The following is a 45837-nucleotide window of genomic DNA, read 5'->3' as shown; positions in this document are numbered from 1 at the left end:
TGATCAGCGATACGACACAGGTTACTTTAACGGTGACCGATGAATACGGCAATACAGATAACTGTAGTTTCTGGGTAAATACCGATGATACAACACCACCAGACATCACCGTTTGTGCAGCAGATACGACCGTTGTATTGGATGCCAGCTGTAATTTCAGTTTACCGGACTTCACCAATGATGCAGACCTTTCAATTACCGAGTGCAGCAGTTATGTTGTCAGCCAGTCACCAGTTGCAGGAACCGTGATCAGCGATACGACACAGGTTACTTTAACAGTGACCGATGAGTACGGCAATAGTGCAAGCTGCACCTTTGATGTGAATACCAATGATATAATCGCTCCGATAATAACGGCGTGTGCAACGGATCTGTCTGCTGATGCTGACGCAAATTGTGAAGCATTGGTTCCCGACTTTACGGGCGACGTAATTGCAACTGATAATTGTAACGATGCTTCGTCATTGACAATTACTCAGTCCCCAGCTGCTGGTGCAACGGTAGCAACTGGAGTAAATGTAGTTACAATCACCGTAGAAGATAAGGCAGGAAACTCAACAACTTGTGATGTAAACTTTACTGTAAACGATGTTACTCCTCCAACATTCACTTGTAATGATATTACCATTGAGTTGGATGAAAGTGATCAATACTCAATTACAGATGAAGATATTGCGTTAATTGTTACTGATCTGGAAGATAATTGCTCTAGCGTTGACGGGGAAATCTCAATATCTCTCGGCACGGAGGTATTTACATGTGCAACTCTTGGAGCGCAAACAGTTACAGTAAAAGTTTCGGATGCAGAAGGAAATACAGCAACATGTGATGTGACAATCACCGTTGTTGATACCATTCCTCCAACAATCACTTGTGCTGGAGACGTTACAGCTACTATTCAATCCAATGGAGCTTGTACGGGCTTAGTTAGTGTTCCTTCACCAACAGTTTCCGATAATTGTGGTGTTGCATCTGTAACGAACGACTTTAATAGTTCTTCAAATGCAAGTGGAAATTATCCTGCGGGGGAAACAGTCCTAACCTGGACGGTAACTGACAATAGTGGAAATACTGAAACTTGTACGCAAACAATCAACGTGATCAGCGAACCTCAAGCGATCAATGATAGTCGATCTACTCCAGAAGATACACCAATTACAATTCCAGTTTTGGCAAACGATTTGGATTGTGATGCTAATATAGTGAACAGCACATTGCAAATAACTTCAGATCCAACGAATGGAAATGTGGTTGTCAATTCCAATGGAACTGTAACCTATACACCAAATAAGAACTACAATGGATCCGATCAGTTTACATATCAGATTTGTGATGCAGACGGACAATGCGATGAAGCTACAGTGAGTATTGTCGTCACTCCAGTAAATGACCCGCCAGTAGCGGTAGATGACATCAATAACACATTTGTTAATGTAGTAACTCTGGGTAAAGTATTGACCAATGATTACGATGTTGATGGAAACTCATTAACGGCGACATTACAAACTGATCCTTCAAACGGAACCTTGGTGTTCAATACAGATGGAAGTTATTCTTATACACCAAACGCGGATTATCTTGGAGAAGATGTTTTTACTTACCAGATAAGCGATGGACAAGGAGGAACCGACATTGCTAGTGTATATATCACTGTAATTAGCGATCATTCAACTGCAAATCAACCACCGGTTGCCAATGAAGATGCCTATGTTACTAAAGAAAATGTGATTGTGACGGGTAATATGCTGGAGAATGATTATGATCCGGATGGTAATCCACTCGTGTTTAATACCGAATTGGTAGTTCAACCTCCGGTTGGAACGGTTCAGGTATTTGTTGATGGTTCATTCGAATATGTTCCAGAAGATGGATTTACCGGACAAGTTAGCTTTACTTATGAGGTGTGTGATGATCTCAGCCCTGCGATGTGCAATACAGCAGATGTGATTATCATTATTGATCCAAATGCGAATGATAACATCACTGTTGCTGTTGATGACGGTTTCTTTACAAAAGTCAATAACAAATTAATAAGAGATGTTTCAGCAAATGACTATGATCCTGAAGGTGATAATACAACCTATAGCTTGAAGGATGCAGCACTGCATGGAACAGTATCGTTAAATGCAGATGGATTTTTTACTTATACACCAAACGCCGATTACATTGGTCCGGACCTGTTTTCTTATCAAGTTTGCGATGATGGTAACCCGTCGGCATGCGGTCAGGCAACGGTATATATCAATATTTCTGAGGTTAATCATCCTCCAATAGCTATTGACGATTGGTTTAACCGGGAAGATGAAACAGCTAACGTATTGGCAAATGATCGTGATCCGGATGGTGATCAGTTGGTAATAAATACTACTCCGGTTGCAGATGTCAAGCATGGTAGCCTGGTAATAAACTCCGATGGTACATATTCTTATACTCCGGACGAGTTCTACTTCGGTCTTGATTCTTTCACGTACCAGGTTTGCGATAACGCATTGGTTCCTCTTTGCGATCAAGCAACTGTCGTAATATATCTTGATACCGATAAAGATGGAGCGGCTGATGTTGTTGACATCGATGATGATAATGATGGTATCCTCGATATTGATGAAGGAGACCAGACAGTGGATACAGATAATGATGGAATACCTGACAGTTTGGATATTGATTCGGACAATGATGGAATCACCGACAATCAGGAAAGTCAGGACGAAAATAATTACGTTGCTCCACTAGGAATAGACAGCGATGGCGATGGATGGGACGATGCCTATGATCCGGATAACGGTGGCTCGCCGATCGTAATTGTGGATACAGATGGAGATGGTAAAAGCGACTATGTTGATACCGATTCAGACAATGATGGTATTGATGATGCAATAGAAGGACATGATGCCAATCATGACGGTGTTGCTGATGTTGTTCCAACAGGAACCGACAGTGATGGTGATGGATTGGATGATGCCTATGATACAGTTGCAATTGGTGACGACCCGGTTGCGAATGTCACCGGATCAAATGCTCCAACGGATAACACTGATGGTGATAAAGTCTCAGACTATAGAGATACGGATTCAGATAATGATGGACTGACGGATGCTGAAGAAGCTGCGCAAAGCAATGATCCGGATAATGATGGTTTAGCCAACTACCTGGATATCGATTCGGATGGTGATGGCATAACTGATAACCAGGAAAGTCAAGCTGATGGAGCTTATGTTGCTCCTACCGGACAGGATACCGATGGCGACGGTATTGACGATGCCTATGATCCGGATAACGGAGGAACACCGATTGTGTCAATTGATTCCGACGGCGACGGTGATCCGGATTATTTGGATGAAGACTCAGATAACGATTCTATTCCAGATGATGTTGAAGCACATGACGCTGATGGAGATGGAATAGCCGATACAACCCCAACAGGAGAAGATTCTGATGGTGATGGGTTGGATGATGCCTATGATACAACAAATGACTTCAGTGATCCGCTAAACGTTATTGGAGCGAATACTCCAAGTCCGAACTCAGACAATGATATTTTTGCTGACTGGAGAGATGCGGATGATGATAATGATGGAATCTTGACATCTGATGAAGCGAATAATTCGGCAGATAACGACAATGATGGAATCATTGATTACCTGGATATCGATTCGGATAATGACGGTATTGTGGACAATATTGAAGGGCAGGATGATTTAGTAAGCTATATAGCTCCTACTGGTAATGATTCCGATGGTGATGGATTGGATGATGCATACGATCCGGATAGCGGAGGAACACCAGTTGGATTTACGGACTCGGATAACGATGGAATACCTGATTATCTGGATGAAGACAGTGACAATGATTATGTCCCGGATTATATTGAAGCACAGGATGTTGATAAAAACGGACAACCCGACGTTGCTTATGCAGGGACTGACTCTGACGGAGATGGGTTGGATGATTCCAATGACAATGTTACTGGTTCAGGAACCACAGGTAACTCAGTTGGTACAAATGTACCTATGCAGGATTCAGATAACGATGGAATACCTGATTGGCGCGATACAGATGATGATAATGACGGTATTAAAACTTCATTAAAAGAGGATGACAATGGCGATGGTGACCCGACAAATGATGATTGTAATTACAATGGAATTCCAAACTACCTGGATGAAGAATCTTGTGATCTATTAATCCCTAATGGATTCTCTCCAAACGGTGATGGCATTAACGATTACTTCCGGGTGAGAGGAATTTACCAATATCCAAATGCAAGCATTGAAATCTACAACAGGTGGGGAACGAAAGTCTTTGAAAAAGAAAACTTCGGAAATATCCCAATATACGGCGATCCGGATGCTTGGTGGGATGGACGTGCCAATGTTGGAGGAAGTTCCAACTCTGAGATCTTACCTTCCGGAACTTATTTCGTGGTTTTGATATTGGATGGTTCAACCATACACAAAGGAATCGTTTATATTAACCGGTAAAATGCACTGACATGAAGATGATGAAAAATATATCAAAATACGTTTTAAGCTTACTGTTGTTAGTATCTTCAGTTACTGCATCGTTTGGGCAACAAGACCCAATGTATAGTCAATACATGTTTAATATTCAGGCCTACAATCCGGCGTATGCCGGAACATGGGAAAGCCTTGGGCTGATGACTCTTGGTCGTCAGCAATGGACCGGCTTTGAAGATGGACCTCACACCTACACGTTTACTGGTCAGGCTCCGTTAAGAGGCAAAAATGTAGGCCTAGGCTTATCAATCATGAGCGATGATTTAGGATATGAAAAAAGATTTGCTGTTTTTACAGACTATTCTTTCAAGTTAAAAATGAGTGATGAAGTTTCATTGAGACTGGGATTGAAGGCAGGTTTTACCAACTACGAGAATAACTTATACGATTATACGCTGTATTTTCCCGGAGGTGGAGGAGATCCTGCTTTTTACGGAGTGATTGATAAAAAGTTTATGCCTAACTTTGGTGTAGGTGCATTTTTATATGCTGATAATTTTTATGTTGGTTTTTCCATCCCAAAAATTCTTAAGAATGATTTTGAAACAGGAGTTGAAAATTATACCACAAATTACGAGCTGAGGCATATGACATTGATTGGTGGTTACGTTTTTGAAATGAGTGATATGATTAAGTTTAAACCATCGTTTGCGACATTATATGTTGTCAATGCTCCAATAGTTGCTGACGTTAATGCAAGTTTTTTATTTAACGACAAATTTTGGCTTGGGGCTATGTTCCGATCTTCAGGAGCAGTCGGTTTAAATACTCAGTTCATTGTCAACCGAAAACTACGACTAGGTTACGCCATCGATTTCAATACAACGAATATTAGTTCGTATGGTAAAGAAACGCATGAGGTTATGATATCCTATGAATTGAATTTTGTAAGAACCCGTTACACATCACCACGCTATTTCTAACAATAGAAAAATCCTAATGATATGAAAAAAAGATACATCCAAATATTTATATTCATCCTGATTGCGTTTAGCGGGAATGCACAAAAAAGTCTTTTTGACGATGTTGATATGTCGATTGATACGTTGCAAAATATCAATACCCCCTACAGCGATTTTGGGCCTGCAATTATTGAAGACGAGTTAATTTTCTCTTCTTACACAGAGGAAGCCGGTAAAAAATCAGACAAGAAAAATAAAGCCTTTTACGATCTATTTTCTTCCGATTTGAACCTGATGGGAAATATAATTACTGATCGAAGAAAACTGACAACCATGATATCGCAATATCATGAAGGACCTTTAACTTTCTGCGAGAACACCGGAGAACTGTTTTTAACCCAATCAAATTGGGAAAATCCTCAGGAGTTGAATATCGTTTTCAAAAAGAAAAATATTCGTTTGGGAATTGTCATTTACGAAAAGACTGCTTTAACCTGGCAGTTTAAAGAAAAGTTTCCCTACAATAGCAGCGAATACTCGGTGGCACATCCTACCATTAGTGAATCAGGTGACACCTTAATTTTTGTAAGTGATATGCCTGGAGGAATGGGAATGACTGATTTGTACTATTGCGTCCGTCAGGATACTGGTTGGTCAAAGCCAATTAATCTTGGGCCGAAGGTAAATACTGCAGGAAAAGAAATGTTTCCATTCTTGAATAGTGATGGTAGCCTGGTGTTTTCATCCGATGGTCATGCAGGTGAGGGAAACCTGGATCTGTTTTATATCGACTTTCCGATTACAGAATACAGTCAACGTTCAACGTTCACAAATAATATAAATTCACCGGCTGACGATTTTGGCTTGGTCGTTCATCCCAATCAACGTTCCGGTTACTTCTCTTCCAATCGTGAGGGTGGCGTTGGCGATGATGATATTTATTATCTGAAAATGGAAGATTACCGATTTAATATCATGACGCTTTCAAATTATACCAAACGTGCTTTAATTGGTGCGAATGTAAATATTATTGACGGGGATGGACAGGTTGCCGCAACCGGGCAGTCGGACAGCGATGGTAAAATGTCAGTTAAACTGGATGTCGATAAAAAATATACGTTAATTGCTTCTATTGATAATTATCTGGATCAGGTAGTCGATTTGGATTTGACCGATGAAGGAAATTTTGTTGATAAGAACTACAAGGTGTATCTGGATCCGGAATTTGTATTCCAGGGGCAAGTGGTCGATATCCTGGGAAATATTCCAATTCCTGATGCGATGTTAACAATTAATGACGGTAATGACATTGATACGATTTATGCTGATTATCAAGGTCAGTTTAAGCATAATATTGAACCCGAGAAAGACTACAAGGTGAATGTAACAGCTTATAATTTCTTTGGAACCGATATCGATTTCAATACCGTTGGAATGAAACCGGGACTTATTGATTACCTGGTACAATTGTATTCACTGGATGCAGGAACTCGAATCGAGCTTGAAAACATCTACTACGATCTGGCAAAATGGAATATTCGTCCTGATGCGGCACAAGAACTGGATAAGTTGGTTTCCGTACTGGAAGAATATCCTGACTTGCAAATTCGTTTAGAGTCGCATACCGACTCCCGTGGTGGAGATGAGTTTAACATGGAACTGTCCCGAAAACGTTCCAAATCAGCGTTTGACTACCTCGTGTCTAAAGGAATCGATCCTAGCCGGGTTGAACACGTTGGATTTGGTGAATCTCAGTTAGTGAATAAATGTGACGATGGTGTAAGCTGCACAGAAGCGGAACATGCCGAAAACCGTCGTACAGTTGTTGAAATCCTGAAAGCTAAGGTTACACGAAGAAGTAAGGGTAATATCTTCTACTTCTAATCGAGGATTTTTTCTTAGCATGTTCTAATATATTGGTTGTTGAAGAAAGCGGGCTGAATTAATTTTCAGCCCGCTTTTTTCGTTTTACGATTTACCGAAGAAAATAAGTGAACTTTTTAGAGAAAACTAATCTCAAGTCATAAAGCAAAAGAAAGTGCAAGTCAGACATTCATAAATTCAGTGTAAACAAATAGAGGGTTGATTTGCTTTTATTATTAATTAAGTTGAAAGCCAAATACAAAACACTTATTTTTGCCGTTTAATGAATTTGAATAAGGGAATATGAAGAGGAATTTGAGGCGAATAGTTTACACCGTATTTATAGTTGTATTAGTGCTTGGTGGTTACCAGCTTTTGGAATCATCAACTTATCCGGAACAAACTCCGGAGCTAGTAAAAAAGCATTTTTACAGTTCTGTAAAAGTGCCTGATTCATTGGTTTTTGCAGGAGAGGAGGTCCCTCTGGAATATTTCGATGTCTTTGAAAGTCTTGATCGGGAGTTGTTGGTCAATTCGTACTTTCACTCTCAAACACTTCGTTTCATAAAAATGGCTCCGCGTTTCTTTGCCATCATCGAACCAATTTTAAAAGAGGACAGTATTCCTTTGGATTTTAAATACCTGGCTCTGGCTGAGAGTGGTTTTGATCCGCGTGCTGTTTCACCGGCAGGGGCAGTTGGTTTTTGGCAGTTTATGAAAGGAACTGCCCGCGATTATGGGTTGGAAATAAGTGGCGAAGTCGATGAGCGCTATAATATTGAAAAATCGACTCACGCGGCATGTGCATACCTGCATGAATCATACGAAAAGTATGGAAGTTGGACGATGGTCGCAGCTACCTACAATGCCGGACGAAGCTTTATTGCATCTCAAGTTGAGCGGCAACAAGAGACCAATTATTACGACTTGCTATTGGGAGAAGAAACCAGCAGATATGTTTTCCGAATTTTGGCACTCAAATTGGTGATGGAGAATCCTCGTAAGTATGGGTTTGATATTCCGGAAGATGAATTTTACCCCTTGTGGGAAACCAAAACGATAAAAATTTCGGAACCGGTTTCCAATTTTGCTGATTTTGCCCAGGAGCATAATACCAACTACAAAATTCTGAAAATGTTGAATCCGTGGTTGCGCGAAGCTTACCTAACGAACAATGCGAGTAAAACTTACGAGATTAAACTTCCGGCAGAGGGGTTTAGGTTATTAAGAAAACAAGAAAATGCAGAAAACTGATACAGCAGTTCTTGATGAAGAGCTGATTGAAAATGAAGAAAAGGTAGTTGTGCACGGTGCACGGGTGCATAATCTTCAAAATATAAATGTGGAGATTCCACGAAACCAATTGACGGTAATTACCGGCTTAAGTGGTAGTGGAAAATCGTCATTGGCATTCGATACAATTTATGCAGAAGGCCAACGTCGCTATATCGAAACCTTTTCGGCTTATGCACGCTCTTTTCTTGGAAATATGGAGCGTCCGGATGTCGATAAAATTACGGGTTTGAGCCCAGTGATTTCCATCGAGCAAAAAACCACTAATAAAAATCCCCGATCAACCGTTGGAACGGTTACTGAGATTTATGATTTCCTGCGACTGCTTTATGCCAGGGCAGGAGAGGCATTTTCCTACGAGACGGGAGAAAAGATGGTAAAATACACCGATGATCAAATCTTAAAGCTGATTCAGGAAAAATTTGCAGACCAACGCATTTTGGTGATGGCTCCAATTGTTCGTGGTCGAAAAGGTCATTATCGGGAGTTGTTTGAGCAGTTTCGGAGAAAGGGATTTTTGTATGCCCGAATTGATGGAGAGGTGAAGGAGTTGGTTCCGAACATGAAAGTGGATCGTTATAAGAATCACTTCATTGAAATTGTGATCGATCGTCTGGAGGTGGACGCCGGAAGTCTAAAGCGATTGAAAGAATCGTTGCAAACGGCTATGAAACAAGGTCATGGGATTACCTTGGTTATGCAACACGAATCGGATAATATGAAGTATTACAGCCGGCAGTTGATGTGTCCGTCTACCGGAATATCGTATGCTGAGCCGGCACCCCATAATTTTTCATTCAACTCGCCACAAGGAGCTTGTCCAAGGTGCAATGGCTTGGGGCAGGTCGCTGAAATTGATCTCGAAAAAATTATCCCGGATCCGGGAAAGAGCATTTCCAAAGGAGGAATTGCACCTCTTGGAACTCAGAAAAACACCTTGATATTTTGGCAGATTGAAGCCTTAGGCGAAAAATACGGGTTCGATTTAAAAACACCTATAAAAGACATCCCTGAAGATGGATTGAGTGTTGTGCTAAATGGAACGAATGAACGCATTCAGTTGAAAAATTCGCCTCTCGGAAGTTCTGTCAATTACATGATGACTTACGAAGGGGTGATTAAATACATCGATAGTCAGCGAGACGATAATCCATCAAAAAAGGCGAAGAAATGGGCAAACCAGTTTGTCAAAGAACGGACTTGTCCCGAATGCAACGGACAACGGTTGAAAAAGGAGTCTCTTCACTTTAAGATTGATGATTTCAATATTTCGGAAGTCGCCAAAATGGATATTTCTGAATTGAGCAAATGGCTGATTGATTTGGAAGATCGCTTGACTGAGCGCCAACGTAAAATCGGAACGGAAGTCATTAAGGAAATTCGTGACCGGGTTAGTTTTTTAATTGATGTAGGCTTGGAATATTTGTCACTTGATCGGACGTCGAGAACCTTGTCGGGAGGAGAATCTCAACGTATTCGTCTCGCAACACAAATCGGCTCGCAATTGGTTAATGTGCTTTATATTTTGGATGAACCAAGTATTGGCTTGCATCATCGCGACAATATTCGCCTTATACACTCCCTGCAAAAATTACGCGATACCGGTAATTCAGTCATTGTGGTCGAGCACGATAAAGATATGATGCTTTCTGCCGATTATATTGTGGACATGGGGCCTTATGCCGGCCGTCACGGTGGTGAAGTTGTAGCAGCAGGAACTCCGGAGTTCATGCTGAAACAGGATACACTTACCTCGAAATATCTGACTGGTGAACACCAAATTGCGATTCCCGAAATTAGAAGACCAGGAAATGGAAAGTCAATTAAATTGAAAGGATGTAACGGAAATAACCTGAAAGGGGTCAATGCTGATTTTCCGTTGGGAAAACTGATTTGTGTGACGGGGGTTTCAGGTAGCGGTAAGTCAAGTTTGATTAACGGTACCTTACAGCCTATTTTAAGCCAGTATTTTTACAAGTCGGTTAAAGATCCGTTGGAATACAAAAAAATTGAAGGGCTGGATAATATTGATAAAGTTGTTCAAGTCGATCAGTCTCCTCTTGGGCGCACTCCACGCTCAAATCCGGTGACTTATACCGGCGTTTTTTCTGATATTCGCGCACTGTTTGCCCAATTGCCCGAAGCGAAAATCAGAGGATACAAACCGGGCCGTTTTTCATTCAATGTAAAAGGTGGTCGTTGCGAAGATTGCCAGGGGGGTGGATTGAAACTCATCGAAATGAATTTTCTGCCTGATGTTTATGTGCATTGTGATACCTGCAATGGTAAACGTTATAACCGCGAAACCCTGGAGGTCCGTTTCAAAGGAAAATCAATTGGTGATGTGCTCGACATGACCATCAATCAAGGGGTTGAGTTTTTTGAAAGCATCCCTTCTATTGTTCACAAATTGAAAATGTTGCAGGAAGTTGGCTTAGGGTATATTACATTGGGCCAATCGTCTACAACCTTGTCGGGCGGCGAATCGCAACGGGTAAAGCTAGCGTCGGAGCTTGCCAAAAAGGATACGGGCAAAACCTTGTATATTTTGGATGAGCCAACAACAGGGTTACATTTTGAAGATATTCGTGTTTTGCTGGAAGTGCTCAATAAACTTGTCGATCGTGGTAATACGGTAATTGTAATTGAGCACAACCTGGATGTGATTAAAGTTGCAGATCACGTTATTGATCTTGGACCGGAAGGTGGAAAGGGAGGCGGAAAGCTGCTTTGTGCCGGAACTCCGGAGGAAGTAGCGAAAATCAAAAAGTCTCATACTGCCAAGTATCTGAAAAAAGAGTTAGCTTTATCGTCAGAATAACTTATTTCAAATAACAGGCTAAAGAAATTATAAAATCAATTGTTTTATTGGTGAAAGATCAAACGATTGATTTTGACTTTGATAATCATGAAAACAGTTGAAATCTATTGCGAGAATAATCAGGTAACAAAAGCTTACCCATTAGGAACTACTCTCGATCAAATAAAAGAAGATCTGCAAGTTGATCTTAAAAATCCCGTTTGCGGAGCGTTAGTCAATCACAAAGTCAAGGAGTTGTCCTTTTCAGTTGTTAAAGCTAAGCGCATTCGTTTTATCGATTATTCGCATCCGGACGGACGCCGCTTGTATACACGATCTTTATTATTCCTGGTTTATGTAGCTGTTCGGGAGACTTTTCCACAGGTGAAGTTGAAAATTATGAATGGCATTTCTCAAGGGTATTATTGTGAATTTGTTGGACTGGAAAGGAAAATTACCGATTCTGATATTTTTGAGTTGAAAAATGAAATGCATCAGTGGGTGAAGCAAAATGTTCCGTTCGAGAAAAAAGGAATTCCAACGAACGAAGCGGTCGATATTCTTATTAAACAGGGATTGGAGGAGAAAGCTCGTTTGTTTGAGCAACAGGGTACGCTGTTTTCTTATTTGTACTTCATCAATGGCTATGCCAATTATTTTTACGGGCACCATGTGCCGTCAACTGGTTATTTAACTAATTTCGGATTAGTTCCTTATTTTGATGGCCTTTTGGTTCAAATTCCACAGTCCGATGATTTCGAAAATCTCTATCCGGTCGTTAAGCAGGATAAACTCTTCGATGTTTTTAAAGAACACAAAAGGCGAGTCAGTATTTTAGATGTTCCCGATTTGGGGAAATTGAATGAGTACACCGAAATGGGGAAAAGCGGAGACATTATTAAAATTTCGGAGGCTTTGCATGAAAAACAGATTGCCGAAATCGCGAACCAGGTTGACGCTTTGCGAGATGAGGTGAAAATTATTTTGATTGCGGGCCCGTCAGCCTCCGGTAAAACGACATTTAGTAAACGCTTGGCTGTCCAATTGGCTGTCAATGGGTTGGTTCCGCACATGATTTCGTTGGATGACTATTTTGTTGACCGGGAAAAAACACCCTTGGATGAGCATGGCGAATATGATTTTGAATCATTGGAAACGATTGATATCGGTTTTTTCAATCAGCAATTATTGCAGCTTTTTAATGGAGAGGAAGTGGACTTACCGAAATTCAATTTTGCAATTGGCAAACGGGTTAATTCGGGTAAAAAACTGAAATTGGGAGAAGGTCATCTGCTGATTGTTGAGGGGATTCATGGTAACAATCCCGGACTTACTCCACATATTGTTCCAAAACAAAGCTTTAAAATTTTCTTGTCAGCGCTGACCCAGGTTTCATTTGACGATCATAATCACATTTCAACAACCGATAATCGCTTAATTCGAAGAATGATCCGGGACAGTTTATATCGCGGCTATTCGGCAGCAGAAACCATAAAACGCTGGCCGAGTGTTAAACAAGGCGAAGAGAAAAATATTTTCCCGTATCAGGGAAACGCTGATGTAATGTTTAATTCGGCCTTGGTGTATGAGTTGGCTGTTTTGAAAAAGTATGCAGAGCCGCTCTTGAAAAATGTGCCGGAGAATCAAGTTGAATATTGCGAGGCCAATCGATTATTGAAATTTTTCAGCTACATCAAAAGTATCGATGATCTTGAAATTCCACCAACTTCGCTTATTCGCGAATTTTTAGGAGGCAGTAGCTTTCTCTACTAAAGAGTAAGTGGAAACTAGAAATTACGGCTGATAATTCGCGGAAACAAGAACGTTTGAATCACTCCACGACTCAGCATAAACAGCATCATGGCCAGCCAAAGAGCATGGTTCCCGATGATTGGTTGTAAGAGGAAGTAGGAGGGAAGAAACACCAACATACTTGCTCCAATCATGCTGTTTCGCATTTCTTTCGAAGCCGTGGAGCCAATATAAACTCCATCCCAAATAAAGGAGGCGAAAGAAACGATTGGAGTGATGACCACCCATAATTTGAAATTCAATGCTGTTTCAATGATATTTTGTTGATTGGTGAGCACGCTTAAGATGATTCGGTTGGCAAACAAGTAAAATATGCCAAAAGCAAGTGCTAATATACTTCCCCAATAAAAAAGTAAGCGGGTAAGCTTTAGAAACTGGCTTCGGTTTTTTTCACCAACAAAACGTCCGGAGATTGCTTCGCCGGCATAGGCAAAACCATCAATAAAAAAGGCAAAGAACAATAAAAATTGAATTAGAATAGAATTTACAGCCAGGATGTGATCATTGATTCCGGCTGATTTCGAGGTGAAAAAGGTAAATACAAAAATGACACAAAAAGTACGAATAAAAATATCTGTATTCACTTTGAAGAAACTTTTTAGATTAGCCGGATTGATGACGGATTGCCAGTTCCAGTGAATTGTGAGATGTCGGTAACTCTTGAAAAGAAATATCAGTCCAACAACAACTCCAAGATATTGAGCTAGAACAGTTCCCAGTGCTACTCCTGCCGAATTCATGTGTAACGATTTCACAAAGAAAAAGCTTAACCCGATGTTGAAAACGTTTGCTGCAATTGACGTAATCATGGGGAATTTCGCATTTTGCATTCCCAAAAACCAACCATTTAAAACGTAAAGGCCGAGTGTGGCAGGTGCAGCCCAAATCCGAATTCGAAAATACTCACGAGCCAGAGATTCTACCTCCTCACTTCCGTTAATCAATTTAAAACTGATCCATTCAATGGGGAATTGTAGCACGATGATGACAACACTAATCAAGGTAGAAATTAGCATAGCTCGGGAAAGAATGTGAAAACTCTCACCTTCGTTTTTTTCGCCATAAGCTTGAGCCGTAAATCCACTGGTTCCCATTCGCAGGAAGCTAAATCCCCAGTAAATAAAATTGAAAATAACCGTTCCGAGCGATACAGCCCCAATAAAAACCGCTGAATCCAAATGCCCCATTAATGCAATATCCACCAATCCTAATAAGGGAATGGTCACATTGCTGATAATATTGGGAATGGCTAAACGGAGTATTTCTCGATTCACGATATTTTTTTCGCAAAGAAACTAAAATAATCATAGAATGCAGAACCAGCCTGCCTTAAAGCTATTGATTGCTCCTATTAGCAATCAATAAAATCAATAAAAAATGAATTAATACGATTTGGATCGAAACAATTTTGCCCTTAGATTTGTATTAAAGATAAACGAATCTTAAAATCATATAAAACGATAACAGATTATGTCATTTGAATTACCAAAATTAAGTTACGCATACGATGCTTTAGAACCATACATTGATGCACAGACTATGGAGATTCACCATAGCAAGCATCATGCAGCATACACCAGCAAGTTAAACGGTGCTATTGAAGGTTCGGAGCTTGAAGGAAAATCGATAGAAGAATTGTTAGCCAACGTGTCTAATCATTCTACAGCCGTTAGAAATAACGGTGGTGGTTTTTACAACCACAATTTATATTGGGAAATTATGGCACCCGGTGGTGCTTCCCAACCAGAAGGAGATTTATTAAAAGCTATAAACGACTCGTTAGGGTCTGTAGATAAATTTAAAGAAGCTTTTGCCAATGCAGCTGCAACCCGATTTGGTTCAGGTTGGGCTTGGTTGGTAAAGCAGGGTGATAGTTTGGTTGTTTCATCAACACCCAATCAGGATAATCCGTTAATGGATGTTGCTGATGTAAAAGGGACTCCAATTCTTGGAATTGACGTTTGGGAACATGCTTATTATTTAAAGTATCAGAACAAACGACCCGATTACATTGATGCTTTTTGGAAAGTCATCAATTGGGGTGAAGTAGCCAAACGGTTTAAAGGTTAGTTGATTTTTGGTTTTTTTCCCCGAAGCAGAGGCTTCGGGGTTTTTATTGCCTTTTTTTATTTGTGAAACATAATGTATAAAGGCGAACTTCTGAATACTTCGGCTGTTTTTTATTATAGACTTCAAAAAAGCTTACTTCTAAACTTTTAGACTATGAATATTAAAGAGCTTACGATTTACACTTCTCAGCTACAGGCTCAAAAAGAGTTTTATTGCGAGACTCTAAATTTTCCATTGCTCAACGAAAGCAGTACTTCTTTTTCATTGGCTGTGGGTTCTTCAACTCTGATTTTTAAATATCGCGAGCAGGTTACTCCCTACCATATTGCGATCAATATTCCGTCGTATCAAGATCCTGAGGCGTTGGCTTGGTTGCGAAAACGAATTCCGGTAATTAAGTATGAAGGAAAAGGGCTGGTTGATTTTGTCCATTGGAACGCCCGCGCCATCTACTTTTACGATCTCGATCAAAATATCGTTGAACTGATTGCACGGAAGAGTTTAGCTATCCAAAGTCTCGATACTTTTGACCATCATGCTTTTTTAAATATTAGTGAAGTTGGAATGCCAACTACTGATATTGAAAAGTGTAACCGACAAATTCAGCAGCTGGGAAATTTACCGATTTATGATGGCGATTTTAACCGTTTTTGTGCTTTGGGAGACGAAAATGGCCTGTTTATCCTGATCGATAAAAACAAGAAGAAATGGTTTCCAGCCGACGATGAAGCTTTTTCTTCAGCGTTTGAAATTAAGTTTGAAAACGACGGTGAGTCGATTGCGTTTCAGTTTTTGAACGAAGAAGTTAAGCCAGTTCCAGGATCGTAATTTCGGGTAATATTCCCAAACGCCCCTGATAGCCAATGAAGCCAAATCCGCGGTTAACGTACAAATATTGATTCTCTTGCTGGTATAATCCTGCCCATTGCTTGTACATGTATTGAACCGGGCTCCATTTTAATCCGGGGATTTCGATCCCAAACTGCATGCCGTGCGTGTGTCCACTTAAGGTCAGATTAATGTCTCGGTATTTTTCCCTTACTTGAGCTTCCCAATGCGATGGATCATGACTCATGAGAATTTTCAATTGAACTTCAGATTCTTCCAGTCCCTGCATGGCACGATCTAAATCGCCATATTGCGTAAAACCCTTGGCACCCCAGTTTTCGACCCCAATTAACGCCAGTTTTTGGTCTCCTTTGGTTAAAATCAAATGCTCATCAAGTAAAAGCCGCCATCCCATTTCGGCATGCTGCTGTTTCAATTGTTTTAGGTTTGCTTGCTTCGCTTCTTCTGATGGCCATTTATGGTAATCACCGTAATCGTGGTTTCCCAAAATCGAATAGACACCCATTGGGGCTTCAAGTTTCTTAAAGATGTTGAGGTAAGGTTTTATTTCTTCCGCTTTGTCATTTACCAAATCACCTGTAAATAAAATCAGGTCAGGCTTTTCACGCATGATGGTTGCGACCCCTTCAGCTACAGCCTCCGGATCATCAAAGCTACCTGAGTGGATATCCGAAATTTGTGCAATCTTCAACCCTTTTAGCGATTCGGGCAGGCTGTCAATCGAAACGGTTTTACGCCTGATTTTGTAGCTGTAGCGATTTGTCATTCCGTAAACCAATCCACCTGCCAGTGCTCCTCCAAAAAGAAGTGCCGTTTGCGCAATAAAGGTAAAACGGCTGATGAATCGTTCTCCACTTGTTGCCTCTGGTGCTGCAGAACCGGAGGAAGTCAGGTACTTAAACAGGTTTGGAACAGCGATTAGGATATCGCCCACAAGCATGATAACAGCCATCAATACCTGCCCCAGAAATACGCCAATAAAAATGTTAACGATGTATTTCATACTTGTTGATGGCCAGCTAGTTTTAGCCCAGTGTGGAAAAGCAAATAAACTCCACAGGGCTCCCAGAGCAAGCACGAAGTAGAGTCCGAAAAACACCCATGCCCAGGGGCCGGAAATGTTCTTTATTGCAGTTTTAACGGCTGTGAAGGCGTAATATTCAACGGCAAGCACAAATAATCCAAAGAATAAAAGTTGTTTACTAATCATTGTTTTCTGTTTACATTTTCGAGTGAGCCGTTTTCCGTGGCTCTACATACAAACAAGTAGTTTCGTGGGAAGGTTTTGACGTTTATTACGCGGAGAAGTTTCTTTCCCCATAGTTTTACGAAATTCCTGGCTGTCAATGTTACTTTCTTATTATTTTTGACAATGAGTATGCAGGAGATACCTATCATATTAAACCAGCGCTTTCCCTTTTTCTCAAAGAAACTGTTGGGCGAAATTGAGCAAAATGGAATTGTTCAGGAAGTAAAAATCGGTGAACAGCTGATTCGAGAGGGTCAGTTCATAAAATCGTTCCCTTTGGTTTTAGAAGGGAGCCTGCGAGTTATTCGCCACGACGATGAAGCGCGCGAATTGTTGCTTTATTTCCTCAACCCCGGAGATGTGTGCAGTATGGCTCTTACCTGTTGCATGGGTCAACAACAAAGTAATATCAGCGCTTTGGCTGAACAAGATAGCCTGATAATTCGCATTCCGGTTGAATTATTGGATGAATGGATGATCCGTTATCCGGAGTGGAAATCATATATGATGTATGCTTATCGGAAACGTTTTGATGAATTGCTCGATACCATTGATGCCATTGCTTTTATGGATTTAGATCAGCGCCTGGAACGTTTTTTCAAAGCTCGTTTTGAAGCTACCGGCGAAAAGCTGTTTCATGGCAAACATCAGGACATTGCCTATCAATTGAATACTTCACGCGAAGTCATTTCCCGTCTGCTTAAAAAGATGGAGCAAAATGGCATGGTCAAACTTAGTCGCAATAAAGTGGACTTTTCTAATTTGAGATCTCTCAATTCATAAAATCTAACTAAAGTTGTATTTAAAATTGAAGCTGAGTGACCTGGGTCACTTGGAAAAACTATTCTGATTTGTTTTTTTGTACTATGGAAAAAGTAAAAGAGTTTATTCTGAAATATAAGTGGCGATTAGTCGGAGTTCTTGTTGGTGGTTTAGCCGGATACCTGTATTGGTACTACATCGGCTGCACGTCGGGAACTTGTCCCATTCAATCGAACTGGCACACGAGTTCACTATATGGCGGATTGATGGGCTACTTGGTTAGCGACTTGAAAAAGAAACCGAAAAAATCAGAAGACAATGGAAAAGTTTAACCAAATTATTCAAGGGCAAACGCCTGTTTTGGTCGATTTTTCGGCCGAATGGTGTGGTCCCTGCAAAATGATGGCTCCCATTTTGAAACAGGTGAAAGATCAACTGGGAGAACAGGTACGCATTCTAAAAATTGATGTGGATCGGAATCAGGAAATTGCGATGAAGTACCAAATACGCAATGTGCCAACAATGATGATTTTTCAAAATGGACAACAAAAATGGACCGGAAGCGGAGTCATGCAGGCAGATCAGTTGGCATCGGTTATTCGCTCGGTGAGCAGTCTTTTATAATAACAAGGATATTTTTTTGATGGCTTTTGGGGGAAAGCCAAAGCTGAGGACTCAGCAAGGAGGGAGAAACAGGAATCCAAATAGGGTTCCTGTTTTATTTAATCAACAGGAATAGATTGAACTGTTTTTGAAATCTTAAAATCGATTGTTTCTGTAAAATACTGCAATGGAATTTTCACCCAAAAAGCATCCGGCCATAGTTCAAAGCATCTGCCGTATTCTAAAATTCTCATTTCAACCAACAAATTGGTACTTTTTTTTCTGCTTAATTGAAGTCCAATTTTCGGTTCCCGGCATCCGCTTAATGAGCGCGGTCGAAGACAAATTACAAAATCGCGACTGAAGTCGATTGATGGTAACCTGCAATCTATCGTATTTTCACTTCTGGTATTGTTGGGAAACAGACGCTTCAATTCCGCAGCCGATCTTATAATGGTTAGTTCTTGTTGTACTTTGGGCAAGCAGCTTATGGTAAGTTCCCCGCTGGGGATGTCCGATTTTAATTCATAGTGTTGAGCACCAGCTTGACCTGATAAACTCATTAGTAGCAGGAATATGTGAAAGACTTTGTTCATAAAACTGCTGGTTTGATCCCAATATAACAGGATATATGCAAATTTTGTTGGATAATCAATCACTGTTGTCCGGGTAAAATGGGAAATTGTGTGATGCCAGAAAGGATTAAAATAGAACAACTGATATTCAATAGGATGGCGTTATGGGCTAAAGCCCTCCCTTGTTGATGCGATGACTAACCCCGGCATTAATGCCGGGGTTAATGAAATGAAAAAGAAAATGAAATGACAGGGGCTTTAGCCCATGATTTAACCGGACACCTATGATAATCAATATTGGAAGAGTAGTAAATTGAAAAAGGGTGCAGCTACAGAAAGCTGAACCCTTTTTCGTAAAAGTCACATAGGTATATTGTGGAACAATTCTTTTCCTTATTTCATTCGGTCGAAATATTTTGTCAATACGTTATTTTTAATCAGCATGTTTATCCTTACGGTGTCAAATCCTCCTTCGATATTGAACTCATTTCCTTGGTATTGATAAAACTCAAGAAAAGGATCATTATCAATTATTAAGCTGAACATGCTATCAATACTAAAAGGAAGCTCCTGTTTCATATATTCCTCTTTGGTAACAGACAGGATCGCTGAATTAACCCCCAACGTTCCGTTTAAATAATAACCATCGGCCAGTTTCTCGGGCCACCTAAGTTGAACATCAGGTGGCCCATAAAAAGACGTGATCCGCGTTTTATCTTTGGAAAGCTCTATGGTAACTTTGTCCGAATAATCCTCCTTCGTTTTGTATACCCATATTGTATCGTCTTCACTACCAGACCACCAGCAGGATTGCAAACCTAAAAATAAAAATGCGGTAAATGAGATAAGAATTTTCCTTTTCATATTATTGAATGATTCGATATGGCTTTGAAGGTTGCGTAGCCCATTATTTGTAGTAGTAAATTTCGTTGTCGTTTTGAATGACCAGATACAGCCCTTGCTGCCAAATTTTGTATTGACCATCGAAAGTTATTTGAAAATCATCTTTTTCAAGACAACCTTTCCTTGTACACATTGGAGGCCCTTCGATCAGAATTGTATCTTTCGTTACAAATTCGTATGGCGACGAACATTTATTGCAATCAATTGAATAACGAACGCGCCCTTCGCGAAATTCCAGATAATGATATTCATCGACAAAAATCATCCTCCTACTTTTAGAATCTCTGAATTTTTCCAGTTCCCATTTTTTGTTTTCAACGAGCGGGTTTTGGGAAAAACTATTAATGAAACTGAATGTGGAAAATAAGATTAATAGTGTAAATTTCATAAGGTAATAATTGTTAGTGCATTAGCATCCTATACGATTATAAAGTGAGAATGTGTTTAAGTATCTGAAATTATTTCTGAGTTGCACAATAAAAAGACACGTTCGCATGTCAAAAATAAATTTATTCTTGCAGATTATATCAAAAATTGAACCGTAGTTCTTTCAAACCTTTGGTAAAGGAACGCGAAACCAACAAGTATTAAAGTGGGTACAGTAGTTGGACACATCTTGTATCCATGTTGTTTTGCAAAAGATCAATTTGTACGAGATGTTAGTAATGGCTTTAAGTCAGCTACAGGGAAACATAAATCATTTAGACTTTCAAAGGGCACTTTGTAATGGATATATGTGCTATGTGGGCTCCATTCATAACAAGTTTTTTATTTCATAAAAAGAGCATGGGATTATTATCTTTACTGCATTAAACTATTTGCAAAAAAGACAAGTAACGATGACGAGCTTGATAAAGAACCTACTCAAAAACTTTTTTCTAATCACAAAAATTAGAAACCGGTTCTATCCTTCAACACAAATCAGCCAACGGCAATTATATCATTATTACCAAGATTGTAAGAAAAATAATAATATGCCAAAGCTGCACGAAACCGGGTTTCGTGTTTTTTCTCAATTCGAAGAAGATGGGAAGCTGTTATTTGTATTTTCAATAATCGGAATGACTAATAAAACGTTTATTGAAATTGGGTCTGACGACGGGGTGAATAGTAATAGTGCAAACCTACATTTCAATTTTGGGTGGCATGGTCTTTTTATCGATGGGAATCCTAAGGCTATAAAACGTGGAAAACGTTTTTATTCTAAATATCCCCATCCGTGGAATTATTCGCCAAAATTTGTGTGTGCTAAAGTACAACGGGAAAATATTAATCAACTTATTGAACAAGCCGGATTTAAGGATGAAATTGGTTTGTTGTCGATAGATATTGATGGGAATGATTATTGGATTTGGGATGCTTTGGAGGTTGTCAATCCTCAGGTTGTAGTCATTGAAACCCATAATGAATTTGGTTATGAGGATATTGTCGTTCCATACGACCCGAATTACTTCTTTCCAGGGAAACATCCGGTTTATCATGGAGCATCTCCTATTGCAATGAAAAATCTAGCTCATCAAAAAGGCTATCGCTTGGTAGGAGCTAACGAAATGGGATTTAATTTCATATTTGTAAGGAATGATTTGGTCAATGAGGAAATACCAGAAGTAACCGTTGAGTCGTTGTTGCAACATCCGTCGACTATCGAGGGTTTTAACAAGTTTGAAGAGATTAAAGATTGGGAATATTTAAGAGGCCGATTTGATGAGAATTCCTAGACATTATAGATTGAGCTTTTATAAGATTTAGCAATCCTTTTTAGAAAAGAAGAAGCGCTTAAAATTGATCAGATTTTTTATTGCGTATTTCTTGGAGGCGGAGATTTAAGCTGGAGTTCCCCAAAAGATGAATATATTTGTTTTGATGATTTTCGCGTTTCTACTCAAATGATCAATGACTAAATATGCTTTTCAATTCGATTGAGTTTGTTCTTTTCTTTCCTCTGGTACTGATACTTTATTGGGGGATTTTCAACCGTTATTCAGAAAAGCTCCGTAATTTTTTTCTTTTAACTGCTAGTTATTTGTTTTATGGCTGGTGGGATTATCGTTTCTTGGGTTTGATCGTTTTGAGTTCTGTGGTTGATTATTTCTGTGGCATTTCTATTTCCAAAGCCAATAGCCAGGTTCGGAAGCGATTGTTTATGGGAATAAGCCTGGGAGCTAATCTTGGCGTTTTATTCTTCTTTAAATATTACGGTTTTTTTGCTGCTGAGCTAGCAGCTTCACTGGAGCGGTTGGGGTATCTTGTTCATCCTTCAACGCTAAACATTATTCTTCCGGTTGGTATTAGTTTTTACACCTTTCAAACACTAAGTTACACCATCGATATTTACCGCAAGAGGTTACAGCCAACACACGATGCAGTCGCTTTTTTTACTTTTGTGGCCTTTTTCCCTCAATTGGTTGCCGGTCCTATTGAGCGGGCAAAACATCTGCTGCCTCAATTTGCAAAACGTCATCAGTTTAATTATGAACTGGCTAGCAATGGTTTTCGTCAGCTTTTGTGGGGTTTCTTTGCCAAAGTGGCTGTGGCCGATAGTATTGCTCCGATAGTCGATCAGATTTTTGCGAATTCAGAAACGATGAGTGCAGCTTGGTTATGCATGGGGGCTGTTCTTTTTGCAGTTCAGATTTATGGCGATTTTTCAGGCTATTCCAATATTGCTATTGGCACTGCTTCCTTGTTGGGCTTCGACTTAATGCAGAACTTTAATTCACCTTACTTTTCTCGAAATATTCGAGAGTTTTGGACGCGTTGGCATATTAGTTTGTCAACATGGTTTCGCGATTATGTGTACATTCCATTGGGTGGAAATCGTTGTTCAAAAGTCAGGCAGGGAGTAAATGTGATGACAACCTTCATTGTTAGCGGATTGTGGCACGGAGCCAATTGGACTTTTCTTGCTTGGGGAGCGATACATGGACTGCTCTATTTAATAACGAAGCCATTCTCAAAAAAACAAAAGGATACACCAGTTAGAATCAATCAGTTGCCAGCTATTTTTCTGACTTTTGCTTTGGTATGTTTCGCTTTTATTTTTTTCAGAGCCGAAAATATTAGTCAGGCTTTTCAATTTATCGGACGGATCATCCGTCTCGAAGATGGAATAAGCTTAAATCGGATTGTTGAAACAAAACATGTTTTAATTGGCGTTTTCTTTTCTTCCATCTTGTTTTGTGGAGAATGGATTCAGCGAGATAAAAGACATGGGCTCGATATCGGATTTACACGGCCTTTTGTTCGATATGTGGCTTACTACTTTATAATTTTTTCCATCTTATTTGCTTTTCAAACCGATCGAATTTTTATTTATTTCCAGTTTTAACCTATGCCAGTTGCCAAAAAAATAATCATCACTCTTTTGCTTCCTCTAGTTTTTATTGGAGGAACAAACTATTTGATTGATCCTGACTATACGCTTCGAAAGGACTATATTCCTTCGTTGGTTGAAGCACTTTCAACTGGAAAACTGGTTAGTGGCCCGATGAATATCAATTCGCGCGTATTGAAGAAGCAATGGATCGATAACTTACCATTTGAGCCGGAAGTGCTGGTTTTAGGGTCGAGCCGTACATTAGGGCTTTCAGAACAGGCTTTCCCGGGGAAAAGCTTCTTTAATGCTTCGGTGACCAACTGCACTTTTCAGGATATGTATGCTTTTTTGAACCTGTTTGAAAAAAAACAGAAACGATTACCTGAAACAGTGATTATTTGTGCCGATCAATGGCTGTTTGGTAATGCTTTTGCAGAAAAGCGCTGGTTAAATAACCGGGTAGATTTTGTTGAGATGTTACAGAAAGCCAGCGATCTTTCCGAAAGGCAGTTCCCTTCAAAATGGGAATTACAGAAGGAATGGATGAAGGAGCTTTTTTCGGTTAGGTATTTGGTTCGATCGTTAAGGCAACGGAGAAAAACAGAAAACTTCGAGATTTGCAATTCTATTGCCGTTAATAAAATGATGTTTTTGCCCAGCGGAGTACGCTTGCTTCCAAATGATGTTGTTAACGCTTCAGAATCTGAAATAGAAAGAAGGGCGACAGATTATTTTTACTCCAGCCGTGACGAATATTTCAATGAACTGTTGGTATTGCAATGCCAGTTATTTGAGGATCTTGTCAACTACTTGAAGTCTAAAAAATGTGAGGTGATTCTTTATATTCCACCTTACCAGCCCGAAACATACAGGCTGTTGCAACAATCGCCACAATGCAAGGGCGTTTTCAAGGTTGATGATTACCTGTTGAGGGAAGCGAGAAATTATGAGTTGAAAGTAGCAGGAGCTACTAACCCGAGTAAATTGAATTTATCAGCGGCTGATTTTTATGATGGTGTACATCTGAAACCAGAAGTGCTTGAGGATGTATTCAAGCAAAATCAATAATAATATTTGAAACTAAAGGAGAGTGAAAGATCAAACTATAAAATTGCTGATATTACTTGGATTCGTGGGAGTTCTGATTCTACACCATTCTTGGGGTTACCTAGGCCATTTCGGATACGATGATTTACATTACGCGAAGCTGGCCAACGATTTGACAAATGGCATTTTTAACGCTGAAGATCATTTTTCATTTCGAATTACTTTAATCGGACTAACGAGTTTGTCCTATCAGCTTTTTGGGATTAATGATTTTGCGTCAGCACTTCCCGCATTATTGGTAACAATTGTTAGTTCGCTGCTTATATTCTTCATTTTAAAGAAGGAGAAACCCGCAATTATTACGATTGGGCTGGCACTTTTTAGTTTGAGTTCGTGGACATTGTTTTATTCGGATAAATTGATGCCTGACTCATTTGTAGCGTTTTTTGCTTTACTGACAGTCTTTTTTATTTTTCAATTTAAGTATAGAAGAAGCAATCTCTCCATTGGCTGGTATGCTTTTGCAGCTGCATTTAGTTTGTTTTTGGGCTTTAATACCAAAGGAACTATTATTTTACTTTTCCCGTTGCTGGGGTATTATTTGGTTGCTGACTTGATTGCAAAAAAGAACCTCAAGTTTTGGGCTTATTTTGCCCTGTTTTTTGCGTCGCTGCTTGGCTCATATCTGGCTTTTTGGCAGGTTAATGCCGGGCAGGCTTTTGTTCGGTTTCAGTCCATTTATCAAAACAGTTACCTCAATTTGTGCAGTTACTCAGAGCAACCTTTCCTGTTCACTTTAAAGCGAATTTCGTACGAGTTTGTGCTGTTGTTGATTAAACACGCCATGATTGTTCCATTCATGTTGCTGCTTGCCTTGCCAGGAAGAACATTTCGTAGAAGGTTTTTTCTGCTGAATGATGAGACTTCTTTTTTTATTGGTTCGGCAATTGTTTTACTGTTGTCTTCCAACTTTATGAGTATTTCGGTAACAAGTTACTCACCGATGTGTCTCGATCCGCGTCACTATTTATTTATTGTTCCAATTGCCGCCATTGCTGCAGCATTGGCAATGAAAGAACTGTTTCTGAAGGAGAAAGCACCTTTACGATTAATCCTGATCACCTTGGTCGTTTTCGCCATTTCTATTTTGATGAAGTATGAAACAAGTTGGACAGTCTACCTTCTACTACTCACCGCTTTGCTGATTTGGTTCGTGTTTAATAAGTCTAAATGGAAGGTAGTTGGATTTACATGTTTGTTTCTTCTGGTCTTATTGATAGGGCCAATAAAAATGATTGCGTATGCCCGGAAGATCAATTTCAGGAAACAAGAACGAATCATAAAGGAGCAACTTTTATCCAGAACAGAACCTTGTATCGTCATTACAGATCAGGTACAGAAAAATGTGGCTAAATATCTTGATGGGTTTCAAGACGATTCAGTTTGTAAGTTTTATACTTATTCTGAATTTGAACCAACAGATACCATTCCCGGAGTTCCTGTTTTTGTGTTGAAGAATTGGTACACCAGCTATCTGAGTAATTTGACAAAACAAAATTTGCCGTTCTATGCGCAAGAAAAGCAAGCGGGGGAAGTCGTTTTTGACGATTCAGTTTTAAACATCCAGCTTTTCCGAATTGAAGAATTCAGAGAGCCTGATGTGGTCTTCCAGTCTACTAACAATTTTGAGTCAGCTAATTCTGTTTGGTCAGGTTTTCAAAAGGATGAACAGTATGTTTATTCGGGCAGTTTTTCTTCCCGGGTAGACGGATATTCTTCAACGATAACCATTGAGCTGGATAGTTTAAATTTAGAAAATTTGCATCAACTGATCATCGAATCAACTTTCTACATAAATCTGATTGATGATGCTGATCCATCTTTTGTTATTTCGGCAGAGCGTGAAGACGAACATGCTCTTTGGAAGGGAATTTCGTTCAAAAATCAAATGAAGTCATTTGGGAATTGGATGCCTGTCTACATCAACGAGCAAATTGATTTGGATAAAATAAAGCCAGGTTCGGTGCTGAAGATTTATATTTTCAATCCAGAGCAAGCTGAAATGTATCTGGATGACTTCACCGTTAAATTGATGGTTTTATCGGACTAAACTCCAGTTGTTGTTTTGCGCTACCCCAACATCGCCACCAACTTCTTCAAGGCATCAATAAACTGATCAATTTCCTCCAGTGTATTGTAAACGGCGAAGGAGATTCGAATCATGGCCGGTTGCTGGTAGTGGTCCATCACCGGATCAGCACACAGTCGTCCGGTGCGCACGGCAATGCCCATTTTGTCCAGCATGGTTCCCAAGTCGAAAGGATGGATGCCTTCAATATTGAAGGTGATTGCGCCCGACTTTTCTTTTTGCGTACCATAAATCTGCATGCCCGGAATTTCGAGCAACTTGCCTGTGGCATAGTCCAGCAGTTGATGTTCATAGGTGGCCACCTCTTCAATATTGAGGTTTTGCAAATACCGGATGGCCTCTCCAAAGGCAATTACTCCGGTAATGTGTGGAGTCCCGGCCTCAAACTTATAAGGAAGTTCATTATAGGTTGTTTTTTCAAAGGTCACCTGCGAAATCATTTCCCCACCACCTTGGTAGGGCGGCATTTGACTGAGTAATTCTTTTTTTCCATACATTATGCCAACACCGTTCGGACCATAGATTTTGTGTGCCGAGAAAACATAGAAATCAGCATCTAACTCCTGCACATCAACTTTAAGGTGAGACATGGCCTGTGCGCCATCAACCAACACTTTTACTCCCTTTGCATGAGCTTTACTAATGATCTCTTTTACCGGATTGATCGTACCCAGTGTGTTTGACACATGAGCAACTGCTATCAGCTTGGTTTTTTCAGTGATCAGCTGATCCAGCAGTTCAATCTCCAGCCGGCCGTCATCAGCAAAGGGGAGTTTTACAATCTTAGCTCCTTTTCGTTCAGCCATCATTTGCCACGGAACAATATTGGCATGATGCTCCATTTCTGTAACAATAATCTCGTCGCCTTTGGCAACAAAAGCCTCGCCATACGAAAAGGCAACCAGGTTAATGCTTTCCGTAGTTCCCTTGGTGAAAATGATTTGTTCTCTTGACTTGGCATGAATAAAATCTTTGACCAAGTCACGAACAGCTTCGTAATCGTTTGTTGCCTGGTCGGCTAAGTAATGAGCTCCCCGATGGATATTGCCATAATACTCGACATGCAGCTGTTCCTCTTTTTTAAGGACACACAACGGCTTCTGCGAGGAAGCTGCGCTGTCGAAATAAATCAAAGGTTTATTGTAAACTTTTTGGTCGAGTATAGGAAAATCTTTTCGTATGTTGGCAATATCGAGTGTCATGGTATATCAGTTAAAAAAGAAGCGGGAGTAAAAAACTCCCGCTTAAAAATATTTCGAATTAATTCTTATCACAAGAGTGGCATTTCGCCAATTCTCCTTTGAGTCGCTTTTCAACCAGTTCGTCAATACGATCGCGAAGTGGTTCGATGCGGATCTTTTGCACCACTTCGTGTGCAAAGGCGTTCATCAACATCATTCGGGCATCGTCTTCACCGATTCCCCGGGCGCGCAGGTAAAACAAAGCATCTTCATCAATTTGTCCGATAGTGGCACCGTGGCTACATTTCACATCATCAGCATCAATAATCAGCTGAGGTTTCGTGTTCATTTGAGCCGAGTCGGTTAGCAACACATTATTATTTCGCTGAAACGCATTGGTCTTTTGCGCATCGCGAACCACATGAATCCGTCCGGTGAAAGCTCCAACAGAATCTTCATCTAACACATTTTTATACACCTGATTACTCAAGCAATTTGGCTGAGCATGCTCAATGTTGGTGTAATTGTCAACATGCTGTTTTTTATCGGTAAACGAGATGCCATAAACGTTGGCTTCTGCATGTTCTCCTGCAAATTCAACTTTCAGGTTATTGCGGATCAAACCTCCATGCAGGGTTGCAACACTTGTTAACAAGTTTGAATTTGCTCCTTGTTTGAAAAACGATGAGTTGACCGAGTTTGCTTTATTGTTTTGGTTCTGAATGGTGTAAACATCAACAACTGCATCATCCCCTACAAATACTTCTGTAACATTGTTGGCCAAAAACTCACAATCGCTCATGGTGTGATCACAGAATACGACTTTGGTCTGACTATTTTTCCCGGCAACAATCAAATTTCGCTGCGTTGTGAAAACAGGATCTTCAGATCGCATAATGTTAATGACCTGAACCGGTCTTTCGAAAACAACATGATCGGGCACATACATGAAAAAGCCATCCTGTGCAAAAGCGGTGTTTAAGGCTACCATCGGGTCGTCAGACAAACCAGCCTGACGGTTTAGGTAGCTTTCTACCAATTCGGGTTTTTCGTTGGCAATTTGTTTGATGCTGCCAACCACCACGCCTTTGGGTAAGTTTTCCAGAGGTTGATTTTTAGCGTAATACCATCCGTTTACTAAAAGCACAACATGCGTGTCCAGTTGAGGAACGTCGCAACGAAATGCTTCATTCAGATCAACATCAACTTTCTCGTATTCGAAAACATGTCGATAATTTTTGCCAAATACTCGTTCGAGGTTGGTGTATTTGTAGTTTTCGTTTTTGAATCCGGGAATTCCGGCTTTTTCAAAACGCTTGAAAGCAATTTCACGCATGCGGTTAAACAAGTTCGATGAATCTTCATCCAACTTACTTTGGTTTGCATAAAACAGCTCCGTATATTTTTCGCTAAGCGCTATCTTTTTTGCGGTCAATGTCATACATTTTCTGTTTTAAGCCAATCGTATCCTTTTTCTTCCAATTCCAACGCCAGTTCTTTTCCGGCTGATTTTACAATTCTCCCTTGGTACAATACATGAACAAAGTCGGGTACAATGTAGTCGAGCAAACGCTGATAGTGGGTGATAACAATGGTTGACCGACTTGGATCTTTCAAGGCATTAACACCGTCAGAAACAACTTTCAAGGCATCAATATCCAAACCAGAATCGGTCTCGTCCAAAATCGCTAATTTGGGTTCCAGCATCGCCATTTGGAAAATTTCATTTTTCTTTTTCTCTCCACCCGAGAATCCTTCGTTTACCGAGCGGTTCGTCAGCTGAGAATCAAGATGTACCAGTTCTTTCTTTTCACGCATCAGCTTCAAAAACTCACCTGCTGTTAAGGGCTCTAATCCCTTGTACTTGCGGTGTTCGTTAACCGATGTTTTTATGAAGTTGACCATTGGTACTCCCGGAATTTCAACAGGATATTGAAAACCTAAGAACAATCCCATCCGGGCACGGTCTTCAGCCGAGCGTTCCAACAAGTCTTCGCCTTCGTATATCACTTCTCCGTCTAAAACTTCGTACTCTTCTTTTCCGGCCAGCACATTGCCGAGCGTACTTTTCCCGGAACCGTTGGGTCCCATAATGGCATGTACTTCGCCAGCTTTAATTTCAAGGTTGATTCCCTTCAGGATTTCTTTCCCTTCAACAGCAACTCTTAAATTCTTTATTGTAAGCATATTTTCTGTAGTTTCGAGTTCTGAGTTTTGCGCTCCTTGTCGGAACAAACTCAAAATTTTATATTAATATTCAAGATTATCCAACACTTCCCTCAAGGCTGATAGCTAGTAGTTTTTGTGCTTCAACAGCAAACTCCATTGGCAATTTATTCAGCACCTCTTTTGCATATCCATTCACAATCATTCCAATGGCATCTTCGGTTGAAATGCCTCGCTGGTTGCAATAGAAAATTTGATCTTCACCAATTTTTGAGGTGGTTGCTTCGTGCTCAACAATGGATGACTTATTACCCACTTCGATGTAGGGAAAAGTGTGTGCACCACAAGTTGAACCTAAAAGCAAGGAGTCGCACTGGCTAAAATTTCGCGAATTGATAGCACCGGGCAATACTTTTACCAAACCACGATAAGAGTTGTCGCTAACCCCGGCTGAAATACCTTTAGAGATGATGGTACTCTTGGTGTTTTTTCCAATGTGTACCATTTTAGTCCCGGTGTCGGCTTGCTGATGGTTGTTGGTTAACGCAACCGAGTTAAACTCGCCAACCGAATTATCGCCCATCAAAATGCAACTTGGATATTTCCAGGTGATTGCTGAACCGGTTTCGACTTGAGTCCAGCTAATTTTTGAAGACTCACCACGGCAAATGCCACGTTTGGTTACAAAGTTGTAAACTCCGCCTTTCCCTTCTTTATTTCCCGGATACCAGTTTTGTACGGTTGAGTATTTTACTTCGGCTCTGTCGAGTGCAATAATTTCAACTACTGCTGCATGAAGCTGGTTCTCATCGCGCATTGGTGCTGTACATCCTTCCAGATAGCTCACATAACTGTCGTCTTCAGCAATGATCAAAGTACGCTCAAACTGTCCGGTCCCGGCAGCATTGATACGGAAATAAGTTGAAAGCTCCATCGGACAGCGAACTCCTTTTGGTATGTAGCAGAATGACCCATCAGAGAAAACCGCTGAGTTTAATGCCGCGAAGAAATTATCTGATGTAGGAACTGACATTCCCAGATATTTCTTAACCAGGTCAGGGTGTTCCAACACTGCTTCACTGAATGAACAGAAGATGACTCCCTTTTCAGCCAATGTTTCCTTAAATGTTGTTTTTACTGAAACACTGTCGATTACAGCATCAACGGCAACTCCGGCCAACACTTTTTGCTCTTCCAAAGGAATACCCAGTTTGCTAAATGTCTCTAACAAATCAGGATCTACTTCATCCAAACTTTCATACTGTGGTTTTTTCTTTGGAGCTGAATAGTAAATGATCTCCTGAAAATCGATTGGCGGAACTTTTAAATATGCCCAGTCGGGCATTGGCATTTCCAACCATTTTCGATAAGCATCCAACCGAAAATTCAACATGAATTCCGGTTCGTTTTTCTTGGCCGAAATTAGTCGTATTACATCTTCGCTCAGTCCTTTAGGAATGGAGTCCGACTCAAAATCCGAGACGAATCCAAATTTATATTCTTGCGAGGTTACCTCGTGTAAAATCTTATCTTGTTCTTCCATATCCCTCTATTTAGTTCGTTCTAATTGTACGCTTGTATTAACAAACGATAAAATAGACTGTTTAAATTAATTGCAAAGATAAGCAAGTAAAGCTATTTTTGCAGTTGAAAGCAGTATATACACACTCAAAGGTCTGATATTTAAAACATGGATAATACAAGCACACAAACAGCATTGTCGACATTAGGAGAATTTGGTTTAATTGAACGGTTAACGAAGAATATTCAGCTTCGGCAACCAAGCACGATGAAAGGAGTTGGTGATGATGCTGCTGTTCTTCACTTTGAAAACCAACATACTGTTGTAACGACCGACCTGCTAACCGAAGGCATTCATTTTAATTTGATGTATGTGCCTTTGAGGCATTTAGGATACAAAGCGGTGGTTGTGAATTTGTCTGACGTTTTTGCGATGAATGCTACGCCCACCCAAATTACGGTTTCGGTTGCTATTTCCAATAAATTTTCGGTTGAAGCAGTGGATGAACTTTATGCCGGAATTCACTTGGCCTGTGAGCAATATAAAGTTGACTTGGTTGGTGGCGATACAACCAGCTCTTTAACCGGACTTACCATTAGTGTAACGGCGATTGGTGTTGCCAAAGAGGAGGATTTGATTTACCGGAACGGAGCTCAATTAAACGACCTGGTTTGTGTATCGGGTGACTTGGGTGGTGCCTACATGGGACTGCAATTGCTGGAACGCGAAAATGAGGTGTTTAAAGTGAATCCGAAAGAGCAACCCAAGCTCGAAGGCTACGACTATATTTTGCAACGCCAGTTGAAACCTGAAGCTCGTGGCGACGTGATTCGTGCGCTGAAGAATATCGGTGTAAAACCGACTGCTATGATTGATATTTCAGATGGTCTGTCTTCGGAGCTGATTCATATTTGCAAAGCATCAAAAGTTGGATGTAGTGTTTATGAGGAGAAAATTCCGTTGGATTATCAAACCCGGAAGTTTGCCGATGAGTTGAGTATCAATCCATTGGTTTCGGCGTTGAATGGTGGTGAAGATTACGAACTCCTTTTTACGATTCCACTAACTGATCACGATCGGATTAAAAATGATCCAGACATTACCATTATTGGGCATATTGTTGAAGAAAGCTCGGGCACGAACCTGATAACAGGAGCCGGTGCCGAGATTCCACTGCAAGCGCAAGGATGGAATCCGATTGGAGAAGAAGAGAAATAATGCTTAGTTTGGAATAATTCCCATCTTTTTCATCAGGAAGTTGGCATTCATGGTTGACGTAACTCCATCGGTTAGTTTGTAGTCAAAAATTAATTCGTCGTCATTCAGTTGGATTTCGAAGCACTTATTGCTGACGTTTTTTGAGTACGTCTCTGCTAACGAAGTTAATTTAAGGTCGTGTGTTGCAACAATGCCAACAGCATTTAAACTAATGAGTTGCTCAATTAATTTGATGGAGCCGGAAAGTTTGTCCTCGGAATTGGTTCCTTTCAGCATTTCATCAATAATAACAAAAACTTCCTGTCCCGACTTGATTTCATCCAAAATGGCTTTCAGCCGCTGTAGTTCGGCGAAAAAGTATGATTCATCGTTTTGCAGGTTATCGGTCGTTCGCATGTTGGTGAAAAGCTGAATGGGTTTTAAGCTCAGCCAGCTGGCATTAACCCGGCAGCCGTTCATTGCAAGAATCATGTTAACACCGATGGTGCGCAGGAACGTGCTTTTCCCGGCCATGTTTGCTCCGGTGATTATCGCAATTTGCCCCAAACCGTTTTGCCGAAAATCATTACCAATGCATTTTGCCGACTTGATCAGCGGATGTTTCAGATCGTTGGCTGTAACATGAAACTCGCCATCTTCAAACTTGGGAATCGTCCACTCCGGATGATTGTGATTTAAGTTGGCAAGGCTTGATAAAGCATCAAATTCTGCAATCACATCAAACCAAAGGTTGATTGAATTTTTATAGTGCGTTTGCCATTGGTAAAGCTGATAACTGCAGCGTAAATCCCAAATTAAAATAGCGTTTAATGCAAGCCCCACTATAATATCCTGGCGATAGTCGAATCGAGCCATTATGCGCTGAAGCTTGTCGATTAGAGTGCTCGCTTTTTTATTTTCGCAGGATAGCTTGTTTTGTAACTCTTTCAATCTGGCTGAACTGAACTCTTTGTCTTCGATAAGAATTAACAATTCCTGATATCTGGCCAATAACTTAGACTGACTGCCAAATAGCTTGTAAAATGACTGTATTGTTTTTCGATAATAAACCAATACGCCGCCATTAATGATTAATGATAAAATAAACAGTGCCCATGGAATGGTGGTGAATTGACAAACCAAGAACGAAACCAACGAAAGTATCGGAAGAATTATGAGCAAACGTTTGATCGTTTTCGGGTTCTGAATGGTTGCGTTTTGAGTGATTTTTTGCAGCAGGATAAAGTCTTCTTCGTCGTGGCTATGCCCTTTGGCAGCAAAAAACTGGCGCCATCTTGTGTGTTTCGCCAAGTCGACCAGAGCCGCTTGCCTTTCTTGCAGAGTTGTAATGTCTTTTTCCGGTTGACTTAAAAATGCTGCCAGTTTCTTTTTCCCCAACTGAGTAACTGTCCGGTTAATAAATTGAAACAATGATCCCGGGCCAAAAATGTCCAAATCAAAAGTAAAATGGTGATGCGGATCGATAAATTCTTTTCCATTTTCGAACTGACTATATTCTTCACCCAGAGCCAGTAATTCTTTTTGGTTGATATCCACCAGATTGGAGAAGAGCTTTTTTCCTTTTTCCTTTTTCAGAAAAGCTTTAATCCAGTAGAAAAATAGTATGGTGCCAGCTGTTGCGAGCGGGTAGGCGATCCAACCTGAAACTTTAGGTAAGTAAATTAGGGATAGAATAATTCCAACAAATGCTAAAAAGCGAAAGAGCGCCAATTGTCTGATTTGCTTTTTTAGAGTTGCCAGCTTTTGCTGGTCGTAGGTCAAAAATTTCTCGTATTCCTGAAAAAGGTCTTGGTTCATGTTTTATTTATTGAAGTCGGACCAGCTGGCTTGCCGACAATAATATCGTGGTAATGAAAATAGAAAAGACCAGCATGATGATATAGCTTTCCTCGTTGGTGAGACCGGCGTGTTCCAGTTTGGGGAGTTTAAGCAGTAAAAACCGATTTTCGACAATAACGAGCAACTTGTAGATAAAATGGCCGATTAAAACGCCAACCAACATTCCTGTGAGGATGTCGAAAGGATAATGAACTCCAAGATAGATGCGGGTATAACTCACCAGAATAGCCCAAAAGTAGATTAAAAACTGGTAACGAGTATTTTTGAACAGCCGGGCCGTAAAAACAGCAACTGCAAACGAGTTGGTGGCGTGCGATGAGAAAAAACCAAATAAGCCGCCTCTGCTGTGTACATAGTGCACCAAATCCTGGATAGCAGGTTCGTGAGTAGGGCGAAACCGCTGAACTGTTTCCTTAAAAAAAACGGAGACCTGATCGCTAATGACAATTGTGAGTGCAAGTAATATGAGGATTACAAGTGCCTTCATTTTGTACTTGCGAACAATGAAAATAATCAGCGTAAGATAAAAAATAGCCCAGGTTCCGGTTTTGGTCAGCAGTGACATGACAATATCCCAAAACGAATTGTGCATTCCATTGAAAAAGAAGAATATGGATTGATCAAGTTGTTTTATGGATTCGATAAATGCCATTACGAAGGATTCAAAATTTGCCAGATTTTATCTTTCAGCTCTATAATTCCCTGATTGGCTACCGAAGAAATAAAGTGATGCGGAATATCTTTCAATTCGGAACTGATTTCCTGTTTCAGTTCTTCATCCAGAAAATCTGATTTACTGATTACCAGATAACGTTCTTTGTCCAGTAACTCAGGGTTGTACTTTTCAAGTTCATTTAATAGAACACCATATTCGTTCCGGTGGTCTTTGCTATCGGCCGGAACCATAAATAAAAGCATGGAATTTCGCTCGATGTGCCGAAGGAATCGTAGTCCCAGGCCTTTTCCTTCATGCGCTCCTTCAATAATTCCGGGAATGTCGGCCATAACAAACGATTGCTGGTCGCGGTATGAAACGATCCCCAGATTTGGAACAAGCGTGGTAAACGGATAGTCAGCAATTTTAGGTTTGGCCGCCGAAACAACCGAGAGGAGTGTTGATTTTCCGGCACTCGGAAACCCAACTAGTCCAACGTCAGCTAAAATTTTAAGCTCCAAAATCTTCCAGCCTTCAGTGCCGTCTTCGCCCGGTTGAGCATAGCGTGGTGTTTGGTTCGTTGACGATTTAAAGTGGGTGTTTCCCAAGCCACCTCGGCCACCTTTTGCCAGGTATTGGGTTTCGCCATCTTTCGTAATCTCAAAAAGAAATTCACCGGTTTCTCCATCTTTTGCAACGGTTCCTAACGGAACATCAATCGTAATATCCTCGCCATCAGCACCAAAACTGCCGTGTCCTCCGCCAGATGCACCGTGTCCGGCAAAAATGTGTCTTTTGTACCTCATGTGAAGCAGAGTCCACATTTGAGCATTGCCTCTTACAATCACATGGCCGCCACGTCCTCCGTCACCACCGTCAGGGCCACCTTTAGGAACAAATTTCTCTCTTCGCAGGTGAGTTGATCCTGAGCCACCATTTCCAGAGCGACAGAATATTTTTACGTAATCAACAAAGTTATTTTCAGCCATGGTATCATTTTGTTACAGTGCAAAATAAACAAAAAAAGACGAACGTATTATAATACATTCGTCTTATAAGTTGTGTTGTTTCTTTTAAAGTGCTTTTACGGTCTCTTTCAGGCGCGCTGCAATTTCTTCAACAGATCCCATTCCGTCAATATCAAAATGCTTGTTTTGTGCGGCATAATAATCTTTGATGGGGGCTGTTTTTTCGTGGTAAACTGAAATTCGGTTTTCAATAATCGATTCGTCCTGGTCGTCGGAACGTCCGGATGTTTTGCCTCGGTTCAGCAGTCGGTTAATCAACTCCTGTTTCTCAACCTCCAGGCATAGCATGGCAGAAATCGGAGTTTTATTTTCGTCAAGCATTTCATCCAGTGCATTTGCTTGCGCTACCGTTCTTGGAAATCCGTCGAAAATAAAACCTTTAGCTTCCGAATTGGCTGTCAGTTTATTTTTGATCATCCCAATTACAACCTCATCGGTTACAAGCTCTCCTTTATCCATAAATTGTTTGGCTTGAAGGCCAAGCTCCGTTTGTGCGGCAATTTCATTGCGTAATATATCGCCGGTTGACAAATGAATAAGCCCGAAACTTTCAATTAAAAACTCGGCCTGGGTTCCTTTTCCTGCACCCGGGGGACCGAATAAAACTAAATTTAACATGTTGGTAATATCTATTTTGGTTTTTGTGAGTATCCTTCTTCAACTATTCTACTGCTTTGAAAATATCGATCAGATTGCGACCACGTCCGTCGTAATCCAGCCCATATCCAACAATAAAATCGTTTGGGATTTCGAGGCCGATGTAGTCCAGCTTTACTTCTTTTACAAGTGCATCGGGCTTTAGTAGCAGAGTGGCAACTTGAACCTCTGCCGGCTTGTGATCCTGAAGCTGTTTAATCGTATTGTCAATTGTTATCCCCGAATCCACAATATCTTCTAAAATAACAACCGTTCTTCCTTCCAGACTTTCATTCAAGCCAATTAATTCTTTTATTTTTCCGGTTGATTGAGTTCCGGAGTATGAAGCGAGTTTCACGAAAGAAATCTCAGCATCGAGTAAGGTAATTCGTTTAAAAATTTCGGCTGCAAACATAAACGATCCGTTTAAAATGCAGAGGAACAGTGGGTTTTTTCCTTCCAGCTCTTCATTCATTTTATCAGCCATTTTTTCAATTACCGAACGAATTTTCTCGTAAGGGATAAATAATTCGAACTCTTTATCTAATATTTTAATGTTACCCATTGCCCCGATTTTTTTGTTATTGGAAAGAAGAGTTTTTAATCTGTTTATTTTCGATTATTTTAGCTCTGATTTTAAAAAGTTACAAAGAAACAAAAATTAATTGAAAAGATGGAAGCGAAAGTAAGTATCATAATGGGAAGCACTTCTGATTTGAGTGTGATGGAAGGTGCCGCAAAAATTTTAGACGAGTTTGAAATTCCTTTTGAAATTAACGCCTTGTCGGCGCACCGCACCCCGGAAGAAGTGGAGCGTTTTGCAAAGGGTGCAAAGGAGCGGGGAATTCAAGTGATTATTGCAGGAGCAGGAATGGCTGCCCACTTGCCTGGAGTAATTGCAGCAATGACAACACTGCCGGTTATAGGTGTCCCCATAAAAGCGAGTTTGGATGGCTGGGACTCGATGTTAGCCATTTTGCAAATGCCTCCCGGAATTCCTGTTGCTACGGTGGCCATAAACGGAGCCCGCAATGCCGGAATTTTAGCTGTTCAGATGATGTCGCTGGGCGACAAAGAACTGATGGGCAAATTGGAGAATTTTAAAGAGGAGTTAAAAGACAAAATTGTAAAGGCCAATAAAGATTTATCAGAGGTAAAGTTTAAATTCAAAACAAATTAGTTTTTTGTTAAGCTAAAATGTTGTAACTTAACGTTGCTTTTGTGCTTAAGGGTGTACCTGTTACACCCTTTTGTTATGATTAAAAAAGTCGTTTTTGTTATTTTTATATTGTTGTGTGTTTACGCCGAAGGGCAGGAAGTCTTTCATACACCGGCGAGATTTAAAGCAGTAGGCAATGCCAGTGTAAGCTTGCAATCACCGCTTGCTGTGTGGTCCAATCCTGCGGGAGTTGCGTTGATAAGATTAACATCGGTCGGTTTAAACTACGAAAGCCGCTTTTTATTGGACGAGCTTCAAACAGCCTCTGCTTTTCTTGTAATTCCAATAGTAAAGACCAACTTCGGATTTTCATTTTCTCAGTTTGGCTACCACGCTTATCGGGAAAACAAGTGGTCTGCCGCGGTGTCCAAACGATTGGCTGAACGCTTACTTGGAGGGGCTCAGTTTCACTACCACCAGCTATCTCTGGCAGAAAATGATCAGCGAGCCGGAGTCTTGCTTGTCGATCTGGGTATTCAATTTCAGCTAGCAGAAGATTTTTGGCTTGGCGCTCAGCTCTTCAATCCGTCGGAAGTGAGTATTCATCACCTGTCTATGGATTATGATTTCCCTTTGATTTGGCGAGTAGGGGTGCACAAACTTTTTGAGAAGACGGTGCTTTTTGCTATCGAGATGAAGCAATGGGAAAAGCAGGCTGTCGGGTTTTGTGCCGGAATGGAGATCCAGCTGAAAGATCAAATTCAGTTACGCTTGGGGGCTGACAGCCGTCAACGCCAATTCGCGATGGGGATCGGTTATTCTCTACAGCACTTTCAAACCGACTTAACCTTTAGTTATCACCAGTTTTTGGGATATACGCCATCATTTTCAATTTATTACCAATTACCATGAAAAGACTGATTCTTTATATCGCCTTTTCAGTTGTCCAGACTTTCGCTTTGGGGCAGGTTGCCGACTATGAATTTCAAGCTGAATTGGAAAGCATGATAGAGGCGGTTGTTGCGGAGGATGAAAACGCCGATGTTGAACAGTTGACTGAAGAATTACAATTGATCAGGGAACAGCCGTTCAACATTAATCAAGCTACACGTGAAGATTTCGAGAGACTCTATTTCTTATCGGGACTGCAAATCGCCAATTTGTTGGATTATCGTAAGAAATATGGTGAGATTTACTCTTCATTCGAATTGAACAGCATTGATGGATTTGACCCGGATTTAATTCAGGTGTTGCAGGCCTTTGTGTCGTTTGGAGAGTCGAATGAAAAGCCTTTCCGATTTCGTCCACGACAGGAAGTGATGCTAAGAGCAATTCGGCTTTTGGAAAAGCAAAAGGGATATAAAGAACCGCGAAAATACGTGGGCTCTCCAGAGAAGTTATACTTTCGGTATCGGTATTCTGGAACCGGTTTACATGCTGGATTAACTGCGGAGAAGGACGCCGGCGAGTCTTTTTTTAGTGAAGCGAATCCCGTAGGGTTTGATTACTACAGCGGCTATCTGAATTTCGATTTTCAGGACGGAAAGCATCAACTTTATGTAGGCGATTATCTGGTTCGGTTTGGACAAGGATTAACAGCTTGGCAAGGTTTTTCACTTTCAAAGTCTGCCGAGGTGGGAGGCGTGGCAAAATTCAATCAGGGGATAAAAAGCTATTCATCAACCGATGAGAATAACTTTTTGCGCGGCGCGGCAACAAGTCTGTATTTAGGGAAACTCCAATGGAGTTCATTTGTTTCTTATAAGCGGTTTGATGCAAATAAAGACAGCGTTGATGGGGCCGCTGTTTTTACTTCTTTTCAAACTTCGGGTTTGCACCGGAGCAAAAACGAAATTGACGATAAAAACTCAGTCACGGGCTTTACTGCCGGAACAAACCTGAGTTTTTCTTTTGATAAACTATCCGTAGGATTGACCGGAGTTCATTTTCGTTATGAGCTTCCATTGCAACGAAAATTGGCTGACTACAACCTTTTTTTGTTTGACGGAAGACAGGTAAGTAATCTCGGATTGAGCTACAAGTATGGACTGAATCGCTATTTCTTTTTTGGAGAAACAGCCTGGTCCAGTACAAGAGGAACGGCATTTATTCAGGGGGTGCAGGCTAATCCGGCGGATCAGATCGCACTATCCGTTTTGTACCGAAATATTGGTAAAAACTACAATGCCCCGTTGGCAGGGGCTTTCACCGAAGGAAGCAAAGTGAATGACGAACAAGGTGTTTATTTTGGAGCAGTGGTTCAACCCATTGCGGGAGTCAGTCTTCGCATGTACGCTGATTTTTTTCAATATAACTGGATAAAATATACAACTGTTGCGCCCGGAAAGGGACAGGAGTATTTGCTTCAGTTAGATTATAAGGTTAATCAGGACTGGAAGGTGTACTCCCGTTATTTTCTAGAGAAAAAGCCGGTAAAAGCGAATGGCGATTTCACAAAGTTAAATGTGGAACAATCCCGGGAAAAGGTTAGGATTCAGATTGAAGGTGCTCTTTGGGGACAGTTTATCTCAAAAAGCAGGTGGGAGTGTATTTGGTATCGCCACGAGCAAAAATCATTTGGTTGGATGGTTTTTCAGGATGTCGGTTTTCATAGTAAAAGCAATTCGCAGGCATGGTGGTTGAGGCTGGCTTATTTTCATACTGACGACTATGATTCGAGGGTTTATGCTTTTGAAAATGATCTACTTTACCAGTTTTCTGTTCCCGCCTTTTATGGCGAAGGAATACGAATCTATGCAAATGGAAAAGTTAAAATATGTGAAAAGATTGACGTTTGGATGAAAGTTGCAAGAAGCTGGTTTCTTGGGGTTGACAAGCTGGGTAGTGGTTATAGCCAGATCGATGGTGGCAAAAAGACTGAAGTTAAATTTCAGTTAAGATTCAAGTTTTGAGTTGATTTTATATCTTTGCGGCAAATGCTTAAAGGATTGGGGTGAAAATGAACTATGACGATATTCGACCTTATGAAGACCATGAAGTTAATCACTACATTAACGTATTGCTGAAAGACGATATTTTTCAAGAGGTACTTCAATTTATTTTTCAGGATGAAAACCAACGTGCTCAGGCAAAAGCAATGTTGTCGAAAATCCAGACCGTAGAGGAGTTGCAGTTGACTTTTATGCTTTCGTTGGTTACTGATTGGATTATTAAAAAAACAACTTGTGGCGTAACCTGGAGTGGTTTGGATCAGTTGGATAAATCGAAAAGTTATTTGTTCATTTCTAATCATCGCGATATTATTTTGGATGCAGCGCTTTTAAATTATACCATTGTAAAGGCTGGAATGAATACGACCGAAATTGCAATCGGCAACAACTTATTGATTTACGATTGGATTGTTCATGCGGTAAAGTTAAACCGGGCTTTTGTTGTTAAACGAAATTTGCCTGCCCGAGAATTGCTGATGGCCTCGAAAAAGCTTTCTACCTATATTCGTGAAGCCATTACCAACAGAAACCGATCGGTTTGGATTGCTCAGCGCGAAGGAAGGACAAAAGACGGAAATGACCAAACGCAACAAGCGTTGCTTAAAATGTTGAACTTAAGCAACGATAAGGACTTTGTTGAAGGTTTTCATGAACTGCAAATTGTGCCCCTTTCTATTTCATATGAGCGTGAACCTTGCGGAATCTCAAAGGTTGAAGAGATTTATAAACGCGAAAGTGAGGGCTTTGAGAAGACGCAGGCCGATGATTTGAAGAGCATGGCTTTTGGATTGACTCGTCCGAAAGGAAGGGTTCACTTTTCGTTTGGTAAGCCAATTGATGCGCCGTTGGAAGAGTTTGCAAAAGCTGAAACAGCCAACGAGAGCGTTCAGCAACTAGCTGATTATATTGATGAGCGGATCTACAAAAACTACAAACTTTGGCCAAATAATTACTTAGCAGCCGATTTAATGAACGGTAAAGACGAACATGCCGACAAAATTGAAGAGGCAACGCGTGATAAGTTTTCAGAATTACTTCAGGATTTAGTCGATACAATTGGAGAAGGAGATCCGAAGCGTCAGCAGGAGTTGTTTGTTAAAATGTATGCTAATCCGTTGTTGAATGCTGAAAATGCAGTCAGTAAAAAGGCTAATGCTTAATTCTGCATAAAGCAATAGATTTTATTCTCAAATGTCCGTTATCAATTTGTATGTCTTGATTTATTGACAACGTTGATGAATTGCTTGATGGTTGTTTCATTTTTGAATATTTACCGGGATTGAAATTTTCAAATCGAAATAAGGGGTTTTAGATACCACATACTTCCATTTTTTACCGCCGAGGATTGCTCTTTCATTCGGGAGTCAAAGAAGAACGGTTGATAGTTGCAATTAACCTGCAATTTGTGGAACTTCGTTTGTCGTTTACCAAAACCTGGAATGAAACGAGTATGTAAAATATTCATACACAGAAGCATGATTATTTAAAGCGAGTTCCATGTGTTGCGAAATAATAAACAATTATAAACAGATGAAAAAATCCGACAGGAAATTTTTACATCGACCCGAATATCCGGGAGGAAATGAGTCATTCAAAGCTTTTATCAAAGAGCATTTGGTTTATCCCAAGAGAGCATTGGAAAATAATATCCAGGGAACGGTTTATTTACAAGCCGAAATTAATGACGAAGGTGAAGTGTTGCAGGTAAAGGTAGATAATGGCATTGGCTTTGGTTGCGACGAGGAAGCTGTCCGTTTGGTGAAAATGATGCACTACGGTAAGGTGAAGAATCGTGGAGTACGATTAAAAGCATGGAAAAAGCTCAGGATAAATTTTCGTCTCGATGAACACAAGCCCCAAGGGGTCTCGTACAATTACTCAGTAAAATCAGACCAAGAACAAAAATCGGCTTCAGGTACTTCATACCAGTATACGATTCAATTGCCTCCTAAAAAATAAATTCCTTTCGTTTCTGATTGCCGACACGTGTCAACGTTTTCTTAACTCTCCAGATTTAATTTAAGTCCGTTGTTTCTTTTATCAAGCTTACACAGGTTAACTTTTTTACCTGCTGTTTCGTAATTTAAAATGTTAACGATTGTTTATTTGAGGACTATGGCATTTATTTTGATCGGTTTATAATCGCATTAAATGATTTAGAGTGATGAAAAAAATGACAAGTGTAATTCTGTTGCTTCTAGTGTTTTCAGGTTTTTCCATGGCGCAGAAAGAGACAGATAAAAAAGAAAATATCAAAGCATTAATCGAAAGCAGGCAATTTAAATTTACTGCTCGCTCGGTGACACCAATGAGTGGAGGAACGATCAATTTAACTTCAACTTACGATTTTTCCGTAGATAGTATGCAGGTTGAATCCTGGTTGCCTTTTTATGGGCGGGCTTATCAATCGGATTATGGCAGTACTGAAGGAGGTATCAAGTTTAAAGAGGTTGCTAAGGTTTTGGAAGTTGAGAGGAACGACAAAAAAGACTCTTATGAAATCCGAATTGAAGTAGACACCGCAAAGGACAGTTATAAGATTGATATCCATGCTGGCGACAGTGGTTATGCTTCCATGAGTATTCTTTCCAACCGGAGGCAGTCGGTGAGTTATTACGGCATTATTGAGCCGTTAGACGAATAAAAAAAGGCAGGTTTTCCTGCCTTTTTGGTTGTATGATTTTATTCTTAACCTTCTACATTAACTTTTTTTGATTCTCCCGGTAAAATCAGATTCAGTAAAATTCCAACCACAGCTGCCAGCCCAATTCCTGCGAGTGAAAAATTACCCCAGGAAATAACTGCACCTCCAATTCCGATAGTCAGAACGATAGACACAACCACCTGATTTCGAATTTGTGAAAGATCGGTTTTTGAATCGATCAGTGTTTTAATACCGACAGAGGCAATTAATCCAAAAAGCAAAAGCATGATTCCTCCCAATACCGCTTGAGGGATGGTTTTCAGAATACCACTGACCTTTCCGATCAATGAAAAAACGATCGCAGTAATTGCAGCAATTCGCAGGATGAATGGGTTGGTTACTTTTGTTAGGGCAATGGCTCCTGTAACTTCAGAGTAGGTTGTATTTGGAACGCCTCCAACCATACCTGCAAGTCCGGTGGCAATACCATCGCCTAGTAAGGTGCGGTGTAAACCGGGCTTTTCAATAAAATTTTTCTCAGCCACGCCACCAATTGCGTACATGTCGCCTACGTGTTCAATAATAGGGGCTACTGCTACCGGAATCATATATAAAATAGCATTCCAGTTAAATTCAGGCACGATAAATCCGGGAAGCTGAAGCCAGGCAGCTTCTTTTATTGGGGTGAAGTCGATAACGCCAAACACCAGACCGGCAATGTACCCAACGACGATGCCAATGAAAATAGGAATCAGTTTGATTAACCCTTTGGTGAATACGACCACAATAACAGCAGTAGCCAGGCTGATGACAGCAATGGGCCAATGTGTCTTGGCCATGTCAATCGCGGTTCCTGCCAGTGACAAACCAATAATCATGATTACCGGACCAACTACTGTAGCAGGGAACAGGCGCTCGATGAGTTTTATACCCCGCCATTTTACGAGCGCCGAAACGACTGTATAAACAATACCAACTGCAACGATGCCGGATAGTGCTCCCGGTAAGCCATAAAGTCTAGTGGCTTCAATAATTGGAGCAATAAAAGCAAAGCTACTGCCCAGAAATACGGGAACCATTCCTTTTGTTATCAGGTGAAAAATTAGCGTTCCAATTCCGGCAGTGAATAGAGCCACGGCAGGATCGATACCAACAAGAAGCGGAACAAGGACAGTTGCTCCGAAGGCTACAAACAAAAATTGCACGCCCAAAACCATATTACGTCCTGTAAATTGGTTCTGGTTTTCATTCATTTTCAGCTTAGTCATTTAATTTGAAATTTAGTTAGCGAGTGTTAATATAGTTTTGCGGAAATGTCGCGGATATAAAGCTGGATATTTGTTTTACCTCTAAAAACATTCTCGGCAATCGAATAACAAATGTCAAAAGGTAAACCTTGGCTGATGGCATCGTAATGATCAGCCTGGTTAAAAGCGATGGCCGGGAATACAGATGAGTTTCCTGTTGGTTCAACCAGATCAAGCTTAAGGTGTTCCAGCTGACGGCCAACACAGCGGCTGGTGCCACTGTCGAGCACATTTTCGGTTACAAAAACCGGATCCATATTGTGAGGTCCAAACGGAGCAAACTGTTTCAGAATACGGTAAAACTTAGGTGTGATTTCTGAAAGTTGAATTTTGGCATCCACATCCATCGTCTCCGTTTGCTGTTGCTTCGTAATGCTATTGGCCACGATTTCTTCAAACCGACGGGTGAATGCCGGAATGTTGTCAATTTTCATGGTTAAGCCGGCAGCATACATGTGTCCGCCATACGATTCCAAAAGGTCGCTGCATGAACCAATTGCTTCATACAAATCAAAATTCTTTACGGAGCGTGCTGAACCTGTTGCCATGCCATTTGACTCGGTGAGGATGACAGTTGGACGGTAATAATGCTCAGTCAACCGGCTGGCCACAATACCAACAACTCCTTTGTGCCAGTCGCGGTTGTATAGCACCGTTGCTTTACGTTCGTTTTGGTTCGGATCGTGGGTAATCATATCCAGTGCTTCCTGGGTAATGTCGCGATCCAATGTTTTGCGTATCTCGTTGTACGAATTGATCTCATTGCCGAGTTCGATGGCTTCTTCTTCTTCAGTAACCACCATGATTGCCACTGATTTTTTACC

The 45837-nt window shown here is 40.6% G+C and carries 38 protein-coding genes (1 of these 38 cut by a window edge); 22 read left to right on the top strand and 16 right to left on the bottom strand.

The genetic code is table 11. From position 1 onward, the window contains the following. The 6 genes from GR929_RS08690 to GR929_RS08665 all read left to right on the top strand — a co-directional run. The coding region (locus GR929_RS08690) for an Ig-like domain-containing protein (protein ID WP_159518818.1) at positions 1–4478 on the top strand (4478 nt) is incomplete at its 5' end. A gap of 11 nt (positions 4479–4489) precedes the next feature. Beyond that, positions 4490–5437 (top strand): PorP/SprF family type IX secretion system membrane protein, encoded by a 948-nt coding sequence (locus tag GR929_RS08685; protein ID WP_159518816.1) that lies wholly within the window; start codon positions 4490–4492, stop codon positions 5435–5437. A 21-nt stretch (positions 5438–5458) separates the two neighbouring features. Next, positions 5459–7300, top strand: coding sequence for an OmpA family protein (locus GR929_RS08680; RefSeq protein WP_159518814.1), 1842 nt, complete (start codon positions 5459–5461; stop codon positions 7298–7300). A gap of 282 nt (positions 7301–7582) precedes the next feature. After that, positions 7583–8533, top strand: a complete 951-nt coding sequence (locus GR929_RS08675) for a lytic transglycosylase domain-containing protein (RefSeq protein WP_159518812.1) — start codon at positions 7583–7585, stop codon at positions 8531–8533. Then, a complete protein-coding gene (gene uvrA, locus GR929_RS08670) occupies positions 8520–11393 on the top strand; it encodes an excinuclease ABC subunit UvrA (RefSeq protein WP_159518810.1) in 2874 nt (957 codons plus the stop codon). The genes GR929_RS08675 and uvrA overlap by 14 nt, the downstream gene beginning before the upstream one ends. A gap of 87 nt (positions 11394–11480) precedes the next feature. Then, positions 11481–13145 carry a nucleoside kinase gene (locus GR929_RS08665; RefSeq protein ID WP_159518808.1) on the top strand — a complete coding sequence of 555 codons (1665 nt, stop codon included), beginning with the start codon at positions 11481–11483 and terminating at the stop codon, positions 13143–13145. A gap of 14 nt (positions 13146–13159) precedes the next feature. Here GR929_RS08665 and GR929_RS08660 read toward each other — a convergent pair whose 3' ends face one another. Continuing rightward, entirely contained in the window at positions 13160–14458 is a 1299-nt protein-coding gene (locus GR929_RS08660; protein WP_159518806.1) for an MATE family efflux transporter, read from the bottom strand. Positions 14459–14654: 196 nt separating this feature from the next. On the opposite strand from GR929_RS08660, the gene GR929_RS08655 reads away from it, so the two are divergent. Together GR929_RS08655 and GR929_RS08650 are read left to right on the top strand one after the other, a co-directional pair. Further along, the gene (locus tag GR929_RS08655) at positions 14655–15254 is read left to right on the top strand and encodes a superoxide dismutase (RefSeq protein WP_201300937.1); all 600 of its coding nucleotides are present in this window, start codon (positions 14655–14657) and stop codon (positions 15252–15254) included. Between the two features lie 153 nt (positions 15255–15407). Further along, entirely contained in the window at positions 15408–16082 is a 675-nt protein-coding gene (locus tag GR929_RS08650) for a VOC family protein (RefSeq protein WP_159518804.1), read from the top strand. Here the strand turns inward: GR929_RS08650 and GR929_RS08645 are convergent. Further along, positions 16060–17313, bottom strand: a complete 1254-nt coding sequence (locus GR929_RS08645; protein WP_159518802.1) for a metallophosphoesterase — start codon at positions 17311–17313, stop codon at positions 16060–16062. The genes GR929_RS08650 and GR929_RS08645 overlap by 23 nt on opposite strands. A 162-nt stretch (positions 17314–17475) precedes the next feature. On the opposite strand from GR929_RS08645, the gene GR929_RS08640 reads away from it, so the two are divergent. The 3 genes from GR929_RS08640 to trxA all read left to right on the top strand — a co-directional run bounded on the left by GR929_RS08640 (position 17476) and on the right by trxA (position 18738). Continuing rightward, positions 17476–18135 carry a Crp/Fnr family transcriptional regulator gene (locus GR929_RS08640; protein ID WP_159518800.1) on the top strand — a complete coding sequence of 220 codons (660 nt, stop codon included), beginning with the start codon at positions 17476–17478 and terminating at the stop codon, positions 18133–18135. Positions 18136–18218: 83 nt separating this feature from the next. Beyond that, entirely contained in the window at positions 18219–18446 is a 228-nt protein-coding gene (locus GR929_RS08635) for a DUF6132 family protein (protein ID WP_159518798.1), read from the top strand. Beyond that, on the top strand, positions 18433–18738 hold the full coding sequence (gene trxA / locus GR929_RS08630) for a thioredoxin (protein WP_159518796.1): 306 nt from the start codon (positions 18433–18435) through the stop codon (positions 18736–18738). Before GR929_RS08635 ends, trxA begins: the two co-directional genes overlap by 14 nt. Positions 18739–18836: 98 nt before the next feature. Here trxA and GR929_RS08625 read toward each other — a convergent pair whose 3' ends face one another. From GR929_RS08625 to GR929_RS08615, 3 genes are all read right to left on the bottom strand, one after another. Then, on the bottom strand, positions 18837–19313 hold the full coding sequence (locus GR929_RS08625) for a hypothetical protein (RefSeq protein WP_159518794.1): 477 nt from the start codon (positions 19311–19313) through the stop codon (positions 18837–18839). A gap of 372 nt (positions 19314–19685) precedes the next feature. Further along, complete coding sequence (locus tag GR929_RS08620) at positions 19686–20156, bottom strand: hypothetical protein (RefSeq protein WP_159518792.1); 471 nt, start codon at positions 20154–20156, stop codon at positions 19686–19688. Positions 20157–20199: 43 nt separating this feature from the next. Beyond that, positions 20200–20460: a hypothetical protein gene (locus GR929_RS08615; protein ID WP_235934169.1), complete on the bottom strand. Its 261-nt coding sequence runs from the start codon at positions 20458–20460 to the stop codon at positions 20200–20202. Between the two features lie 709 nt (positions 20461–21169). Between GR929_RS08615 and GR929_RS08610 the strand changes: the two genes are divergently transcribed. From GR929_RS08610 to GR929_RS08595, 4 genes are all read left to right on the top strand, one after another. Beyond that, positions 21170–21913 carry a hypothetical protein gene (locus GR929_RS08610; protein ID WP_159518788.1) on the top strand — a complete coding sequence of 248 codons (744 nt, stop codon included), beginning with the start codon at positions 21170–21172 and terminating at the stop codon, positions 21911–21913. Positions 21914–22098: 185 nt separating this feature from the next. Continuing rightward, positions 22099–23523 carry an MBOAT family O-acyltransferase gene (locus tag GR929_RS08605; protein ID WP_159518787.1) on the top strand — a complete coding sequence of 475 codons (1425 nt, stop codon included), beginning with the start codon at positions 22099–22101 and terminating at the stop codon, positions 23521–23523. A 3-nt stretch (positions 23524–23526) separates the two neighbouring features. Next, positions 23527–24579 (top strand): hypothetical protein, encoded by a 1053-nt coding sequence (locus GR929_RS08600; protein WP_159518785.1) that lies wholly within the window; start codon positions 23527–23529, stop codon positions 24577–24579. A 22-nt stretch (positions 24580–24601) separates the two neighbouring features. After that, on the top strand, positions 24602–26668 hold the full coding sequence (locus GR929_RS08595) for an ArnT family glycosyltransferase (RefSeq protein ID WP_159518783.1): 2067 nt from the start codon (positions 24602–24604) through the stop codon (positions 26666–26668). A gap of 20 nt (positions 26669–26688) precedes the next feature. Here GR929_RS08595 and GR929_RS08590 read toward each other — a convergent pair whose 3' ends face one another. The 4 genes from GR929_RS08590 to sufB form a co-directional block, all read right to left on the bottom strand. Further along, positions 26689–27909, bottom strand: a complete 1221-nt coding sequence (locus tag GR929_RS08590; RefSeq protein ID WP_159518781.1) for an aminotransferase class V-fold PLP-dependent enzyme — start codon at positions 27907–27909, stop codon at positions 26689–26691. A gap of 58 nt (positions 27910–27967) precedes the next feature. Beyond that, a complete protein-coding gene (gene sufD, locus GR929_RS08585; RefSeq protein WP_159518779.1) occupies positions 27968–29329 on the bottom strand; it encodes a Fe-S cluster assembly protein SufD in 1362 nt (453 codons plus the stop codon). Further along, a complete protein-coding gene (sufC, locus tag GR929_RS08580) occupies positions 29326–30075 on the bottom strand; it encodes a Fe-S cluster assembly ATPase SufC (protein ID WP_159518777.1) in 750 nt (249 codons plus the stop codon). Before sufC ends, sufD begins: the two co-directional genes overlap by 4 nt. Before the next feature lie 76 nt (positions 30076–30151). Beyond that, positions 30152–31597, bottom strand: coding sequence for a Fe-S cluster assembly protein SufB (sufB, locus tag GR929_RS08575; protein WP_159518775.1), 1446 nt, complete (start codon positions 31595–31597; stop codon positions 30152–30154). A gap of 147 nt (positions 31598–31744) precedes the next feature. On the opposite strand from sufB, the gene thiL reads away from it, so the two are divergent. Beyond that, a complete protein-coding gene (thiL, locus tag GR929_RS08570; protein WP_159518773.1) occupies positions 31745–32794 on the top strand; it encodes a thiamine-phosphate kinase in 1050 nt (349 codons plus the stop codon). Between the two features lie 3 nt (positions 32795–32797). Here thiL and GR929_RS08565 read toward each other — a convergent pair whose 3' ends face one another. The 5 genes from GR929_RS08565 to hpt form a co-directional block, all read right to left on the bottom strand. After that, a complete protein-coding gene (locus tag GR929_RS08565; protein ID WP_159518771.1) occupies positions 32798–34591 on the bottom strand; it encodes a MutS-related protein in 1794 nt (597 codons plus the stop codon). Between the two features lie 7 nt (positions 34592–34598). Further along, entirely contained in the window at positions 34599–35285 is a 687-nt protein-coding gene (locus tag GR929_RS08560) for a phosphatase PAP2 family protein (RefSeq protein ID WP_159518769.1), read from the bottom strand. Then, on the bottom strand, positions 35285–36277 hold the full coding sequence (obgE, locus tag GR929_RS08555; RefSeq protein ID WP_159518767.1) for a GTPase ObgE: 993 nt from the start codon (positions 36275–36277) through the stop codon (positions 35285–35287). The genes GR929_RS08560 and obgE overlap by 1 nt, the downstream gene beginning before the upstream one ends. 84 nt (positions 36278–36361) lie before the next feature. After that, positions 36362–36934 carry an adenylate kinase gene (locus GR929_RS08550; RefSeq protein ID WP_159518765.1) on the bottom strand — a complete coding sequence of 191 codons (573 nt, stop codon included), beginning with the start codon at positions 36932–36934 and terminating at the stop codon, positions 36362–36364. Between the two features lie 43 nt (positions 36935–36977). After that, the gene (gene hpt / locus GR929_RS08545) at positions 36978–37517 is read right to left on the bottom strand and encodes a hypoxanthine phosphoribosyltransferase (protein WP_159518763.1); all 540 of its coding nucleotides are present in this window, start codon (positions 37515–37517) and stop codon (positions 36978–36980) included. A 99-nt stretch (positions 37518–37616) separates the two neighbouring features. Here hpt and purE point away from each other — a divergent pair, with 99 nt between their 5' ends. The 6 genes from purE (at position 37617) to GR929_RS08515 (ending at position 43706) form a co-directional block, all read left to right on the top strand. After that, positions 37617–38132, top strand: coding sequence for a 5-(carboxyamino)imidazole ribonucleotide mutase (gene purE, locus GR929_RS08540; RefSeq protein ID WP_449655404.1), 516 nt, complete (start codon positions 37617–37619; stop codon positions 38130–38132). Between the two features lie 75 nt (positions 38133–38207). Next, complete coding sequence (locus tag GR929_RS08535; protein WP_159518759.1) at positions 38208–39023, top strand: hypothetical protein; 816 nt, start codon at positions 38208–38210, stop codon at positions 39021–39023. After that, entirely contained in the window at positions 39020–41023 is a 2004-nt protein-coding gene (locus GR929_RS08530) for a ComEA family DNA-binding protein (protein WP_159518757.1), read from the top strand. Before GR929_RS08535 ends, GR929_RS08530 begins: the two co-directional genes overlap by 4 nt. A gap of 47 nt (positions 41024–41070) precedes the next feature. Continuing rightward, positions 41071–42222, top strand: a complete 1152-nt coding sequence (locus GR929_RS08525; protein ID WP_235934188.1) for a 1-acyl-sn-glycerol-3-phosphate acyltransferase — start codon at positions 41071–41073, stop codon at positions 42220–42222. A 370-nt stretch (positions 42223–42592) separates the two neighbouring features. Continuing rightward, on the top strand, positions 42593–43021 hold the full coding sequence (locus GR929_RS08520) for an energy transducer TonB (protein WP_159518753.1): 429 nt from the start codon (positions 42593–42595) through the stop codon (positions 43019–43021). Positions 43022–43226: 205 nt separating this feature from the next. Continuing rightward, positions 43227–43706 (top strand): DUF4251 domain-containing protein, encoded by a 480-nt coding sequence (locus GR929_RS08515; protein ID WP_159518751.1) that lies wholly within the window; start codon positions 43227–43229, stop codon positions 43704–43706. 44 nt (positions 43707–43750) lie between these two features. On the opposite strand, the gene GR929_RS08510 is transcribed toward GR929_RS08515, so the two are convergent. Both GR929_RS08510 and recJ read right to left on the bottom strand, forming a co-directional pair. Then, a complete protein-coding gene (locus GR929_RS08510) occupies positions 43751–44974 on the bottom strand; it encodes a uracil-xanthine permease family protein (protein WP_235934167.1) in 1224 nt (407 codons plus the stop codon). A gap of 26 nt (positions 44975–45000) precedes the next feature. Then, a protein-coding gene (gene recJ / locus GR929_RS08505; RefSeq protein WP_159518749.1) for a single-stranded-DNA-specific exonuclease RecJ crosses the window boundary here: on the bottom strand, positions 45001–45837 show its 3' portion. It continues 885 nt past the right edge of the window; only the last 837 of its 1722 coding nucleotides appear in the window; its start codon lies off the right edge, out of view — the gene reads right to left on this strand; its stop codon occupies positions 45001–45003.

The organism is Sunxiuqinia indica, from assembly GCF_009847015.1.
Taxonomy (GTDB): Bacteria; Bacteroidota; Bacteroidia; order Bacteroidales; family Prolixibacteraceae; genus Sunxiuqinia; species Sunxiuqinia indica.
The sequence above is the reverse complement of the archived record's forward strand: the minus strand, read 5'-3'. Positions and strand labels throughout refer to the sequence as shown.

Excerpts from the sequence above, each read along its gene's own strand:
- GR929_RS08685 (WP_159518816.1), top strand. The coding sequence starts at position 4,490 with ATGAAGATGATGAAAAATATATCAAAATACGTTTTAAGCTTACTGTTG.
- GR929_RS08680 (WP_159518814.1), top strand. The coding sequence starts at position 5,459 with ATGAAAAAAAGATACATCCAAATATTTATATTCATCCTGATTGCGTTT.
- GR929_RS08675 (WP_159518812.1), top strand. The coding sequence starts at position 7,583 with ATGAAGAGGAATTTGAGGCGAATAGTTTACACCGTATTTATAGTTGTA.
- uvrA (WP_159518810.1), top strand. The coding sequence starts at position 8,520 with ATGCAGAAAACTGATACAGCAGTTCTTGATGAAGAGCTGATTGAAAAT.
- GR929_RS08665 (WP_159518808.1), top strand. The coding sequence starts at position 11,481 with ATGAAAACAGTTGAAATCTATTGCGAGAATAATCAGGTAACAAAAGCT.
- GR929_RS08655 (WP_201300937.1), top strand. The coding sequence starts at position 14,655 with ATGTCATTTGAATTACCAAAATTAAGTTACGCATACGATGCTTTAGAA.
- GR929_RS08650 (WP_159518804.1), top strand. The coding sequence starts at position 15,408 with ATGAATATTAAAGAGCTTACGATTTACACTTCTCAGCTACAGGCTCAA.
- GR929_RS08645 (WP_159518802.1), bottom strand. The coding sequence starts at position 17,313 with ATGATTAGTAAACAACTTTTATTCTTTGGATTATTTGTGCTTGCCGTT.
- GR929_RS08640 (WP_159518800.1), top strand. The coding sequence starts at position 17,476 with ATGAGTATGCAGGAGATACCTATCATATTAAACCAGCGCTTTCCCTTT.
- GR929_RS08635 (WP_159518798.1), top strand. The coding sequence starts at position 18,219 with ATGGAAAAAGTAAAAGAGTTTATTCTGAAATATAAGTGGCGATTAGTC.
- trxA (WP_159518796.1), top strand. The coding sequence starts at position 18,433 with ATGGAAAAGTTTAACCAAATTATTCAAGGGCAAACGCCTGTTTTGGTC.
- GR929_RS08625 (WP_159518794.1), bottom strand. The coding sequence starts at position 19,313 with ATGAACAAAGTCTTTCACATATTCCTGCTACTAATGAGTTTATCAGGT.
- GR929_RS08620 (WP_159518792.1), bottom strand. The coding sequence starts at position 20,156 with ATGAAAAGGAAAATTCTTATCTCATTTACCGCATTTTTATTTTTAGGT.
- GR929_RS08615 (WP_235934169.1), bottom strand. The coding sequence starts at position 20,460 with ATGATTTTTGTCGATGAATATCATTATCTGGAATTTCGCGAAGGGCGC.
- GR929_RS08610 (WP_159518788.1), top strand. The coding sequence starts at position 21,170 with ATGCCAAAGCTGCACGAAACCGGGTTTCGTGTTTTTTCTCAATTCGAA.
- GR929_RS08605 (WP_159518787.1), top strand. The coding sequence starts at position 22,099 with ATGCTTTTCAATTCGATTGAGTTTGTTCTTTTCTTTCCTCTGGTACTG.
- GR929_RS08600 (WP_159518785.1), top strand. The coding sequence starts at position 23,527 with ATGCCAGTTGCCAAAAAAATAATCATCACTCTTTTGCTTCCTCTAGTT.
- GR929_RS08590 (WP_159518781.1), bottom strand. The coding sequence starts at position 27,909 with ATGACACTCGATATTGCCAACATACGAAAAGATTTTCCTATACTCGAC.
- sufD (WP_159518779.1), bottom strand. The coding sequence starts at position 29,329 with ATGACATTGACCGCAAAAAAGATAGCGCTTAGCGAAAAATATACGGAG.
- sufC (WP_159518777.1), bottom strand. The coding sequence starts at position 30,075 with ATGCTTACAATAAAGAATTTAAGAGTTGCTGTTGAAGGGAAAGAAATC.
- sufB (WP_159518775.1), bottom strand. The coding sequence starts at position 31,597 with ATGGAAGAACAAGATAAGATTTTACACGAGGTAACCTCGCAAGAATAT.
- thiL (WP_159518773.1), top strand. The coding sequence starts at position 31,745 with ATGGATAATACAAGCACACAAACAGCATTGTCGACATTAGGAGAATTT.
- GR929_RS08565 (WP_159518771.1), bottom strand. The coding sequence starts at position 34,591 with ATGAACCAAGACCTTTTTCAGGAATACGAGAAATTTTTGACCTACGAC.
- GR929_RS08560 (WP_159518769.1), bottom strand. The coding sequence starts at position 35,285 with ATGGCATTTATCGAATCCATAAAACAACTTGATCAATCCATATTCTTC.
- obgE (WP_159518767.1), bottom strand. The coding sequence starts at position 36,277 with ATGGCTGAAAATAACTTTGTTGATTACGTAAAAATATTCTGTCGCTCT.
- GR929_RS08550 (WP_159518765.1), bottom strand. The coding sequence starts at position 36,934 with ATGTTAAATTTAGTTTTATTCGGTCCCCCGGGTGCAGGAAAAGGAACC.
- hpt (WP_159518763.1), bottom strand. The coding sequence starts at position 37,517 with ATGGGTAACATTAAAATATTAGATAAAGAGTTCGAATTATTTATCCCT.
- GR929_RS08535 (WP_159518759.1), top strand. The coding sequence starts at position 38,208 with ATGATTAAAAAAGTCGTTTTTGTTATTTTTATATTGTTGTGTGTTTAC.
- GR929_RS08530 (WP_159518757.1), top strand. The coding sequence starts at position 39,020 with ATGAAAAGACTGATTCTTTATATCGCCTTTTCAGTTGTCCAGACTTTC.
- GR929_RS08525 (WP_235934188.1), top strand. The coding sequence starts at position 41,071 with ATGAACTATGACGATATTCGACCTTATGAAGACCATGAAGTTAATCAC.
- GR929_RS08520 (WP_159518753.1), top strand. The coding sequence starts at position 42,593 with ATGAAAAAATCCGACAGGAAATTTTTACATCGACCCGAATATCCGGGA.
- GR929_RS08515 (WP_159518751.1), top strand. The coding sequence starts at position 43,227 with ATGAAAAAAATGACAAGTGTAATTCTGTTGCTTCTAGTGTTTTCAGGT.
- GR929_RS08510 (WP_235934167.1), bottom strand. The coding sequence starts at position 44,974 with ATGACTAAGCTGAAAATGAATGAAAACCAGAACCAATTTACAGGACGT.